The 57,671-nt window shown below is 42.3% G+C and carries 42 protein-coding genes (1 of these 42 only partly in view); all 42 read right to left on the minus strand.

Going from position 1 to position 57,671, the window contains the following annotated elements; translation table 11 throughout:
* Positions 1-1,141 carry the 5' portion of a flagellar filament capping protein FliD gene (gene fliD / locus J2T16_RS13595; RefSeq protein ID WP_499018491.1) on the minus strand. The gene continues 362 nt to the left of window position 1, outside the view, so 1,141 of the gene's 1,503 nt are visible here — the first part of the coding sequence; its start codon is at positions 1,139-1,141; its stop codon lies beyond the left edge, outside the window.
* Between the two features lie 13 nt (positions 1,142-1,154).
* Positions 1,155-1,514, minus strand: a complete 360-nt coding sequence (locus tag J2T16_RS13600; RefSeq protein WP_499018492.1) for a flagellar protein FlaG — start codon at positions 1,512-1,514, stop codon at positions 1,155-1,157.
* A gap of 386 nt (positions 1,515-1,900) precedes the next feature.
* Complete coding sequence (rfbH, locus tag J2T16_RS13605) at positions 1,901-3,259, minus strand: lipopolysaccharide biosynthesis protein RfbH (RefSeq protein WP_499018493.1); 1,359 nt, start codon at positions 3,257-3,259, stop codon at positions 1,901-1,903.
* Positions 3,260-3,281: 22 nt separating this feature from the next.
* Positions 3,282-4,934, minus strand: a complete 1,653-nt coding sequence (locus J2T16_RS13610) for a glycosyltransferase family 2 protein (RefSeq protein WP_499018495.1) — start codon at positions 4,932-4,934, stop codon at positions 3,282-3,284.
* 82 nt (positions 4,935-5,016) lie between these two features.
* Positions 5,017-5,706, minus strand: a complete 690-nt coding sequence (locus J2T16_RS13615) for an LbetaH domain-containing protein (RefSeq protein WP_499018496.1) — start codon at positions 5,704-5,706, stop codon at positions 5,017-5,019.
* A gap of 48 nt (positions 5,707-5,754) precedes the next feature.
* Positions 5,755-6,900 carry an FkbM family methyltransferase gene (locus J2T16_RS13620; RefSeq protein ID WP_499018498.1) on the minus strand — a complete coding sequence of 382 codons (1,146 nt, stop codon included), beginning with the start codon at positions 6,898-6,900 and terminating at the stop codon, positions 5,755-5,757.
* On the minus strand, positions 6,897-8,069 hold the full coding sequence (locus tag J2T16_RS13625; protein WP_499018499.1) for an FkbM family methyltransferase: 1,173 nt from the start codon (positions 8,067-8,069) through the stop codon (positions 6,897-6,899). The genes J2T16_RS13620 and J2T16_RS13625 overlap by 4 nt, the downstream gene beginning before the upstream one ends.
* A gap of 81 nt (positions 8,070-8,150) precedes the next feature.
* On the minus strand, positions 8,151-9,041 hold the full coding sequence (locus tag J2T16_RS13630; RefSeq protein ID WP_499018500.1) for an NAD-dependent epimerase/dehydratase family protein: 891 nt from the start codon (positions 9,039-9,041) through the stop codon (positions 8,151-8,153).
* A complete protein-coding gene (neuC, locus tag J2T16_RS13635) occupies positions 9,041-10,216 on the minus strand; it encodes a UDP-N-acetylglucosamine 2-epimerase (protein WP_499018502.1) in 1,176 nt (391 codons plus the stop codon). The genes J2T16_RS13630 and neuC overlap by 1 nt, the downstream gene beginning before the upstream one ends.
* 2 nt (positions 10,217-10,218) lie before the next feature.
* Positions 10,219-11,250, minus strand: a complete 1,032-nt coding sequence (locus tag J2T16_RS13640; RefSeq protein ID WP_499018503.1) for an N-acetylneuraminate synthase family protein — start codon at positions 11,248-11,250, stop codon at positions 10,219-10,221.
* Positions 11,231-13,006, minus strand: a complete 1,776-nt coding sequence (locus J2T16_RS13645) for a thiamine pyrophosphate-binding protein (protein WP_499018504.1) — start codon at positions 13,004-13,006, stop codon at positions 11,231-11,233. The genes J2T16_RS13640 and J2T16_RS13645 overlap by 20 nt, the downstream gene beginning before the upstream one ends.
* 19 nt (positions 13,007-13,025) lie before the next feature.
* Positions 13,026-14,102 (minus strand): CDP-glucose 4,6-dehydratase, encoded by a 1,077-nt coding sequence (gene rfbG, locus J2T16_RS13650; RefSeq protein ID WP_499018505.1) that lies wholly within the window; start codon positions 14,100-14,102, stop codon positions 13,026-13,028.
* Positions 14,087-14,860 (minus strand): glucose-1-phosphate cytidylyltransferase, encoded by a 774-nt coding sequence (gene rfbF / locus J2T16_RS13655; RefSeq protein WP_499018506.1) that lies wholly within the window; start codon positions 14,858-14,860, stop codon positions 14,087-14,089. Before rfbF ends, rfbG begins: the two co-directional genes overlap by 16 nt.
* Positions 14,861-14,874: 14 nt before the next feature.
* Entirely contained in the window at positions 14,875-16,764 is a 1,890-nt protein-coding gene (locus tag J2T16_RS13660) for a glycosyltransferase (protein ID WP_499018508.1), read from the minus strand.
* Between the two features lie 151 nt (positions 16,765-16,915).
* Positions 16,916-17,821: a flagellin Hag gene (gene hag / locus J2T16_RS13665; protein ID WP_499018509.1), complete on the minus strand. Its 906-nt coding sequence runs from the start codon at positions 17,819-17,821 to the stop codon at positions 16,916-16,918.
* Positions 17,822-17,965: 144 nt separating this feature from the next.
* On the minus strand, positions 17,966-18,211 hold the full coding sequence (gene csrA, locus J2T16_RS13670) for a carbon storage regulator CsrA (RefSeq protein WP_499018510.1): 246 nt from the start codon (positions 18,209-18,211) through the stop codon (positions 17,966-17,968).
* A 1-nt stretch (position 18,212) separates the two neighbouring features.
* Positions 18,213-18,683: a flagellar assembly protein FliW gene (gene fliW / locus J2T16_RS13675; protein WP_499018614.1), complete on the minus strand. Its 471-nt coding sequence runs from the start codon at positions 18,681-18,683 to the stop codon at positions 18,213-18,215.
* A gap of 58 nt (positions 18,684-18,741) precedes the next feature.
* Complete coding sequence (locus tag J2T16_RS13680; protein ID WP_499018511.1) at positions 18,742-19,311, minus strand: DUF6470 family protein; 570 nt, start codon at positions 19,309-19,311, stop codon at positions 18,742-18,744.
* A 15-nt stretch (positions 19,312-19,326) separates the two neighbouring features.
* The gene (gene flgL / locus J2T16_RS13685) at positions 19,327-20,247 is read right to left on the minus strand and encodes a flagellar hook-associated protein FlgL (protein WP_499018512.1); all 921 of its coding nucleotides are present in this window, start codon (positions 20,245-20,247) and stop codon (positions 19,327-19,329) included.
* Between the two features lie 26 nt (positions 20,248-20,273).
* The gene (flgK, locus tag J2T16_RS13690; protein WP_090922936.1) at positions 20,274-21,830 is read right to left on the minus strand and encodes a flagellar hook-associated protein FlgK; all 1,557 of its coding nucleotides are present in this window, start codon (positions 21,828-21,830) and stop codon (positions 20,274-20,276) included.
* 18 nt (positions 21,831-21,848) lie between these two features.
* The gene (locus J2T16_RS13695) at positions 21,849-22,352 is read right to left on the minus strand and encodes a flagellar protein FlgN (protein WP_090922934.1); all 504 of its coding nucleotides are present in this window, start codon (positions 22,350-22,352) and stop codon (positions 21,849-21,851) included.
* 11 nt (positions 22,353-22,363) lie between these two features.
* Positions 22,364-22,648, minus strand: a complete 285-nt coding sequence (flgM, locus tag J2T16_RS13700; RefSeq protein WP_090923072.1) for a flagellar biosynthesis anti-sigma factor FlgM — start codon at positions 22,646-22,648, stop codon at positions 22,364-22,366.
* 175 nt (positions 22,649-22,823) lie between these two features.
* A complete protein-coding gene (locus tag J2T16_RS13705; RefSeq protein ID WP_090922933.1) occupies positions 22,824-23,228 on the minus strand; it encodes a TIGR03826 family flagellar region protein in 405 nt (134 codons plus the stop codon).
* Positions 23,229-23,457: 229 nt separating this feature from the next.
* Positions 23,458-24,045, minus strand: coding sequence for a ComF family protein (locus J2T16_RS13710; RefSeq protein ID WP_499018513.1), 588 nt, complete (start codon positions 24,043-24,045; stop codon positions 23,458-23,460).
* A 452-nt stretch (positions 24,046-24,497) separates the two neighbouring features.
* Positions 24,498-26,480 (minus strand): helicase-related protein, encoded by a 1,983-nt coding sequence (locus tag J2T16_RS13715; RefSeq protein WP_499018615.1) that lies wholly within the window; start codon positions 26,478-26,480, stop codon positions 24,498-24,500.
* Positions 26,481-27,032: 552 nt separating this feature from the next.
* Positions 27,033-27,425, minus strand: coding sequence for a hypothetical protein (locus J2T16_RS13720; protein WP_090922927.1), 393 nt, complete (start codon positions 27,423-27,425; stop codon positions 27,033-27,035).
* Between the two features lie 234 nt (positions 27,426-27,659).
* A complete protein-coding gene (locus J2T16_RS13725) occupies positions 27,660-28,382 on the minus strand; it encodes a response regulator transcription factor (RefSeq protein WP_063567747.1) in 723 nt (240 codons plus the stop codon).
* A 4-nt stretch (positions 28,383-28,386) separates the two neighbouring features.
* Positions 28,387-29,547, minus strand: a complete 1,161-nt coding sequence (locus J2T16_RS13730; protein ID WP_090922925.1) for a sensor histidine kinase — start codon at positions 29,545-29,547, stop codon at positions 28,387-28,389.
* A gap of 47 nt (positions 29,548-29,594) precedes the next feature.
* Entirely contained in the window at positions 29,595-32,318 is a 2,724-nt protein-coding gene (locus tag J2T16_RS13735; protein WP_336121763.1) for a stalk domain-containing protein, read from the minus strand.
* Between the two features lie 265 nt (positions 32,319-32,583).
* Complete coding sequence (locus J2T16_RS13740) at positions 32,584-36,300, minus strand: SwmB domain-containing protein (RefSeq protein WP_499018514.1); 3,717 nt, start codon at positions 36,298-36,300, stop codon at positions 32,584-32,586.
* 257 nt (positions 36,301-36,557) lie between these two features.
* Positions 36,558-37,760, minus strand: a complete 1,203-nt coding sequence (metK, locus tag J2T16_RS13745; RefSeq protein ID WP_221791266.1) for a methionine adenosyltransferase — start codon at positions 37,758-37,760, stop codon at positions 36,558-36,560.
* A gap of 253 nt (positions 37,761-38,013) precedes the next feature.
* On the minus strand, positions 38,014-38,289 hold the full coding sequence (locus J2T16_RS13750) for an alpha/beta-type small acid-soluble spore protein (RefSeq protein WP_499018515.1): 276 nt from the start codon (positions 38,287-38,289) through the stop codon (positions 38,014-38,016).
* Positions 38,290-38,437: 148 nt separating this feature from the next.
* The gene (locus J2T16_RS13755) at positions 38,438-39,001 is read right to left on the minus strand and encodes a hypothetical protein (protein ID WP_499018516.1); all 564 of its coding nucleotides are present in this window, start codon (positions 38,999-39,001) and stop codon (positions 38,438-38,440) included.
* Between the two features lie 198 nt (positions 39,002-39,199).
* Entirely contained in the window at positions 39,200-41,800 is a 2,601-nt protein-coding gene (locus J2T16_RS13760) for a hypothetical protein (RefSeq protein ID WP_499018517.1), read from the minus strand.
* A gap of 158 nt (positions 41,801-41,958) precedes the next feature.
* A complete protein-coding gene (locus J2T16_RS13765; protein WP_499018518.1) occupies positions 41,959-44,976 on the minus strand; it encodes an S-layer homology domain-containing protein in 3,018 nt (1,005 codons plus the stop codon).
* Positions 44,977-45,493: 517 nt separating this feature from the next.
* Positions 45,494-45,835 (minus strand): hypothetical protein, encoded by a 342-nt coding sequence (locus J2T16_RS13770; RefSeq protein ID WP_090922908.1) that lies wholly within the window; start codon positions 45,833-45,835, stop codon positions 45,494-45,496.
* A 205-nt stretch (positions 45,836-46,040) separates the two neighbouring features.
* Positions 46,041-49,946, minus strand: coding sequence for an S-layer homology domain-containing protein (locus J2T16_RS13775; RefSeq protein WP_499018520.1), 3,906 nt, complete (start codon positions 49,944-49,946; stop codon positions 46,041-46,043).
* 167 nt (positions 49,947-50,113) lie between these two features.
* Positions 50,114-51,241, minus strand: coding sequence for a glycosyltransferase family 4 protein (locus J2T16_RS13780; RefSeq protein WP_090922903.1), 1,128 nt, complete (start codon positions 51,239-51,241; stop codon positions 50,114-50,116).
* Between the two features lie 428 nt (positions 51,242-51,669).
* On the minus strand, positions 51,670-52,428 hold the full coding sequence (locus J2T16_RS13785) for a WecB/TagA/CpsF family glycosyltransferase (protein WP_499018522.1): 759 nt from the start codon (positions 52,426-52,428) through the stop codon (positions 51,670-51,672).
* Positions 52,429-52,435: 7 nt separating this feature from the next.
* Positions 52,436-53,593 (minus strand): polysaccharide pyruvyl transferase CsaB, encoded by a 1,158-nt coding sequence (gene csaB / locus J2T16_RS13790; protein ID WP_499018523.1) that lies wholly within the window; start codon positions 53,591-53,593, stop codon positions 52,436-52,438.
* The gene (locus J2T16_RS13795; RefSeq protein WP_499018524.1) at positions 53,569-55,590 is read right to left on the minus strand and encodes a DUF5693 family protein; all 2,022 of its coding nucleotides are present in this window, start codon (positions 55,588-55,590) and stop codon (positions 53,569-53,571) included. The genes csaB and J2T16_RS13795 overlap by 25 nt, the downstream gene beginning before the upstream one ends.
* Positions 55,591-55,781: 191 nt before the next feature.
* A complete protein-coding gene (locus tag J2T16_RS13800; protein ID WP_253499739.1) occupies positions 55,782-57,503 on the minus strand; it encodes a phospho-sugar mutase in 1,722 nt (573 codons plus the stop codon).
* Positions 57,504-57,671: the final 168 nt, after the last annotated feature.

The following is a 57,671-nucleotide window of genomic DNA, read 5'->3' on the forward strand; positions in this document are numbered from 1 at the left end:
CATCAATTTTCAACTGGCCTTTTTCATAATATTGCCCCGTTGTAATTCCCGCTTCACTTAACCCTTTAAGATTATTTGTAATGATTAATCTCATGGAGGTTACAGCCTCACTAAGAATACTATCATTTTTCAGGACACCACTCTTGGCTTTCTCTTCCCACTTCTTAATATCATCTTCCTTCATAGACTCACGTTGTTCATCTGTTAATGGTTTAAAGTTACGATAAGTTTGCTCTGAAATTTTTGAATTCATTAAACCTAGTAGCTCATTATACAGATCCACAAAAGATTTAATTGTCTCAACAGCCTTCGTTGGATCAGACTGAGTTGTAATTTTGGAACTTGTGGCTCCGCTCAACTCCAAAAAATTCAATTTCACCCCGTTAACGATAAGACTGTCAGTAGATGTAGTATATGTTTTCTCGCCACCCAGACTACTTGAAACGGTAACTGACCCCTCTTTATAACCCACACTGCCACCTGTACCAAAGTTAACTGCTTCATCGAGCTTGAGTATGCCAAGTAAGGAACTCGGTTTGGATTGTTCGTTTTCACCTTTGTCTGATATCACTTGTCCATATTCTTTATGTGTAATCGTGAACTTACCGCTAATTTCATCAAACGCCGCATTAACTGTAGGAATGCCAGAATTAATTCTTGCTACAACTACATCTATTGAATCTGTACTAGCAAATGTAATTGATTTATTGTTAATGTTTAAGTCATAAGTTGTCGGAGCTCCGCTTCCGGCAATATCAGCAAGTGTCGTAGCACGTGTAATCTTCTCTGTACCCGCCTTTAGCTCAATTGAGCTCTTCATAGCAGCCTTCTCGGCTAGCTTAGTAACTGTGACTTCCATAGAAACACTGCCTGCATCCGCAGTGGCTTCCGCCTTAACAGCTGTCGAGTTTCCACTCACGGTTGATTTTTGTGTATTTAATGCTTCCGATTTACCCATGTTCAGAAGTTTATCAGACATTTGTACAATTTTACTATTTAGTTCTCTGTAACTGTCGCGAGTCCAATCAAAAATTTGCTTCTGTTGTTTCAACTTATCCAAGGGAGCCCGTTTAACCGTCATAAGTGACTTGACCATGCTGTCAATATCCATACCAGAAAATCCATTAATTCGTGATACCATTTATTTCACCCTCCTATACCTTTTCGTCAATAATAATGCCCGCAATTTCCATCATCTTGGCTACTAGGTCAAGCGTTTTCTCAGGTGGAATCTCACGAATCACTTCTCCAGTTTCCTTATTAAGCACTTTAACTAGAATCTGATGTGTTTTCTCGTGTACACTCATCTCCAGAGTCGTTGTTGGGCCCTGAAGAGCCTTAACGGCTTTATCGATTGCCTTTATAAGATGCTCATCACTAGGCGGGATATGCAAACCTTGCCTTTCTAATTTAGATAAATCTATTCCGTTTCTAACCGATTGTAATAACATACTTTCCTGATTACTACGAGACTCCGTCTGTGTGTTACTTGTAGTCGCAGAAATTCCAGTCACATTGGTAGAAAGTGAAAACTGTAGATTCATCGTTCATCCCCCGATGGAATTATTTATTATATTTATCGGTTATTAAATGATAGAAATGAATAGAACCCCACAGACTTAATAAAACAATTGATGTTTAATACTAACTTATTATATTTGACTTCTTCAACAAACTTAACCTGAGTGCGGCCATCTAGAGTTCCTCTATTTGCAAGAAAACAAAGGTGAGTTAAATATAAATTGAGCTATACCTGTTAATGTACTCGTAAATTAGCATGTAGACTATGAATATAAATAAATCTTCTTAATCCATTTTTGTTATAAACAAAATAGCGGTAGCTCAGACTAAGAACTACCACTACAAATAATTGAGAGAAAGACAAGAGTAGTTTCCTCATTTAGTCTTCTTTTACGTTTGCATATTTAACAAATCTTTTAATTGTGTCAATCATATAGTTCAACTTATCCTCAGTCATTCCTGGATAAACACCTATCCAGAAGCTTTGATTCATAGCAAAATTAGTATTGTTTAAATCTCCGATTTGTCTGTAGCCCCTTTGCTCCTCTCTCATTAAATCAAAACAAGGATGCATGATCAGATTACCTGCAAAAAGCATTCTGGTCTGGACATTGTGCTCTTCTAGAAATTTAACTATATCTTCTCTTGTAAAATGCGCATCTTCTCTTACCCCGATTAGAAAACCGAACCAACTAGGCTCAGAATTTCTAGTAGGCTCAGGCAAAAGCAACACATCGCTCAATGGCTGAAGCTGTTCTCTTAAATAATTCCAATTATTGATTCTTGCTGATATAAATGAATCTAGTTTCTCCAATTGTGCACAGCCAATCGCTGCCTGCATATCTGTTATTTTTAAATTGTAACCAAAATGAGAATAAACATATTTATGATCATATCCAAAAGGTAATTGGCCATGCTGACCGTTAAATCTATTACAGCATGTATTATCCATACCCGATGGACAATAACAATCCCTTCCCCAATCCCTTAATGATTGAATAATTTTAGATAATAAATGATTATTTGTATAAACAGCTCCCCCTTCACCCATAGTCATGTGATGAGGAGGATAAAAACTGGAGGTTCCTATATCACCTATCGTTCCAGTCAACTTCAATTCTCCATCAATATAATATTTAGAGCCTAAAGCATCGCAGTTATCCTCAATAAGCCATAATCGGTGTTCAACGCACCATTTCTTCAACTCGCCTAGATCAAATGGATTTCCTAACGTATGTGCAATCATGACTGCTTTTGTTTTTTCACTTAAGGCTTCATTTAATTGAGTACAATCAATATTGTATTCAGGTAGAGTAATATCTACAAATACTGGAACTGCTCCATATTGAATGATCGGAGCCACAGTAGTGGGAAATCCTGCTGCGACAGTTATCACTTCATCTCCAGGTAATATTCTTCTTTCTTTAAGTAATGGAGAAGTAAGAGACATAAATGCCAACAAGTTAGCACTTGATCCAGAATTACACGTGTAGCAATGTTTCACACTCAAGAAACGAGCAAATTGTTTCTCGAACTGTTTGGTATACCTTCCTGATGTTAACCAAAATTCCAGACTCGAATCCATGAGGTTCATCATTTCATTTTCATCATAGACTCGCCCAGCATAATCAATACGTTGGGACTCAAAGTCTTGTATACTATCTTCGTTTTTCTTTGTCTGATAGTACTCTTTGGTTAATTGCAGGATTTCCATCTTAATTTGATCACTATTCTTCAAATCACTGCTCTCCTAACTATTGTTATTTAGACCAACAATACCATCTACCAACTATGCCGGTAATAACATTGGAAGGATCTAGCTCATTAAGTAACCTTACCTCTTGATCATTTGTTGCACATACAGCAAATATTCCATCGTCAGCAAGCATACTTTTGATTTTTTTTAGACTTTGTGGCTTACTCATGATCCGCTCAATGTTGCTTTCTAACAAAATATAATCATAGACAATATCATTTGTTGTATCAATTATATCCTTTTCGACTACTATAACTTGTTCGGTAAACGTTCTTAAATCAGACTCATAGCGTTTATCTTCTATCCAATAACACAAATTAATACTTTTTAGGCCTGCCTCTTTATAAACATTTTTTATTTTAAGTGGACTTGAGCCAAATCCTGAATTAATACCCAGAATATTAATGTGTTCTGATAATTTAATGTTTAGTGATTGTATAAATGTATCATCATAACAAAAGCCCGTACTCCAAGCATCTATACCATGTCGTTCTATAAATAAGTTGCGACTTTTTTCGAGAGTATTATCTTTTACTTGAGCTTCTTTAAGAGTCACACTCCCAAAGTGATGGCAGTAACAGTCTTTAGCTAAAATCATTTTGTATCCTGCATGTCTTAAACGTATGGCTAGTGAGTCGTCACTAAACTCTCCATAAACAAAGTACTTATCATGACCCCCTACCCCTTGAGATGAAAGTGCAACATCACTCCTATAGAAAGTAAGAGGGTTAACTAATCTCGTTCTTTCTTCCCATCGAGCTGAGTCAGATTTATTATTTTGTTTTGCAAACAGATGCATCTCTTCAAGTGTTGAGTATTGGGCTGGGATAGTTTGAAAATTTGAAACATTAGGTGTGGTTGGTACTACCATTGCAATTGTAGGATCAGATTGTATACAACTAATTAAATTATCTAAATATCCTTCAGTAACAATTACATCATTGGAAATAACCAACAAATACTCACCCTCAAAAATTCTATTTATAGCACCTGCTACAATATTTAACGAATTCTCCTTAAGCGTAAATATTTTACTTGGAGAAAGCGATTCAAAAAATTCAGAGGTTCCATCGGTAGAACCGTTATTTATAAGAACTAATTCATAATCAATATAATTAGGAGTATATTTAAGTACACTTTGGATACATTGTTGTGTATACTCGAGTTTGTTATAAGCAATAACAGCGATAGACACTTTATACTTAAATACCCCTGTCTCCAAACTTTTATCTATATAATGATTTGCAGTTAGCTTGACAAATTCATCTTTATAATGAAGGATTTCTTTTTCCTTATTACCAAATATGCTTGTGAAATAATAAAAATCATAATAAAAATCTTGTAATATTGGGATAAGCTCAAACTCAATTTTACCGATTAGTCTCTCTGATCTTGTACGAGCCAGTTTTAATATATTTTCGATAGAGTATAATAAATTCTCACAACTAATTGTCCCTGAGATGTGAGGTATTTCTACTTTTAAAATATGAAGTGTAGGAATAATAGACTCCACCACACTTTTTATACCTAGAGAAACTGTTTCCAACTGTACATAATCCCTCTTAGATGCACAATCCTTTAGATGCACAGCCACTTCATTTAAAGTGTTGATTATTTCCAGTACTTGGTCTATCATTCCTTGTTTCTTATCTTGCATTGTTACCCTTCCCATCCGTATACTACTCACCAATAAATTATGATGCAGCTATTGAGTATACTAAATATATAGTATTATCATTTCACCGAATTGGTACGTTAAAGTACTGTTGCGCCGTGCATTCTAATTTCACTCTCTGTTTGAGTTCCAGTTTTCCTAAGCGATTACGTATGACTACAGAATCATCTGGAACTTCTGTATCATATAAAGTGGCTCCCGCTCCAATAGATACTCTATCTCCGATTTTTTTATTCCCTATTATTGACGCACCTGCTCCAAGGAATAGACCTTTTCCTAAATTCGGAGCAGGGTTCCCCTCATCATCAAATCCAGTATTGATAGTTACATTTTGAAGAACCACTAAAAAATCGGAGTAATTCGCTTTTCCTAAAACAGAACCTACAGGATGTCCAAGTAAAAAAATATCGGGCAATTGTACATTGTAAGTAAAAAAAACACTATTTAAAAGTTTGTTTAACATAACCATCTTGTCACATATCGGTTTATTTTGTGATATTTTCCACAAGCTATTAGATAAATAATATATAAATTGACTATATTGATCTGAATGAAGATGCGAAAAACAGGCTTTGCCCTCTTTTGTATATCCGATCGATGTAATTTTTTCAAAACAATACTCTGTTCGCTCTAATGCTAGATTCATTGCTGAATCAATGTCACTTCCACCAAAATGATATCCATCCGGGAAGAAATGTTTAAGTTGGGAGCCTATATAATTCTTCAGTTCAGATTTTGATAACGAAAGAAACATATCCTCAAAAACTCCCTCTTATAGTGATCTAATTATTCTATATTAGGATTACAGAACTGCATAACAAACGGTATCAGCAAAGGTCGCCGTGTGATGACGAATGAAGATTCTATATCCTGGGACTATTTTCTTCAAGTACAAAGGTATCTCCCAAAGATCTGAGGCCTTATGGTAGATGCTTATAGCACATTTAGGTTTATTCAAGGTTATAAGCTCCTTCCCTCCTCTAAGTGCAGCCATTTCACTACCCTCAATATCCATTTTCAGAAAAGTAATTGCAGTCCCATCTAAGTGCTCGTCTAATCGCACAACTTTACCTTCTATACTCCCTGTACCATTAATCGTAGTAGCACCTAAATTAGAAAAGTATTTTATATTCTCAGATTTGTCTGCTACCCCAAAATTATATAGTTGGGTTTTGGCTTTGAATTCCTCATTTTTCTTATTAACTACATTTGATAAAATACTATAATTTGATGTATCTAATTCATAACAAATATATTTATTGCATTTGTCTGAGTTTTTCTGTTCCATAAAAGACTCTAGCGTATCTCCGATATATGCACCACAATCCACAAAAACTTCTCCTTCTTCTATTTGGATAAGGTCGTCGGGGAAATACTGCGGACTACTTTCTATAGTGCTATAATCTATACCAGTTAGTATTTCTTCACTTTCTAACATTGTAACGAGCTTATGGTAGAGCACTTTCTTCGAAAACTGATCCTCCATAATGTCAAAAAGTTCACTGATCTTGCTTATTAAAATGTTCTTATCTATTAAAAAAATATCACTGGATAAAATACGCAGAGTTTCGAGAGAATTAGTAAGAATTGGATCAATATTTAGCTTTTTAAGCTGATCAGCAATTGTATTTTTTGTACCCAAGGAGATTAGCACTTTAACATTTTCACCAAGCTCCTGAAGTTCAGAAGTAGGACGACAGACTTTACCATCAACAACTTCTTTGCCCCACTTTTTAGAATCATTGTCACAAAAAAAGTCTACATTAATATTATTATTTTTCAAGTACCAATATACTTGTTTTCCCACCGCTCCAGCTCCAAAAAGGCAAATCTGGCTTTCGGGTCGATTCGTAAATTCCAAGAGTTGAGCAATTAAGCTTTTCAGTTCAGATTCAGCAATATCAAGTCTTAAATTTATTAAATTGACAGCTTTTTCTTTATAACTCACCTTAAAACCCCACTTTTAGGAATTATGTTTATATTTGTTTCTTCTATGGCGTATAGTACTGTCTCCGCATAAAAATCTTCATGATGTCTTATAAAAAACTTATAATTCGGATTTATTTCTCTTATATACTTGAATATATCAAGATAGTCAGAAGGCTTATGATAAATGCATATAGCAAGAGAAGGAGAGTATTTAATTATTGTATCTTTTGAACCTTTTAGCGCTTCCAACTCAGTTCCTTCTATATCCATTTTTATAAATGTTACCTCTTCTGTTATAAATTCATCCACTGAAGTAACTTCGATAATGTCATCACCATCTTCAGTGATTTTCCCACCGCCGTCCATTACTTTTGTTTTATTAAATCTCATACTCTTCGGTTTTGAGAAAAGGCCTTTATTTATATATTTTATCTTTGGGTTACTTGAGATTAATTTAGCTTCTTCTAAAAGTGCTATATCAGGCTCAAATAAGTAGTAACTCTTGAATAAACTGTGTAATGTCAGGAACTGTTTAAGAGTATCACCATTATACCCACCCGCGTCTACAAGTACAGCGTCTGGATTTATAGATACAACATCTCCAAAATACTGTAGTTTAGTATCGTATTGGAATGTGTATCTAATATCAAAAGTTAATCGAAAAAACATGTTATTTAGAAAATTTAGTCTAGAACGTTCATCTTCCAGACAAAAGTACATTGCCTTATAATCTTCAACATTATCTAGCAAATGAACTGATAGACTTTCAAAACATTGATCATAAAAATCTTCTGGGAAAATTACTGGTTTCATAATTTCTTTAACATGGTAATACATAATTATATGTTTACAATTCATCAGTGTAGCTCTGTTATAGATTTCCTTTCCATACCGTAATGAAGCAATAATTAACACGTCATTCTCAGAAAAATTCATATTTTCTGGGGAGATTGTGTTGTTAATACTATTATTCTTATCAATTAACTTAATATTTTTATAACCATTATTTTCCATTTCTTCATAAATTCTATTTCCAATTTTTCCAGCAGGCCAAATATATACCATCTTGCCTTCACATATATTTTTTAATGCTTCTGTAGCATGCGAATTTTCCTTTATCTTGTCTATAGTAGCATTTCTATCTAGTAGCTTTAAAAAATTTTCATAATTCACTTCTAACACAGCCATCACCTACTTCCTTGTTAACTAAACTCGACTTAGTGTAAGCTATAATTACTTACTCTCGGTACACTTAAACTACAAATTAATTCACATGGTATTTCCACCTATTTTTTGAATACCTTCTCTAAAAGTTGTTATTGGTTTCCATCCGAGTTCAGTTTTAAATTTATTCACATTTGCTTTTAGTTGCACAATATTTTTACCTTTCCCTGCATCTGCATTAAAAATCAAATTAGAGTCTGGGCTTATTAGATCTCTAATCTCTAGAATAAAGTCCTTTAGACGACGGTTATCCCCTGATGCTAAATTGTACAATCCTTCTTTTTTTTGTTCACCTATTAAATATAAAGCGTTCGCAGCATCATCCAGGTATAAAAAATCCCAAAATTGTTCCCCACTTGTAAGTTCAGGGGTCTTCCCATCACTAAAACATTTAAATAAATACGAAATTAACGTATTAGGATTATCTCCTTCTCCGTAAACACTAAATACTCTTACCCAAGTTAATAAAATTCCTATTTGCTGAGCTAAGCAATTCAAAATTTGGTAGCAAGCAAGTTTAGATGCACCATATGCAGTATTAGGATTTGTAGGAGTACTTTCATTTATCTCCTTGTTACATATCCCATATTCAGCTTGGGAGCCAGTAACAATAAACTGCTTAGCGCCTAGTTGACTAGCTACTTGCATTGCTTCCACAGTCTGCCCAATGTTCTTCATCTGACCTGAAAAATCATTTCTCTCGCCTTCCCATGCAAGATGATAGAACACATCCACGTTCTTTACGTAGTCTACCAATTTTGATATATTTTTCATGTCCATCTCAATAATTTGGATACCTTCAATGCCATCTAATCGTTTAAGTCTTTTAGAATTTGCTCTTACAAGCACGTATACAAAAATTCCTTTCCTCAATAACTCTGATAATAGACCAAAACCCAAAAAACCTGTCCCGCCAGTTAAAACAGCTGTCTCCATCAGAAACATACCTCATTAATGTAATTTTGGATAGCTTGCTCAGTTACTCCAATATCGACAAACTTCTTTTGCGTGGATTCTTCATATTTCCATTTCAGGGCCTCAACAAATAATCTTGCACTATTTCCAGTTCCAAAATAACTTGAAGATATTTTGTGGGAGTCAATTTGATCAATACAAGTTAGTATCGATTCACTTTGACCATCGGTATGCTGAACATTTCTTAGATAAGATTTATGATATCTTCCCTGCTGCCTGCTTCCCAAATCAATCGCCGGTAATCCATATACACAAGCTTCACGTATCCCTGCACTTGAATTACCAATTATAAATTGAGCATGTTTTAGCAAAGATAAAAAATCTTCAAACGGTAAAGAGCGGAACAACTTGTATCTTTCATGTACTTTATATTTTTCAATTTCATTAATAATGATATCACTACCTGAATCATTGTTTGGATAAATAATAATATAGTTATTTTTGCTTTTTTCTGTAGCTAGCATTAGTTGTTGAATATGATATTCAATCGTAGATAATTCTGTTGTCACAGGATGATATATAAGAATTGCATATTTCTGAAAATCAATTTTGTGCATTTGTTTAACAACGTCAATCGAAGGCAACTGAGATGAAAGCATAACATCTATATCAGGTGAACCAACAACAAAAATATTCTCTTCTTTTTCTCCAAGCTGAAGAATTCTTAATTTACATTCATAGTTAGCAACAAAATGAAACTGCGCCATCTTACTAATAGAATGTCGGATCGCTTCATCAACCGTGCCGGTCACCTCTCCGCCTTCTACATGTGCAACTAAAATATTATTCAACATTCCTGATATTGCTCCTGCTAAAGCTTCAACTCGATCCCCATGAACTACAAGTAGATCTGGCTTCACGTTTTGTAAATATACATTTAAATCAATTAATGTATTCGCAAGATCTATATCCATATTCCCACTATGATTTATTGCTGATGCACAGTGTACATTTTCAAAATCATCGTCTAACACCGTTTGATAAGTGTACCCAAATTTTTCTAGCAAATGCATTCCACAAACATATACAAACACATTAAAAATCTTCTGTGCTTCATTAATAAGTGGTTTCAATTTCCCATAATCTGCTCTCGTACCGGTTATGAAGACAATTTTTTCAATTTTATTCTTTTTCACAATTATTCTACCATTCTCCAAGAAATATGCGTGTCTGCTTTAATATCAACTTTGGCTATTTTTCCAATAAGATTCTCGTAATCAATAGCTTTAATTTCACCAGTTCCTGGTCGTTTAACCCATACATTCTCACTCGTGAACGCTTGGCCAGCAGCAATATTGGCAATAGATACTACAGTTGCAAAGGCAAAATCAATAGTCACTTGTTCCTCGGCTAAAGCAACTTTTTCACCACCACGCATCTGAAACACTTCTTTAGAAGCATCTAATAGCTTTTTCAGCTCATTTTCATCCATTGAACATATAATATCGTTTCCTGTTCGATCCATTGTGTCAGTAAAGTGTCTTTCTACTACTGAAGCTCCTAATGCCATAGCAGCAATGCAGGCATTGTTATTTGTAGTATGATCGGATAAACCAAAAGGTACACCAAATTCTCTCAATTGGGTCATGGCGCCCAGCCGAACAAACTTAGCAGGTGTTGGATACAAATTAGTGGTATGAAGTAAAGCAAATTTACAATCATTTCGAGTAAGTATTTCAACAGTCCGTTTTATTGAATCCATGTTATTCATTCCTGTTGATATAATCATAGGGCGTTGCATTTTCGAAATTAACTCAATTAAAGGATAATTATTCATTTCTCCAGAACCAATTTTAAAAGCGGACACGCCAAACTTTTCTAACCTCAGAGCTGCTGCTCTACTGAACGGAGTACTTAAAAATACCATCCCTTTAGATTGAACATACTGCATCAACTCCCGTTCTTCGCCCTCGTCTAAGGCACACTCTTTCATAACTTCATATATTGACTTCTCCGAATTCCCAGGGATTACGTTTTTGGCCTCACTGCTCATTTCATCTTCAATAATATGAGTTTGATGCTTTAATATTTTCGCCCCTGCTCTATGAGCAGCATCTACGATCTCAAAGGCAACATCGAGATTTCCATTGTGGTTAATTCCCATTTCAGGAATAACTAGAGGCTGATGTGTCTCGCCAATTTTAAGATTTTCAATTGAGAAATTTACCATAATTTAAATACTCCTCTTCAGATAAAAATGGAGATAGGTCATCAATTGGTGGAGAGTACATACTCCCATCCGGTAATTTTTTACTCATTACTTTTGGTTCAATTGGCTGCTGTGTGTCCTGAATGACTTCCAGAAGTCCATATGATTCCAACCCAAGCAACCAGTCCAACCCATCACTTACTTCCTCATGCGTTGATATTTTCTTGAAAGGCATTCCGTAAGCAAAACTGATCTTCTCAAAGCTTGGAAAACTAATCCCACTATCGTTAGTACAACCAGCCAGAGCCCCTCCAAAGAAATTAGTCTGAGTTTGCACAATTGCCTGATATCCATAATTATTAAAAATAATAAATTTCACAGGTAAATTATTATGAATAATTGTTTGTATTTCTTGAATATTCATCTGGAAACTACCATCCCCAGTAGCACATAATACTGTTTTTCCTGAAGCAATCGCAGCACCAATAGCAGCTGGTATATCGTAGCCCATAGTACCACAGTTTACACTCCCGAAAAGACGCTGTCCTCTTTTTGAAATACCCATCTGCAGAACAGATACACATGCGCAACTGTTACCCACAACTGTAATGTTATCATCCGGCGCCTTTTCCAACAGTTCGGTTGCTAAAAAATATGGATTAATTAAGCCACGGTCAACAATCTCAGGTGCCAGCATAAACTTCTCTTTAAGAGTTCCACAGTATTTTAACCATGCATCTTTGGGCGTAAGTTCTCTCTGAAGCAAATTGTTTAATTTAATAGCTACCTCGGATAAATCTGCATGAATAGGATACTCTATTTTTATCGTATCCTTTTTAAGTTCTTCGGCATCTATATCAACTATAATTTTTTCGGCTTTTGGAGCAAATGCCGGAAAATTAAACCCTGTTTGTTTGAATGACATTCTTGCACCTAATGAAACGACCAAATCAGCATTTTGAATAATAAAGTTTCCCGTTCTACCACCAAATACACCGAAGTTACCAAAGTACAATGGATATGAATTCTCGAAGATGTCTGCAATACTAGTAGGGCACAAGACAGGAATCTTGAGTTTAGATACAAGTTCGTATATTTCAGCTAAGCAACTAGACTGTCTAACTGCAGAGCCCAAAATTAACACAGGCGCTTGAGCTTTTTCTATTTTGCCTAAGATAAAATCAATATCACTATCTGTGCAATTATTTTCTTCGCTAACTGTAAATCCTATTAACTCTGATTCATCAATCATAGCACCCTGGATATCCAGCGGAATATCAATCCAGCATGGTCCTTTACGGCCACTAGTAGCCTCATAAATAGCTTTTTCAACATGATATCTAATTTCATTCGGGTTACTTACCATTACAGCATACTTTGTCATCGGTCTCACGGAATCAACAATGTTAAACTCCTGCTCTCCAAATTGTCTCAAGTTAAGACCGGTACTCTCAACGGTAGTCGCATATCTTGTCTGCCCTGAAATGACTAACATAGGGATTGAATCCAACCACGAACACAATACTCCCGTAATTGCATTTGTCCCCCCTGGTCCAGTAGTAACACATGTAACTGCCATTTTATTATGAATGCGAGCATAGCCTTCAGCAGCAATTGCACAACCTTGTTCATGATGATTATATATACAATTGATATCTTCATGTCTTCCAAATGCATCATTTAGATGCATCGCTCCTCCCCCTACTACGGAAAACACGCTTGTAATTCCATTCTCAACCAACTTTTTTGCTATATAATCGGCAACTCTTATTTTCACTTTAGTTCCCCTCTCTTAATTAAACAAAATACTCTTTAACTTGTTTCATTGTTACTGTATCGCAATTATCTCCGTTGACAAAAGCTTTGTACCACTCCACAGTTTTATGCACAGACTGGTCGGTGTTAAATAAGGGTTTCCAATTCAATACAGCATGAGCTTTCGAACAGTCCAATTTTAGAGTCTCTGTCTCATGAGGACCTTCAATTGCATTAGATACCCAACCTATTCCGTTTCCCCACGCCTCACAAAACTTACTAACTAACATACTTGTATTAACAATTTCGTTGTTATCTGGCCCAAAATTGTAGCTTCCCTCATATTTCAACTTATCTTCATATTGTTTTTGTGCTAGTAATACGTAACCTGCAAGACAATCTAACACGTGTTGATAAGGTCTAACAGAGTAAGGGTTTCTGATATGAATAGTTTTGTTGTTCTGAACAGCTCTTACACAGTCAGGAATAATTCTATCTTTAGAGAAGTCTCCTCCACCAATAACATTACCAGAACGGGCAGTTGAAACAGCTGCTGTATCATCATCTATAAAATAGGAATTTTTATAACTAAATGTAACTAACTCACTACAAGACTTACTATTTGAATATGGGTCATGTCCACATAGACGGTCATTTTCTCTATATCCCCATAAGGATTCTTGATTTTCATATACCTTGTCTGTTGTAATATTCACAAAAGAACGAACAGATTTGCTTTTTCTTACACATTCCAACAAATTTACAGTACCCATTATATTAATATCAAATGTAGATACCGGATCCATATATGATTCCCTTACTATAGGCTGAGCAGCTAGGTGAAAAATAATATCAGGTTTTGATTCATTAAAGGTCATTTGAAGACGTTGCATGTCTCGTATATCCCCGAAATATGAATCTACATTTTTTGAGATTCCAATAAGATTATATATATTATTCTTTTCTGATGCCTCTAGTGAATAACCAGTTACGTTAGCTCCAGCATTCAACAATATACTTGACAACCATGCACCTTTAAAACCAGTATGTCCTGTGACAAGGACATTTTTCCCTTTCCAAAATGAACGATGTTCGATTGAACTCACCAAACCTTCCAAGGAGCATCACCATTTTTCCAAAGTGACTCCATATAAGCTTTGTCTCTAACTGTATCCATAGGACTCCAAAAACCGTGATGTCTATATGCAGCTAATTTACCTATCTCTGCTATTTTCTCGAGAGGCTCTCTTTCCCATATAGTGGAGTCACCATCAATATATTCAAAAATTTTAGGTTCACATACAAAAAAACCACCGTTGACCCAACCAACATCACCTTTTGGTTTCTCTTTAAAAGAGCTAATCATATTCCCTTCCTCAATATCTATAGCTCCGAATCTGCCTGATGGTTGAACAGCAGTCAAAGTTACAATCGATTGACTATTTCGATGAAATTTAATTAACTCTGGTATATTTACATCTGCAAGTCCATCACCATAGGTTAACAAAAAAGGCTCCGAGCCAATAAACTTCTCGATCTTCTTTATTCTCCCGGCAGTCTGCGTGTCTAGGCCAGTATCAACAACTGTGACACGCCAAGGCTCAGCCTTATTTGAATGAATTTCCATTTCTCCGCCTTCACGAAAATCAAATGTAACATCTGAAGTATGCAAAAAATAATTCGCAAAATACTCTTTTATTATGTTGGCTTTGTAACCACAGCAGATTATAAAATCGTGAAAACCATAAGATGAATAACATTTCATAATGTGATGGAGAATAGGATATTCACCAATTTCAACCATCGGTTTAGGTCTGAATATAGATTCTTCACTTATCCTCGTACCGTACCCTCCAGCTAAAATCACCACTTTCATCCCTTCGCACTCTCCTAACCATTAGAATTGTTAATTTTTATTACGTCAGCGAAAGGAAAGCGTTGAGAAATCTCCCTTTCCAAAGTCTCCAGACTAACCAAATCATTAACTTTTTCTAAATATCTCCTACTTCTTTCAAAATAACTATATTCTGAACCCAAATTGAGTAGTTTTGAATATAGTAACTGCGCATCTTCCAAATAATTATTACGTAGACACAAATCACCTAATAGACAAAGGACTTCAATGCTATTAGGCTTCTGTTTCATGGTATCAATCAACATATCAATAGCAAGTTCATCGAAACCATAATCACTTAAAACCTTGCATATCTTAAGCTGTATATTTGGTTCAGCCTTAATTAACTTTTCCACGAGTATCTGAAAATGCTCAAACTCCTGTAAAATAACCATTTGACGACAAACTTCTATTAATAGTTCTTCCAAAAAAGAGGTTAATACATATCTATCATTATCAACATTAATTAATCTTTCTAAAGTACGCTTTTCCTTATTACTTAGATTCAATTTATTCTTAATAATGGTTAAATGGGAAGTGTTCTTCAGAAGAAATGAAAGAAGTAATAAATCCTGTGCATTTTCACTTTCTATATCTACTATCTCACCCCAGAGCAAATCAGCTTCCATATACTTCTTAGCATAAATTTTAGAAGTAGCCAGTACATTAGGCTGTACTTGTATATTATAAGTTGTAAGATAATATTCTAATAAAGGGATCCTACTACCATACATGATATCTAATAATTTTTGTAGATCATCTACACTTTTTAATGAATAGTACTGATGAATTCCCTTCTCAGTTTCCTCTAGACTCTTATTCAACCTAGCCATTAAATTTAAATATTGTTGGATGGCTGGAGTGAAGTTCTTCTTTAACTCTAGTACCACTTCAACTTCTCTAAGACTGCTTTCTAATTGGCCAATCTCCGCATAAAGTTCAGATAATCTCATGTGGGCCATATAGCCGCCACTACCCTCGGTTACAAGTGAACCTTGATCGCCGAGTTCTATGCATTCAATAAAGCACCTTTCAGCTTCACGGTAGTATTCAAATTTGTGGTATATCATTCCTAAAATAAATCTCATCTCAGTTTCTTTCTGAAATAATACCACTGCATCAGTAAGTATCGCCAATGCATCCTCTTTGTTATTATTTTCTGCCAACGCGTAAGCCAGTTTTGTCAGCAACTCTGGAAGGAAGAGCCTGTCTCTACTTAATGGATATGCTTTTTTAAAAAACTCTACAGCTTTATCATACTCTTGCATTCCGAAATAGGTTTTCCCCATATTGTATAGATTATAGGCTGTAGGATTTTCTTCTACTTCAAGTTCCATTAAAGGTAGGTTTCGCTTTTGCTTATCTTTGTCAAGCATTCTATCATCAGTATAGCCATCATGACTAATTGCACATTCTGATTCGCCCATTGTATATTCTCTAGTCCCATTAAGAATAGTTAAATGTTCATGCAATCTATTCTCATATTTTAAAGAAATATCATTCTTAAATAATCTAATTGCTGTGAAAGTAAAGTTCCTACCTAGAGATATTTCATTCCTGATTTTCAGCAAATAATAATCATGATTAGTTTCTAATTCTTTTTGCATATCTCCCTTAACTTCCAGATATTCATCAGCATCTAATACTAATATATAGTCAGAAGTTGCATATTTAAGTGATTCATTTCTTGCAGCCGAAAAGTCATCTATCCATTCAAAGAAATAAATTTTATCTGTATATTTACGAGCAATTTGTAGAGTGTTATCGGTTGATCCTGTATCTACTATAATAATTTCATCCACGAGATCCTTGACGCTGTCCAAACAACGATTGAGTACTTGCTCCTCATTTTTGACAATCATACATAACGATACTGTTTTGCTCATAGGTGTCCTCTCATCTCTAATAGTCTTATATTATATGTCGGAAAATGTAATGCCTTTTGTTAGTCAAAATAGGATCTAAATAACATGAAAGTTCTACCAATAAAAAAAGCTGCCATATGATTCTGGCAGCTTAAATTTAAAACTATTAAAATTAACGAAGCAATTGTAACACAGCTTGCGGTTGTTGGTTTGCTTGAGCCAACATAGCTTGGGAAGCTTGAGCCAAAATATTATTTTTCGTTTGGTTCATCATTTCTTTCGCCATGTCTACATCACGAATACGGGATTCAGCTGCAGACAAATTCTCGGAAGTCGTTCCCAAGTTGTTGATTGTGTGCTCTAAACGGTTTTGATAAGCACCCAATTTAGCACGCTCGGAAGAAACTGTTTCAATCGCAGTGTTAATTGTTGTAATTGCAGCATTTGCAGATGCTTGAGTAGAGATACCAATACCATCGTTAGTAACAGCAGCAGCAGCTCCACTTGCAGCAGCATTGGTTGTAGCCGCTCCACTTACTGCTAATGTTTTAGCATCCATCGCTTTGATAGTCAGAGAGATATTTTGGTCTGCATTTGCACCAATGTGGAAAGTCAAGTTAGCTGCAGTAGCTGGGGAAGTAACACCAGATCCTGTGCTTGCGGAACCATCCAATAATTTTTTCGTGTTAAATTCAGTTGTGTTGGAGATACGAGTGATCTCTTTTGCCAACTCATCAACTTCGTTTTGAAGTGCTTCGCGGTCTTTGTTTGTATTTGTATCGTTGGAAGATTGAACTGCCAACTCACGCATACGTTGCAGGATGGAGTGAGTTTCATTCAATGCACCCTCAGCCGTTTGGATCAAGGAAATGCTGTCTTGAGCATTTTTAGTAGCCATATCCAAACCGCGGATTTGACCACGCATTTTTTCGGAGATTGCCAAACCTGCGGCATCGTCACCAGCACGGTTGATACGCAGACCGGAAGACAATTTTTCTATTGCTTTGTTTGTGTTTGCTGTGTTTGCACCCAGTTGACGGTGTGTGTTCATTGCAGCGATATTGTGATTGATAATCATTAGAAATTTCCTCCCTGAAAATAAGTTAGTTCCACATCCATGTGGTAAACGCCGCGACATTAAGGTCGGCCGCCCTGCCGAAGCAACGTCTAAACAATATATCGACAGGAAGAGATCAACTGTTTATAGTAAATTGGAATTTTTTTATTTTTTTTTGTTCTCTATTCCTTGCAGTAACTCCATAAAAGCTGCAACGCTGGGAGCATCTGGTGTAGCTGATTCCCGGTTTGCTTCCTGAATCGATGCATATACCTCTTTTCGAAAGATATCAATCTGTTTGGGAGCAGATATACCGATTCGTACTATATCTCCTTCCACTGCAAGAACGGTTACTTCGATATTATCCTGAATAATGATTGACTCACCCTTTTTTCGCGATAATACTAACATATCAGGCTCCCCCCTTCGTCAGTGTTAATTCTTCGGTCCAGATGAGATGTCTGGTCATATAATCCGATTGCAGGAGGACAACCTGCTTCCCTACTCTCTTTACGGGGTTGATAACTACTGGAGCCAACAAATTCATTGTTGATTTAGTAATCTCCGAATGAATCGTAACGATCGAGAATACAGCAACCTCTTCTTCAATTCCTAGTTCTTCTTTATCTTCGTTACTGAGTTCAAAACTATAATCTTGCCTGAATTCAAATGGACTCACTACCAAAAATGAAAGTTCTTTTTCTTTCACCGATTGTAAGTAGCTGAAAGGCGTCTCCTCCCAAGGAATTAACGCAAACGCAGTCTCATCTTCAAAACCAGGCAAACCTTTTGGAAATTGATAAATGCTCTCTTCATCGACTTCAATCTTGCCCCAAGTACTTGTCTCAATAAAAATGATAAACGCCTCCCTGGCGATAATAATTTTAGATAAAAAAAGCTATAGCGGATGCTTACAACCGTCTATAGCTCTATAGTATAACTTATAATCCGATATCTATTGAAGGCGGGATATACTGTATGGAAGCATATTGTTGTACATAGATATCCAGTTTCCCGCGTTGATACTCGATCTCAGGTTTGTTCACGGTGACATTCATTTCCGATTCTCCTGCTTCAAAACGAACGTCAGGCGCTCTCGTGTTAACACGAATGCTCACATTATCCATAGATGCCGGGGTACGTGTCTCTGGAAAAGGTTTGGCTTGCCAGTTCATCCCGACAATGTTGGCAATCGTATTACCCGGCTTATGAATTGCCGCCAGTTCATTTCCTTGCTGTACACGCTCGGCCATATTTTGCAGAAAAATCTGCTGAATGCCTGAATAGATCCGGGCATTCATATCAATCATATTCCCTCCATGATAGGCCGAGAAGGCCTTGGACTGATCGATATTAAGATCTATCGGATGGCTTTGTATCGTTAACTTCCCAGGCTTCGTATGGAGCTCTACATCTGCTTTCGGTTGCCGGATGGAATACTGCCCCATGTCCGCATCTATATGAAGTACTGTAGGCGTTGTCTGGATTTGCAGCATTGGAATAATACTCACAAGAGGATCTCCCCTTTATCTCAGAAAGTCAACCAAAGATTGGGATATGATTTTCGCTCCTGTAGATAGAGAAGCGTTGTAAATATTCTCCTGGATTTTAGATTTGATGGACAATTCAGCATAATCCGCATCCTCAACCTTGGACTGTAGATCGGACAAATTCACTTCAAGATCACTCAATCTACCTTGCATCAGTTCTATACGATTTGTTTTTGCACCAATTTCAGCTCGAATAGAAAGCATTTTATTGGTCCGCGTATCAATATTGTTTAGTTGATTAGACAATTCCTTCTGATCTCCACTAGCCAGAGCCTGACTAATGGTATTAAAGATTACAAACAGGTTATCTGCCTCAGCTGCGTTTCCAAATACCTCATTGCCCGTGACATTGATCGGGAGTTGAACAGCTTCACCGACAATAAAATTAATCTTGCCTGTATCAGTAAGAACTGAAGCAGCGCCAGATGTGTCAAATGATCCATCCGCACTTGTAGGGAAATCGTACGGCTTAACGTCATAGGTTTCACCGTTAAAAACATACTTCCCATTCAATGTGCTATTTGAAATATCTATGAGCTGTGCTTTCAGTTGTTTGACTTCTTGATTGATGCCGTCCAAAGCCGACTGTGGATTCGTTCCCGTTGCCGCTTGAACTGTCAATTCTCTCAAACGCTGTACCACACTACCTGCCTGATCCATAACGGTATCATTGAAGTCCAGCCAAGATATCGCACTGTCTACATTTTTCTGATACTGCTCATTGGATGATAGTTCCGCACGGTACCGGAGAGAATAAGTAATACCAACCGGATCATCGGATGGCTTGTTAATTTTACGTCCTGTTGCCAATTGAGTTTGAGTAGTGTTCATTTGCTGTGCATTGCGGTTCAGGTTAAGAATCAACTGTGAACTCAACATGTTATTGGTAACTCTCATTTTAATTTACTCACTCCTCTCTATGTTTATCTGCCTACTGTACCTGTGGAATTAATTAATTTCTCTAATAATTGGTCATATGCCGTCATAAAGCGTGCTGAAGCACTGTATGCATGCTGGAATTTAATCATATTCGACATCTCTTCATCCAGCGATACTCCACTGACCGATTGGCGTCTCGTGTTGACCTGTTCGACCAAAAATTCCGAATTCGATGTTTGGCGAGCTGCTTCCTGAGACTGTACACCGAGTTGACCTACTATGGCGCTAAATTGAGCCCCAATTGTTGCGTTACGCAAACCGTCAGCTGATTTCATCGGCGTGTCTTTAAGATTAGCCATCAGATTAGCCAGTGTATTATTCCCTTTGATTATCGTTTCTGTTCCAGATGCATTCGTTGTTGTTCGAAGTGAAGTTGCAATCTTGTTTGGATCAGCCACTATGGCGGCATTCAAGGAGATATTCCCGGCTGTAATTGCGGTTCCACCTCCAGCCGCAGTAAAGAAAGGTAATCCTCCATTGTTCGTACCATCCAGACTATACCCAAGTTGATGCAATCCGTTTAAACCTTTGACAGTGACCTTCAGATCACTAGCCAATGTTCGTGTCGCTCCTGTGTATGTAACATTATTCAGAACGGTATTATCAGGTAGTACAGAACCTGCAGGTATTGTGATCTCGATATCCCCGTTAGCTAACGTATTCGCTAGCTCATCCATTTGTTTACGGTAGTCACTCACCAGCGTATCTCTGGATTTGATCATGCCATGAACCTCACCGTTGGTGAGCGTACCAGCTGTATACGCGTTATTCAAAAACGCTGAATCTACCACTGTTTGTACCACTCCGCCAGTCACAAGCTCTTGTCCATTCATTTGAACCTGATAACCCTGTGGCGAATCCGTGACGGTAATATTCATAATTTTGGACAGTTTGTCTGCCATTAAGTCACGTTGGTCACGTAGGTCGTTTGCATTATCCCCTAGGGACTCTACCTTTACAATTGCACTGTTAAGGTTCGCAATATTACCCAGATAACCTTGGATTTCATTACTCTTGACCGCAATATTGCTGTCCAAATCCTGACTTAGAGCGTCCAATTGGCGACTAATCTGGTTCATCGCGTCTGTAAGAGCCAGTGTCGTCTCTTTAACAATCCGTCGAGCCGTAACGTCTTCCGGGTTTTTACTCAGATCGGACCAGGATTTATAGAAATTATCCATAACCGTCCGGAAACCCGTGTCCGATGGCTCATTTACAATCGCCTCGAGTTTTTCCAGTGTATCTCGCTGAATCGACCAACTCCCGAAGTTGGTATTTTCGTTTCGATACTGGTCATCCAGAAACTTCTCGCGAACACGTGTGATCGAGTCGAACTCTACTCCTGTTCCGAGTTGTCCTGGTGCTGTGCTGTGCAAAAATGCAAACGGCTCCATAGGAATGGAAGCCTGCATGTTCACCTTCTGACGTGAGTATCCTTCCGTGTTGGCGTTGGCTACGTTATGGCCTGTTGTGCTAAGAGCGGCCGTCTGTGTGAACAAACTGCGTTTAGCCGTTTCGATTGAATGAAATGTAGATGTCACCTGGTTTCCCCCTATTAATCAGGCACGCGTGTCGAACAGACCGATTCGCCCTGGATTGCCGTGTTTATCAGCAGGATGCTGATAAGTTGCATCCTGTTCAGGTCTCGAAGCAAACATGTCCATAGATAAATCAATAAACATTAATGATTGCTCGATCAGCTTTTGATTGAGTTGATTAATCTCTTTCAATTCTTGTAATGTTCCCGCCAGCCTCTTCTGAACTTCAAACAATCGCTGTTTGTCAGCCGGATCAAAGATCAGCTTGGAAATCTCGGTAATATTCAGGTTCAGCATCGACTTGATGCCACGCTCCTGAAGTAGTTCATGAACAGCATGTAGTCGTTCTGTTTCAAGCGGCTCCTGCTGTTTCATAAACTTGGATTCCTTATTCATGATAGCAATAAGCTGGTCTACATCATTTTTGACGATAACTTCTCGTTTAACTTGACTTAGCTCCAGCATATCACGGTGACTTTGCTCCATCTGCTCTAAAACTGCAATTAATCTGTCCAGTGCTGCCATTACCTAATCACCTATTCCTTATCAAAAGACTTGAAATACGGTAGCAGCTTATCAGCAAGCTTGCTACTGTCTACCTGGTATGTTCCTGAGCTTACCTGCTCTTTCAACTCCTGAATGCGTTGCAACCGTCCTGCATCTTGTGTACGTCCTTGTTCTTCAAGCATCTTCATCGCCTCCGGAGAAATGGATACTTCATCCTTGCGGCGGCTTTTCTTGTTCTCAGCCTGCTGATTGGACTCAACATTCCTCTGATATGAATTGATGGCTCCAATTCGACTCGGTTCATTGATTTTCATTCGAAGTGCACTTCCTTTCACCTGATTTTTTTCGTTGATATACGTATTTCTTTCTTTATCTTTATGTGTTCGAAATGAGTAGGATAATAAAAAAAACCGATAATCTTTAATAAGTTTATCGGTACGTTTCAAAACATTTGTTATAGCATTATTCGTATTTAAGACCACGTTCCTATTAATTGCGCAGTTTGTCGACGGCATTGTAGGTTCGTCCGCCTATTGGGTTGTTATCCTTCTGACCTACTTCACGAGCAGCCCCAGCCAAGTCTTTCGTTAGTCGAGTACGGCAGGAATCGCACATATGGCCTTCACGAATCAGCATTCCGCACACTTCACAAGGATACATCATATTCGGGGCGTTTTCGATGGAAATCCGTCCCTCTCGGATAAACTTCGTGATGGTTTTGATTGAGACTTCTGTCGCATCCGACAATTCCTGTATGTTGGCGCCTTTATTCTCGCGCAAATAGTCTACACAGATCTGGTATTCCTGCTCCATTTCCTTGATACAGTTCGAGCACACATCACGAAAATTCAATGCATACAATCTTCCGCAACGAGGACAATTCCCTAAATTCATCGCTAAAACTCCCCTCTCAAACTTCCTATTCCGACTAGATAATATCTATACATTACCTTATTTTCTCATATGAAGTCCATAGCATATTTACAAATATACAATGGTTTAGATTGCGTGAATATGAAATTTTTTTTAAAAGTTGGACCCCATATTTTACAAGGTTATCTTAGCTTCTGATATCTACTTCACAGTTTCCTCTAACTATTTAGGGGAAAATAACAACAAAACCTCAAGACCGTGCTAGTGTGAGTGTATAAATCTCCACCGTCACGCCGGCTTTACTTGCGGCATGTAAAATGACATGCCCACAAGCGTCTAACGTACTTCCGGTCGTGTAGATGTCATCAATTAAAAGTAATTTAAACGGCTTGCTGTAATTCTTGAGCAGGCTGAAATCAAATTCATCAAGCTTGATAGAAAAGGCATGTTTCATCGTCTCGAATCGCTCGGCGCGAGACTTGAAGCTTTGTTTCCCTGTGTTGATCTGGCGTTGCAACAGATCAACACAGGGCAAACCAGCGGTGATGGCAAGCTCTGTTGCCAGCCGCTCCGCCTGATTAAAGCCGCGTTCGGCCAGACGCTCGTCGCTCACGGGCACATACGTGACCGCATCCGGTCGCCATAGCGGCTTCCCGGTTTCCTTTCCACATATAAGAGTCAGTTCTTCACTCATCGCTTGAAAAGCTTGAGTTAACATAGCAGTTAGCAGCGGGGCGTAGCGCTCATAGCCTCGAAATTTGTACATGCTTATCCAATCTTTCATTAGATCGTTATACTGGACGGCGCTACGATTACAGAAGAAAGAGCGATGTTGCATATGCGGGCGCACACAGTCAGGGCATCCTACACCACGCCCACAGCGCTGGCAACGGATCGATCGAATCCATGGAATCTGCTGTACACAACGCGGGCAGATCCCGGGATAACGTGAGGACAACACAGCACGGGTTCCACATGTCAAACATGGTGAACCCGGCGGGCCAAGCAGCTTATGGAGTTGTCCGGTTAAACGCTGAACATGCTCGAAGATATGAGAAATATAACTGAACATGATGTGCTTCTCCTTTCTAAACGGAATAACGAGACGACGTAGCGAGCATAAAGTATGTAATACACGTTCAGTTAACATGTGTGAAGACCACTAGTGCTTGTGTAGCGATGGAATGGTTTTGTTTGAAGGTGGATACTGGCGTAAATAATGGTTCGCATAAACGATTAGTCTGTAGTGAGCCTATTCAAGTTCAGTTGTGTATGTTGATGTAATGATAACTATGATCTTGGAACTGGCGTACGCAGGTAACCTTTGCGACGGGCAATAGTGTTCATTTTGCGGATCTGTGATACAGCTTTTACTTGGGAACGAGTGCGGCGGGATGCAGCAAATACGACACGACCTGCCGGATCATCCAGGGAGCGCCCTGCCCGGCCTGCCATCTGTACGAGCGAGGCCTCGTCAAAAAGTCCGTTGTCTGCATCCAGAATAAACACATCGCTACGCGGGATCGTCACGCCTCGCTCCAAGATGGTGGTTGTCACGAGCAGACGGATGGAGCGTTCACGAAATGCAATGACTTTGGCGGCCCGCTCCGCATCCTGCGATGAAGTGCCTTCAATCGAGATCGCAGGAAAAGTCCGGCGCATCAGGTGCACAAAGGCCTCAATCTGGGCGATACGCGTTACAAAAACAAACACCTGAGCATCACGTTGTAAGGAAGTACGAATGCTACTCACGATGGTAGCTGGAAGTTGTTTGCGTTTGATGCATTGTGCCACAGTAGACATGTTGATCAGCTTCGGTACAGGTAGCGGATGTCGATGGAAGCGGACAGGCACTTTGGCATGAGCAAGTTTGCCCAAAGCGACCTCACGTTGCAAACGGGTTGGCGGCGTAGCGGACAAATAAATAAAATGCCCCTCCGGTTTACAGCAAGATGTAGCAGCGTGGGCCAGCATGGGATCGTTATGATAAGGAAATGCATCAAGTTCGTCGATGATCACCAGATCAAAACCTTGGTAAAAACGCATAAGCTGGTGTGTGGTGGCCAGAGTAAGCTGCGCGTTTTTCCAGCGCTCCGAACTTCCGCTATAGAGCGTTGCGAGCGAGGTGTCCGGGAATGCTTTGGCAAGGCGCGGAGCCAGCTCCAGTACAACATCCCTGCGCGGTGTAGCGACCAACGCTCGTCCCCCATGATCCAGGGTGTACTGGATTAGTGGGAAAATCATTTCGGTCTTGCCGGCCCCGGTCACGGCCCAGAGCAAGAACCGCCCCGGCCCATCCCCTGCGGGCGGCCGGGCCAAAAACGCGAGCGCCGCGGCTGCTGCCGCGCTCTGCGCTGCGCTTAGCCCCCACCGGGCGAGTCCGCCGCCGGTGGGGGCTAGGGCCGTGCCACGCGATGCTTCGCCGCGTGCGGGCACGGCCCCTTGCGCTGCACTGCGTAGCAGCAGCGCACAAGCACGGCTGCGCCCTAGCGCGAGGCATGCCTCGCAGTAGGCGCACGCCGCCAGGCCGCAGGCAGCGCAGGGGACGCGCTGCCTGGCTTCGCTGCCACAGCGGTGGCAGCGGGGCGCGCTTCGCGCGCGGCCGAGCCACGCGAACCTGCGGCGCGTGGCAGGCCCTTCGAGGGCGGCTGTCATCTGCAGCCGCCCATGCAAGCGCGCGAGCTGCGTAGCCGCGCGCCAGCCCCCTGGCGGCATGGCGGGCTCCGCCGCCAGCAGCGCCTCGGCCTCGGCCGCCAGTAATTGGCGACCGCTCATCCGCTCAGCCAGCAGAGCTGCGCACTGCTCCAGCTGAGCCCAATACTCGGCGGGATATGGCTTCGGCATCCCACCCACCCTAACTGCACGCATAGCTGCAGTCCCTTTCCCTCCATCCCTACCAATTCCTTTTCCCCTTTTATCGTTCTCCCCTCTGTCCAATCCATTTCCATTCTTCCATTTCCCTGCCTCCGCCTGTTCGGCCAACGCTCTCTTTGCCTCTATTTCACCCGAGAGATGCTCATACAAGTCCAGCTTTGTATTGAAGTAGCTTTGCCACGCCTCCATACGCCACATATCCATGCTACGCTCGGGTACGAATTGATCTACCAGCCACGAAGCCTGACTTAACGGAAGATGCATACTTAACACCAGCCATTGTTGCACATGCCGTCCACTCATGCCCTCAAGCCACCACATGACATCCACCTGAATGTCGAGAGACATGACCATATCCCACTCTTCCTCCGCCCGGTACACGTAAACCCCAACCTGCATCGCGTCTTCCCTCCCCTGTTCGTATCCGAAAAACAAAAAAAGCACATGCTGACCGACGGCTTCGCCGGAGCATGTGCTTCATGTCCATTCTGCATATCACAGTGATTATAATTATTCATACGATGACCATCTTCTAAAGCATTTCGAATTTCAACCTCACCGTATCCCGTTCCTTCAGCTACTTAGTTCGACCCTTCTCTTCCTCAATTTCCATATAAATCAAGTATATGGTTTTGCATTCTGTCCGTCAAGACAACCTTAACGTCACGTATTAACTCATTTAAAAGTTTGGAATTTTTCCTTTGTATATGCGCAACTTTTTCCAGTTTTATCAGTCTATACTTCTAAGTTAAGACTTCTGACTTCAAAATGCTTCTTCAGCGTCATTTGTAGTGATAAATCCAGTCTTTAACCATAGATTGCAATAAAACCCATATTCAATTTAAAGGCAGACTTGGCTACAATTACAAAAAAAAGATTACAGCCTCAAGCTGTAATCTTTCTCATATCGAATCGGCATATCAACGTCTGCAAACGTGTAAAATGTGAGGATTATCTGCACCCAGCTTCATCATTGGACCTACGCAGATCAATGAGGCGATAGTCACCATTCCTCTGCCCGGTATGTTCAAGTTCTGCTGGCACAGCAGGCAGATAAGACAACTCCATGCCTTGCCTTTGCATCATCTTCTCAATAATGGTTATCGTCTCTGCCTCTTGTTGCTCGGCGACCACCGTTAATGTAAAGCTCTTGCCGCGATATAATAATTCCAGACAAAGTGATCGAATAATGCCTTCAATCCGTCCTACCTGATTGGAAGGAATGAGCAAAATCTGCTCGAAGCCTTCGGACTCCGGGCGGGAAGTATGGCGCTGGTGCATAAGATGAACGGCCATTGCCGCCAGGAAGTATATGAGCAGAATCATAGTCAGATGAGCAACCATGGCAACTGCACCTCCTCGGAAGGTCATGTTCACCCATGGCGAACATCCCTGTATACCGCAGTATATGCAGCTTATTCCGAAGGGTTACAGCCAAACAATCAGTCGGCGCTCGCCTGAACCAATGTTCAGGACACCCTTATACTGTGTTCATGTACAGTGATAAAGTCCATCAACCCGCAAACCAATCCATACTGGATAGGGCGCGAGTAGATACCTGTATAACAATTATTAGAATTAGAGTGTAACCCAGCCATATTTGATGGAGTTAATAACGGCCTGTGTACGGTCGTCCACTTCCATCTTCTGCAGAATGCTGCTGACATGGTTTTTCACTGTTTTTTCACTGATGAACAAAAATTCACCAATCATCTTGTTGCTCTTACCCTCAGCCATTAAACGCAATACCTCAGCTTCACGACGTGTCAGCGGGTTATTGTCTCCAGCAACAAATTTAACGCCTGCTTCCTTCGAAGCACCTTCGCTCATCGCACCTGTTTCGTTAAGATACGTCATACGACGAAGTTGCATAATCAGTTTGCCCGTTACTTTAGGATGAATAAATGCATGCCCTTCATGAACGGAACGAATCGCGTTGATCAGCGACTCTGCTTCCATATCCTTCAGCAAATATCCATTGGCTCCCTTACGGAGTGTTTCGAATACATAACTTTCATCATCATGAATGGACAAAATAATAACTTTTACATCCGGGAACAGCTCGCGCAGCTTCTCAGTGGCTTCGACGCCGTTCTCTACAGGCATGTTAATGTCCATCAGAACGATATCGGGTTTATCCTGATTACAGAATTCGAGCACTTGAATGCCATCGCCACATTCCCCGATGACCTCAATGTCGTCCTCCATATTTAAAATGCGTTTCAAGCCCTCTCGGAACAGCTGATGATCATCAGCCAAGAGAACTTTAATTGATGTTTTTCCAGTATCACGGTTTTCCATCCTGCTACTCCTTTCCCTTATCCACGTTTGTCGGGATATGAATGACTATTTTGGTTCCCTGGTTCTCTGCGGATTCAATCTCTATTCTTCCTTCTAACAGTTCAACCCGTTCTCTCATCCCGATCAGACCGAAGTGGTTGTGATCCTTGCTTTTCTTGGCAAGAAGCTCCGGTTTGAACCCAAGCCCATTGTCCTGAACGACAATTTTGACGAGCTGAGCCTGGTATGTAATTTCTACGACAACATATGTGGGATAAGCATGCTTGGCAGCATTAGACAGACCTTCCTGCACGAGACGATAGATTGCAGCCTCCATTGCAGATGAGAGACGATGTTCCTTGCCTCTTGTTTCAAAAAGCGACCGAATTTTTGTTTTTACTTCAAAATCCTGCACATACTTTCGAAGCGTTGGAATCAATCCCAGATCATCCAGTGCCATAGGACGCAGATTGAATATAACTTTTCTCATTTCTTCAAGACTTGAACGAACCTGGCCTTTCAAATCTACTATTTCGGCCTGAACCATCTTAAAATCCTGCTTCATGAGCATTCTTTCTACAATTTCCGTCCTAAGCACTAGATTAGCAAGCATCTGCGCAGGCCCGTCATGAATCTCGCGGGCAATACGTTTCCGCTCTTCCTCCTGGGCCAAAATTATTTTCAAACCAATCATTTGTCGATTCTTGGCAGACTCGATAATCCGGGTCACCTGACCCAGCTCTCCTGACAAGTATTCTAGCACAACGCCCATCTGCGAACCAATTGTCTCGGCACGTTCTACAGAAGCCTCCACATTTTTGGCACGCTTCTGCAGATCATCCCGACGGGCCTTTAGATACATTTCCTTCTCACGATAAATCATCAGATCCAGCTGTAGCTGTGTCGCTTTTTCATACGCCTGCTTGATATCATGCTCCGAATAGCGGACAAAGTCGCGGCTCACCTCTGTAAGCCGGATCCGGGAACGGCGGTAATTCAGCTCCAATTGATCTACTTTCTCGATCGTTTCCGCCGTTTCCTTCAGCACCGACTTCAACTCTTCATTGAGCGTCTTCAACTCATCACGAGTGGAGTCCATGATTTCAAACATTTGATATTTGCTGTTTTCCATGACTTGTATGGCGTTTTTTATGACGCGGTCTATGGCATCGGCTTGTAAATCCACGTTTGTTCGACTCCATTTCTATCGTTTCCGGTATATATCATACCATATCACGATGAGATGGTAACGGTCTTCGTGTTCTGTTCCCATTTTACAGTCAGCCCAAGTTGCTCGGAAACGAGTCTGAGGGGGACTAAAGTCCTACCCCCACTTACGTAAGGTGCAACCGTTGCGCTCTGTCTTTTGCCATTGAGAACAAATTCTTTCTGACCTACCACCAGATCGATCAGCTTGCTGCCGCGGATTACTGTAATCCGCTGATTTTTGCTGTCCCAGTTCGCCTGTCCGCCAAAGGCATCCAGTACATGTTTGATGGGCACATATGTTGTTCCATTTTTAATGACTGGTGCTGCATCAATTACCTTTTTTGTACCGTTCACCGTCATTGACTTCTGTCCAAGTACCAGTGAAGCTGTACCCGTAGGCAATCCAACTTCGCTGGATTTGGAAGGCATGGTGAACGCAATGTTGTCGAGCGCAACCGTTCCCGTCATTGCACGCTCATCCTGTCCATCTTCTACATTCACGACATACACACGTTTCAGTTTCGCCGGATAAGCGATGTTCAGTCCATTCAGGTCAACATTAACCTTCTTCCATCCATTCCAGTCGATAGCTTTAGCCAGATCGGCATATACCGTTTTGCCTTTAGCATCCGTAAATTCTGCACGTAGCCAGTTCAGACTCTTGTCACCCATCACATCCATCGACATGGACGTTGCGGCCGCTGATACGTCTCTGCCTGTTGAACCGTTCAGCTGAGCATAAGCATACATTTTACCGGTTCCGCCCGTCATATCGTAACTGAGTTGCAGTACCTTTGAGCTTGCCTTCTCACCGGTTCCTACCACGACTGCGGCCGAGCCTGTCACCCCTGCTACATTTGTTGTGAAGTTAATCGGATAGTTCGCGTTTTCGAAATTTTCCCAGATCGTTTCGCTCGCTGCTGCAGAGAGTACAACAACCGTGCTGTAACCATCATATCGGCCGATTGCATAACCAACCTGTGCTCCATCATTCACAGACGATACCGTCAACTGGTCACCTGCCACTTTTCCTTTAAATCCAATGAATTCCCATGTCAGGGAATCGGCCGGTACCGTCACGCTTTGTCCGCTCTTTGTTGTAGCTGTCACTGGAATAGAGACTGTAGTTCCCGCTTGGAGTGAGCCAAGACCAGATCCGGCAGTTAAGGAAGCCAGCTCGTTACCACCCAGCACCGTTACTTTGATAGAGGAAGACGCTCCGCTACTTGTTGCCGTCAGCGTTGCTGTACCCGGCTTCACACCTTTAATCGTTCCGTTGCTCACGCTGACAATACCGTTATTGCTGGATTTCCAGGTCAACGGAATATTACCTGTCGAGATCGGGTTGTAGTACGTGTCATAGCCTTTTGCAGAGTACTTGCCTTCCTGACCTGCGAGCAACGTCTGGTTGCCGCTTACCGCAAAACCTTTCAACTTGCCTTCAGGTGCCGTCGAGAATACTCCAAGTGTATTTACAACTTGACGTTGCTCGGTACCGTACTCGGTGTTAAATGTGAGACTTGCGGATTGTTCACCCAGTGGACGTGTAACCATTGTCGTTGATCCGCCGCCATCCAGATTCATGCCTTTCCATACCCCGATACTGGTCATAAATGACTGTAATTCGGTCAAGGACATGCCGCTGCTGTTGCCGTTTTTCTCGGCTGCAATAATATACACATATCGCCCATCCTGAGAATATCCTACCGCGGTTCTGGCACGAACACCACCTATGCCGGAAGAAGCAATATTCCGCGAGAAGGAAGCAGCCTGACCTCCGTTTACCAAAATTGTATGACCGCCAATCATCATTTCCAGATTATTCGGGTCAACAGACTGTCCTGTCGTTTTGGCAACCAACTTGTAATCTGCTCCAACTGTTTGTCCAACAGACAGGTGACTCATGACCCATGTTGCCGCTGTACCATGTGCACGGAGGATATATCCGTCCGGCGGTACGGTCATATTTAATGCCTTTTTATCCGAAATTTGCGTGATGACACCATTCTGAACGAGTACCTCCGTCGGCGTTGTGGAAGGATCATTCGGACGTTTGGTCGACGTCCATGCAGGTGTATAAATATACATGGAGTTCACATGGCTGTATGTACCCGCTCCCGTTTCAACCGTATAGTCCTCCTTATTTATCCCACGCAGAGCGAATGTTGAACCATCCTGCGCCTTTACTGTGCCGTCAAATGAATATTCATCAATCATCGGCTTGCCATCTTTGGTTACCGTGAGAGCATACATGCCCTTCAGTTCCGAAGGCGTAGACACCAATACACCGTCAGAAACTTGACCGCCGATCGGTGACATTTCTCCGGATACGTTAAAATAATCTCCGTTCACCGCAGCGACCGCGCCGTTTTCCTTCGCCATACCGCCAGTGCTTTGTTTACTGTTTAATTTATTTCCCTTGCCTGTCATTACATCCAGTTTCACGTATGGATTTTGCAAGTCTACCTGGATCACATCGGCAAGCACATTTACCTTCGAACCTGAACGTGTTGTCGTATATCTGTATTTCATGAGCTTCGCACCCGAAGTCAAAATCTCTTCGCCCAGCTTGCTCGTATTCGTCGATGCTGCCGCGGCTACGGATTGCCACGAAGTCCCTGACCACATCTGTCCTCCTGCACTCATCACAGGCGCAATCCAGATCACACCAGCCAGTGTTACAATTGCCCATTTCTTTGCCTTATTGTACTTAACGCCTTCCAGCTGTTTCCCATGTTTCCCCAGCATGTTCGAAACGTCTCTCCCATCTTGTATATCAATCTTAGACATCACACCTATGCAGCCGAGTGGCAGTACATAGAACGACCTCTAGCATACCCTTCTATTAATAGACTGTTTTTTGTGGAAAAAGTTACGATTATCCTGAATATTAAGGGCTTTTTTGGTAAAAAAAGACCCAGGCCTGGAGTGAGTCTCCATACCTGGGGAATAATTCTGCATATTTATATTTGAACCTTTATATCTTATGAGTTTTGAAACCGGCTCATTTCAATTACAGATAACCGATCTGATTCAACATACGTTTTAACATCACGGCTGCTTGTTCTCTGGTTGCTTTACCCAAAGGCTTGAAGGTCTTATCCAGGTTTCCTTGGATAATGCCTTTCTGCACAGCTTTGGCTACAAAATCCTTGGATGCTTTGATGTTGTCTTTATCCTTAAACACCTTCAGCGTAACATCTGCGTCTTCCTGAAGTGCCGGTTGTTGGCCAACAGATTTCATGGCTTTGATTAACATAATCGCCATCTGTTCACGGGTAATTGGGCTGTTTGGCTGGAACTTCCCTTTGCCTACACCCTCAATAATGCCTGCCTTCACTGCAGCGCCGATATATCCATTCGTCTCAGGTCTTCTGCCAAGGTCAGTAAACGGTGCTGAAGAAGCATCTGGTTTGAGCCCTAATCCTCTCGCAACGAGTTCAGCGAACTCGGCACGGGTGATATTCGTTTTGACATTATACTTGTCCAGATTATCCGAGGTAATAATCCATTTGGAAGCAAGCTCTGTCAATGCCTCCCTGGACCAGTCCGTTGCTTTCGGGAAACTGACCAGATGGGTAATGGGTGCGATCACGCGATTTCCATCCAGTAGACCTCTTGCTACAATCCCTGTCGAAGAAGTCCGGTAAGCCGTTGGTATATACGATAACGATTGTGAGTTAGGGTCAATCGCTGTCAAGGTCGTTAACAGTGTCGAAGTGTTTCCAGGCACCTTCGTTAAATATTCACTTTTAATATTTTGCTCTACACTCTTCCCCGTGTTTCCATTAAAAAGCGTAACATAGGTTTCTGTTGCTTCTCCCAGACTCTGTGCGTTGGATCTTGATAACATGAAGTCCATGGCACCTGCTGAAAGTCTTGGCACAGGCTCCATCTGTACGTACAGGGTCGCTGTCCCTGGAGCCGTTGTGATTCCCGCACTTTGTCCCATTGTTACAAACTTCAGGTCTGCAAGAGGGACCATCCATACATTGTCTTTATATTTGACACCGATCGTACCTGCACGATATTTGCCTGCCAGTTGGGATAGCTTGTGGAATGGAATACCCACATAGGCTGCTTCACTCGTCGTTGGGACTTCGAATATGATCGGTTGATTCAACTTAAAGCTGTTCGAGGCATAATTGAACGCCTGTTCAAGTTTATTTTCGTCCAGTGTGTACTGCTGTATTGTTCGGTTATAACGAGATGCTGCCATCTTAGCTGTTGCTGCATCTGTACTTAGAATTAACATACTTTGAGCAAAACCGGAGTTATTTGCATTACGTTCCGTCAGCCACGCTGGGAGTCCTAACGATGTATTATCTGTTGGCGTCGTAGTCGCTGTCTTCTCTTGCAACGTCAATGGTCCGAACGCAGCCACTTCTGTATTCAAAGCATCTCTAAGCTGAACGCCACCTGGGGTGTACGTCACTGTAGCAACCTGTCCGGGCTGAGCAGCTTTGGACAGTTTAACCGTCACAACAGACCCATTAACCGAGGCGGAGCTAACCGGAATGATTTCATTGCCAGACTGTACTTTAAATTGCGAGGGAGTCAGTACAGCTTCTGATTTTAATGTGTTTCGGAAGTTAATCTGGACCGTATCCCCCTGCAGAATACCGGACAGAATTGTACCGTTTCCGAAGGTCTGTGTCACAGGTACAAGATCCAGTAAAGCGGCCTGATTGTTAGCCATATCCGTCAAGCGAGAGGTTCCCGGTACATAAGATAACGTCACCACTTGCGTACTTGTCACGGGAGTTGTCAGCGTTAGTGTCACCAGATCATCATCAATGTCCACATTGTTAACAAAGATCGCTTTGCCGTCTGCCAGTACCGAGTATTGATTATTCATCGGTTTGTTTAACCGGCTTAGCGGCTCATTGTAATACATCCACAGCTTATTAGCATTAACTTCAGCCTTCTGGAATACAGGCGGCTTTGAATCATTACTGTTCCGCACATAGAAACCGCTGAAACCTGCAAGCGGCTGCCCGCGGCTATCTTTTACAGGCTGGTCACCTGGCTGATACGATACTCGTACCACCTCACCATTGCTAATTGAAGAACTAAGGTTCAACGTAACCTGTGAGCTAGTGTTGGTTGAGATGCTTCTTACGCCAATGGTTTTGCCATCGGCAGTAACACTGAACTGTTTATACGCATCACCGGAGTTAATATATACCGTCTCCGGATAGTAGAGAACGATGCTGTTTGTATATGCCACACCTTCACGAGGTTTGGACATGATCGAGTCCAGTCCATTCTCTACATCTCGTGCCGAGAAGGAGACCGCTGCATTCAGGGACAAGTCCTGAACTCTGCGTGAAGTTGTCGTCGGGACGGTATAAGCTACTTTCACAACTTGTCCTACAGCGACACCTGTATCCAGCACAACATACACGCTATCCCCTGAAACATACGCCGTACTTACACTGCGATTATCTCCATTGACCGTCACTGCAAAGCTGGAAGGCAACAGGTCAAACGTAGATAACCATTCATCATACGTCAAACGAATAATCGTATTGCTGTACATTTTTGCTGTTTTGAGCACCGGTGGTGTCGTGTCAACAGACAAGGTTCTGAACGTCCACGAGGTTGTCCCCGTTAGGCCTGTAAACAGATTGCCGGACCGATCCCGGAAGACGTTACCCGGAATATCCACCGTATACGTTGTGTTACTCGTCAGGCTGGATTGCGGAATGATACGCAGCTGACGGTTGTTGGAGCTGTTAATGATCGTTGTTGCGTTCACCGTACCGCCGTTTGAACTTCTCAGGATGGCTTGAGCGGAATAATTGGTATCCAATTCTTTGGTGAAGGTTACGTTTAGTTCCGTCGTAAGAGCTATGCCTGTTGCTCCATTTGCTGGAGACAAAGAAGCCACTGTGATAGCCGATGGATCGGAGATCACACTGAATCCCCAGTCGATTCGCTGGATCGCAGCCGTGTCATTGCCAAGCGCATCACGGAAAAAACCTTCGGGTATAGCTATGTATACGGTGCTATTATTCGCCCAGTTTCGAACAGGGTCAATTGTCACAATGGTTTGTGAACTGTTAAAACTAATTTGCGAAGAGTTCGCATCCACCTCTTCAAACAATTCATTCCCTTGATAAATCTGTAGTTTCCCGGTACCTCTAGACATCGCTTGATCAAAGGTCAATGTGAGATTTGCTGAAGGCGATACGCCCGTAGATGCCGTTTGCGGTGTTCGATTCAGCAGTTTGGCCGGATTTACAGCAGCTACATGGAACGTCCACTCCTTATCCAGTCCTTCAAAAAAAGTTTGGCCATCCGCATATACAAAAGATCGATTGCCAATAGAGACATAGAAACTTCCAGCTGGCAATGCAGGACTAGGCGTAATTGTGACCACCTTTCCCAGATCTGGATCAACAGCCACATTATCAGGTGTAATACTTACAGTCGGGTCACCGACATTGATACTACGCACAACCGAGTTATCCGAAAGTCGGTGGATAATGATTAACTCTTGCGTATTCGCTACTTTTCTCACCGGGTTGGTAAATTCAATCTTCAGCGGCTGTGTTCCGTCTGCCTGTGTTGCATTTAACAAAGGTAATGTGGCGCTAATTCCCTTCGCAGCCAAGTCATCTGCGGCATAAGCTGTATTCCCACCTATCCAGCCGCCTAGCAAACCCTGTGTCATTAACATCACGATTAATAGTGTAATCCATCCCTTACGGGTCCAATTCTTCACAAACACCCATCCTTTCCCCTCAATCCTTAGTCCTTATGTCTGATTTACAGACCTCTATATGTATGTCGGCCACAGAAGGAATATCTGTTAGTTATTTGGATATATATTACATTTAATTTATGGATTAGTGTGTATTGATTATTTTACGATATGACTTGGCCACAAGAGCCTAATATTTAATAAGATTCTCAGGAACTCATGACAAAAAAGCCCCTGGTTCCTAAACGGAACCAAGAGCTTTATGTTTGCCTGACGTGTTACAGACCCGCTTGCGTTTTCAACAGATCTGCTTTGTCCACTTGTTCCCAAGGAACATCGAGATCTGTACGGCCGAAGTGACCGTAAGCAGCCGTTTGTCTGTAGATCGGACGACGCAGATCCAGCATACGGATGATGCCAGCAGGACGAAGGTCGAAGTTGTTACGTACCAGCTCCACCAGCTTCTCTTCGCTGACTTTGCCTGTTCCGTATGTATCTACGTTAATAGAAACCGGATTAGCTACACCAATCGCATAAGCGAGCTGGATTTCCACTTTGTCAGCAAGACCCGCAGCAACCAGGTTCTTCGCTACATAACGAGCGGCATAAGCTGCAGAACGGTCTACTTTTGTCGGATCTTTACCTGAGAACGCACCACCGCCATGACGTGCATAACCACCATATGTATCAACAATGATTTTACGTCCAGTCAGTCCCGCATCCCCTTGTGGTCCGCCAATAACGAAACGCCCTGTCGGGTTAATGAAATATTTCGTCTGCTCATCCAGCAACTCTGCTGGAACAACAGGCAGGATTACCTGCTCTTTGATGTCTTTCTGGATTTGCTCCAGTGTCGTTTCTTCTGCGTGCTGCGTAGATACAACGATCGTATCCACACGTACTGGCTTGTCACCGTCGTATTCGATCGTCACTTGTGTTTTGCCATCCGGACGAAGGTAATCCAGCATACCGTTCTTGCGCACTTCCGCCAAGCGGCGTGCAATACGGTGAGACAATGCGATTGGCAGTGGCATCAGCTCTGGAGTTTCGTTTGTTGCAAAACCAAACATCAGACCTTGGTCACCTGCACCAATGTTCTCTGTTTCACGCGCCATTTGCTCTGGATCACGATGCTCCAGTGCAGCATTGACACCTTGTGCAATATCAGCGGACTGCTCGTTGAGTGACGTCAGTACCGCACATGTATTATAATCAAAACCGTACTTGGCACGTGTGTACCCAATTTCTTTTACTGTATTCCGTACGATTGCCGGAATGTCCACATATTCAGACGCAGAGCTGATCTCGCCAATAACAAGCACAAGACCTGTTGCTACCGAAACTTCGCACGCTACGCGAGCGTTTGGATCGTTCGCAAGAAACGCGTCCAATACGGCGTCGGAGATCTGATCGCAGATTTTATCCGGATGTCCTTCGGTTACAGACTCTGATGTAAATAGATGTCGGCCTTTAATAGACATGAAGTTTCAACCTCCCATAACGATAGTATGGCGATTGCCCGAACAAAACATAACGGCGATTCGTTCACTATACCCTCGAAGAAGCTTACAGTATAATAAGGACACTGATCCGCAATAACGAAGACAAGGATTTTTCAGGTAATTGCCTCAACAAAAAATCAACCTTTCCCTAGTGGAAAAGGTTGCATACCTCAACTGTCATCTTATCGTATTTGTCAAGTGGTGTCAATTCAGGGTACGTTACGTATGAGTTCTAGAGGTGCTGTTCTGCCTGACGAATCAAGCGTTTCGTAATCTCTCCACCGACCGATCCATTTTCCCGGGATGTGAGATGTCCCCAGCCTTTATACTGTCCATATGAATGATCACTAATCGCGCCAAGCTCTCCCCCGAACTCCGTATCTGCACCTGACAGACTTCCACGCCCACCATATCCAACATTCAAACCAAACTCGGCAGCAATTTCGTACTTCATCTGATCGAGCATTTGACGACTTTCCGGTACGACCTTCTTATTACTTCTAGCCATTGTCCCTGCACCTCCGTTAGTTGGTTGTCTACAAGTATAGAGTGAGCAGGAACTTGCCCGGCTAGCCGTATTAATGATTGTTAGAACTGGTTAATCTGAGCAATAACAAATAAGTGATAAAGAATAATTTCACATCAAACTGCAAAACCTATTTCAACGTATATCCACCGCGTACCATGACGGTCAGGCTGTATTTATTACCATCCAGAACCGTAATGCCACGTCCGTCCCTTGGAAAAGAAAGCAGGTGATTGGTCGGCGCTGCCTGCCCATTCGTCAGGTCCACCCCGTCCGTCAGATCGGCTACACCGTTCGTACCCTCACTGACGATTATAGCTTTACCGCTACGTACAATGAACTCCGCGCCAGATTTGCCGAGGAGCTGTTGACCCGGCTTCACGGTTACAATCTCTACGGCATCGGTTGTACCTGATACCAGCGGCGGCAACCCCGGATCAGTGCTTGATCCGCCTGTGTTGCCTGTTCCCGTTGATCCATTGTTGCCAGTGGACGCGCCTGGACTTGTAGTAGCTCCGCCACCCAGCGCTTTTGCAATCTGCTGATCCACATAACTCTTCGTTACCACCGGATCATCTGCGGTTCCCGGTTGACTCGTGCCCGCACCAATGGCTGTATCGTTATATACCGCCCCGATCCACACGCCAACACCAATCGCCAGTGCAGCCAAAGAGACTTTCATATAAGGTTTCATCTGTAATTTGTTCCTCCTCTGGTAATCTATTAACTTTAACTATAGAGAAAAAGGTCAGATGGGACAAGTAAAACCTCGCTTTCCTTCATAGGTAAGCGAGGTTTTCTGTTTATGAATATCAAATCGACCGTAACCAAATCATTTTCTTTAGTAACTATAATACCAGTTTTTATCTTTTCAAATTGAACTCTTTACAAGTTATTCTGACGTATTTGTAGGTTCTTCCTTAGGCAGCTTTGTCAGGTCATATCCGTAGGTTTGCTCCGCCAAACGTAGACGCTGTCCTTGGAACTGATCATCCAGACTCAGACGATATGAGCCTCCACGCAGCTTCTCGAAGAAGCTATCTTCAATGCTCCACGTCAGCGTTTGGTTTTTACCTACTTTAATGTCGGTACCCAACGTCAACTCTTTCTCATACGTTTTGCCCGCTTGATCCGTCAGTGTGAGAATCAACTTGTGTTCATTCTCAGCCATCTCTGTCTCTTCGTTACGAGTAAGCGTATAGTTCATCTCAATCTGTACAGACGTGCTACCTGCCAGATAAGCACGTACACTATTGGCAGTCAGATTATAAGGATAGACATCAATGTTGCTGAGCGAACCCTGCACACTGATGGAGACTGGCGGAACCTCAAATGCCATAGCGTTGACGTAAGCCGTTGCTTCTCCCTCGCCTGTTACAAACTTGCCATCAGCAACCCCTTCACCTACAACCAGCTTCAAATCAGAGAATGTAATGGATTTCGGCAATTTAGCCCAGAAAGTCACAATGGACTTCTGTCCAGGTCCCGGTAGACGCTCGGATTGTTTCGCTGTAGCTCTATAGTACTGACCATCTGCTGATTTATAGTAAGCTACCAGCTTGCCAAGTCCACTCTGACGGAGTGATTTATTGGTCATCTCGAATTCGGTATACACGATATCGGATGATGCCCCTGGATAACGAATTGTTCTACGAGCACCCATTTCCGTCTCTTTATCCCCCGAACCGGATGTGTACGTTTTACCGTTAGAGACATAGGACACTGCTTGGATGAATCCAGAAGTATTAAGTGTAATCCATTCGTTTGTTTCTTCTTCACTCACCTTTTCATTCAAGCTGAGTTCCAGACGAGACATCCGCAGATCCGATGGGATTTTAGTTAACAGATAAGCTTCAGTTGTCATACCTGCGCCTAACAGTTTGCCGGATTGCGTGTAAATTAACTTTTTATCTCCATCGATTTGAGCCGAATCTATTGTAAACATCGCTTCCAGTTCAGGAAGTTGTACCGTTTTGGTTGATGCATTGCGAATCGTTACCTTTGCGGCAATAATATCGCTATCCAACCACGGCAGACGTTGTAACGAACCAATGGATACGCCAAATGTACCTTTATTGTTTTTGATGACGGTTTCTGTAGTCAGAGCATCTCCGCCAGATGGTGATTCAGGCAAAGTATAGACCCCAACCGGATAAGAGAAGACCAATCCGTTCGTTGGAGTTGCCGTTGTCGTATCCGTGCCCTCGGTCTTATCCTTAGGGCTCATCACATACAACTTCATCTTGCTCGTGTCTCCGTCCCCTTGGAATATTCCACTCAGCTTAATCGTTTTGATATCGCCTGGGTTTAATTTCAAATTATCCAACGCTTTCGTCTCAATGGGATTAATCGTTCCATCGGCTGTACGTACTTCGAAGGAATACGTTGGTACCTTGATGGCCTTTTTCCCTTCGTTTTTGAGTACCATCTGCATGTTCAACGTATATTCCTCATCTTCTACACGCACTCTGGATGAGCTCAGCAACGTCGAAAGAGGCTGTCCATCAATCGAAATAATATTCGCCTGATTTGCCGTTACTTCAACATTGCTTTTACTTGCCTCAGGCAGTTGCAGAGCGGCCACAGGAAGCACACTTTTCTCTTCACCCTGCTCTTCGACAAGCAGCAACTCAGACTTTTGCAGTTTCACCGATGTAGGAAGAGAAGCCATCAGACCAAGAGACTTGTTCGCCTGTGCTTGAATACTCACCGTAGCACTGTCTTTATCTGGCGTTAACGGGTAATTAGCTCCACCTGGTGTACGCAAAATCCACTTGATATTTGGATTCTCCAATAATTTATAACTAATATTGTTTAAATTCACACCAATTTTCACATACTGATTCTTATCTTCACCTGGATAGACTTTGATACCAGCGACTTTAACTTTTACGGCAGAGTCACTTAGACGAACCGTCTTCGGTTTGCCTACAGGTGTAATAATGCTATAAGAGGCGGGCACATTAAACTTGCCCAGTGTTCGCTCATAATTGGCTTGACTGAAATCCCATTTCACGATGAGGAAGTTCAGGTCACTGATCTTTACTTCACGACCCGCTTTCATCACATAAGTCAGATCTACCGTCGAACCAGGCGAGATTGATTTCTTCTCCTGATCCTTTGCAATCAATTTAGGGGAGAACACTGTGCCTCCATTTGTCTTCACCTTGCTCCAGTAATCAATCATCATCAGAGGTTTACTGTCATTATTCTGATACGATAGCGTATATGTTACGATGTTACCATCATCCTGAGCCAGAATGTTCACATCTGTTAATCTTACAGTGCTTCGTGCAGTCACTTTAACAGGGGCCAGGTTCCCCAAGGTATGTACCACCTGTTTTTTCGGTGTTGTTGTTTTATTCGTTGCTTTACTATTGCTACTGTTGGCAGATGATTTCGTTGTTGTATTGGCAGCCATCACTGTACCAACCGTTGAACTGATCAACATCGCACTTGCGAGCAAGCTCACAACCATTTTCTTTTGATCCACTTCCAAACCTCCCATATGTTGCTTCTTGCTATATAGTATAAACGTTTGAAGAGGAAAGAAAGTTACGATGTTGTTGTGAAATATCAATAACTACCTAAAATAATAAAAAAGTGGCCTAGAGAAAATTCTCTAGACCACTCTTTATATTGTGCGATAGATTATTGAGTTCTAACTGCACCTTTAGCTTTGATTACATTACCTTGAGTATCTTGGATATACTTAGCGTTATCTTTGATCTCAATGGAGTAACCAGCTGGGCTACCGTTAGCGTCAACGATTTTCACGATGAAGTAAGGAGCAGCCGGAGTAGTACCTGCTACTGCATCAGTAACATCTACAACTTCATAGTAGAAGTCATTTTGAGTAGACAAAGCTGGTACAACTTTGTTATCAGACAGACGAGTTACAACCAGATCTTGTGCATAAAGATTAACAAGTGCAGCATCTTTTTTCAAGTTCTCTGTAACGTTAACTTTTGCACTGTAAGTTGAACCAGTAACAGTTGTAGCATAAATGTTTTGGTTATCTGCTACTTCAGGTGCAACTTCATCTTTAATATTGGAGTTGATTGTTACACCACTAAGGAATTTGATTTCGTTTTGAGCAGCACCAATGAATTTAGTTTCAGCTGTGAAACCAACAGTCAAACCAGCTGGTGAGTAGATATCACGATCAACTTTGATTGTGATTGTATCTGTATCGTTAGCAACAACATCAGTTACAGTGTAACCAGAAACTGTTACAGCATCTTTGTTAACAACACGAGATACAGATTGATTCAATTTAACTTTGATATCACGTTTTCCTGTCAGGGAAGCAGTGTTACCGTCAGTGTTGTAATTAACAGTTGCAATGTTAGCATAATCACTCAATACCAACTCTTTGTTGAAGTTAGCAATGTAGTTACCTGCTACATCTTTAACGCCTTGTACTCTGATTTTAGTCAAACGATCTTTAGTAACGTCTTTGTTGCTGATTGTTACTGGCAATTCGATTACAACTGCTTTGCCGTCTTGTGTTACAGACAGATAAGCATCGCTAGGCAGACCAATTTCAGTGCCATCGAATGTCAGAGAGTAATTAGCACGATTCAACAAGGATTCTGGATCCATTTTCTCGTCGAATACGATTACTGCACGACGTGTGTTGTCAGAAACGTTGAAGGATACCGAAGCAACCTTAGGAGCTGTAGTGTCACCTACATTAAATGTAGTGTTGTAATCCAGCATTACGTTACCAAGAACAGTAGCGTCTTTAACTCCAGCAATATTCAAAGTGTTAGTTCCTTCTGGAAGATCCGAGAAGAAGTCAACCAAGAGAATATTTTTAGTTGAAGAATCTTTGAAAGATACGTTAGAGATTTGACGAACTTTACCGTCTTTATCTTTAACAGTGATCAATTTCAAGAAATCTTGATTTGCAAGTGGCTTGCTGAAAGTCAAAGCCAATTGTTTTTTGTTTCCAGTAGTTACACGTGCATCCAGAACTTGTGGACGCTCTGTATCGATTTCAGCTTTAACCAGCTTGGATGTTTGAGTAATTTCGTTACCGGAGAAGTCTTTTACTTTCTCTACGAAAATTGTAGTTTCGTAAGAAGGCAGAGCTTTATCAGTATCGAAGTAGAACTCATATTTGTTAGCAGACAATCTTACGATTCTGCTAGGGTTGATTTTTGAATCACCACGTTTGTGATAAACGTTGGCTTTGTCCAGTGTAGAATCATCGATATCTTCACTGAATGTAACAGTCAGTTTTTCCAAAGTTGCAGTAGCTTCTGCGATTGTTGGAGCAGTGTTATCTTCAACAACGGAGAACTTGTGCTCGGATTTCAAAGATTTGAAACCTGCGAAATCTTCAACACCAGTTACTGTAAGAGTGTGCTCACCAACAGTCAAAGCAGAGCTGGATTTCAGAATAACTTCGCGACCTTCAACATTTGGAGAGCTGTAGAAACCTTGACCATCAACTTGGAAGTTGTTAGTGTAGGATTGTTTTACTGGCTCGCTGAAGATGATTTTGATTGCTTTAGTTCCCAAACCAGTTACACTTACAACTTCAGGAAGCTTGTTGTCTACTGGAGTAAACTCAACATTGCTTGCTTCAATTGTTTTAGTACCAGCTTTAACGCCAGTAACTGTTACAGTGTATTTTTGTTGGTTTCTGAAAGCTTGGTCTTGATCCAAAGTCAATACCACTTGGTTTCCAGAAGCGCTCAACACTGCAGATTTAACTGTCAGGTTACCATTCAATCTGTAGTTGTCTTTCAACTCAGAAGTAGACTTATCAACTTTACCGTCGAATGTAAGTGTTACTTCTTTCAAGTTGTCAGCAGATACGGATTGCAATTTAGTTGCTTCAGTTACTACATAAGTAACTTTCTCAGTGAATTGCTTTTCTTTGTAAGTGAATTTCACTTCAGTTTCTTTGTTAGCTTCGAGAGCTTTATCCAAAGTTACTTTAACGGATTCACCATCGCTGATTTTGAAAGTAACAACTTTACCAGCTTCGCTTACTTCATAAGAAGTAACTTTGATGCTTTGAGCTTGATCCACTGCATAAGCTGCACCTACCAGCAATTGGCGGGAAGCGTTAGCTGTGAAGTTAGCGTTAGCATCTACCAGACCAGCGTTGATTGCTGCTTGAACGTCTTTTTTAGCCCATTCTGGAGCATTGTTGTTTGTTTCAGCTGGAACTTCCAGGTCAAGCGCACGAGTAAGGATCGTCGCCATTTCAGCGATTGTCACTTTACCGTTGAAGTCAAAGATTTTTTTAGTTGTGTCTTTACCTTGCATGATACCCGCAGCAGTTACTGCTTCGATGTAAGGTACAGCCCAGTTTTTAGCTGTGTAGTTTTTGTCTTTGTAAGACAATTGACCAGTTACTTCTTTCAAACCGAGCAATTTAGTGATAACTTTTGCGAATTGACCGCGAGTCATCTCTTGATCCAATCCAGCTGTACCGTTAGGGAAGCCTTCGAAGATACCTTTTGCTTTCAATGCGTCAAACTGTTGTTGCGGGGAAACTGCTGTATCACCGAATGCTACAGAAGCAAACATTGAGAATGCCATTGCTGTAGACAATGCTACGGATAAAATTTTCTTCATAACCTTTTTTTCTCCTCCTTGGGTGTTCATAACATTTGAATTTTCTTTAATAGGGTCGCTCGTGTTCCTCATATATTGTTGCACCCCCTTTCCAGAGTTCTGAGCAAGTTAATATAAATGATGTCTGTGAGCATATCACAGAAACTTGTTACCTAGAATAATAATAGAATCACACGTAAATAGAGTAGTTTCCTAATCCTACCTTACGTATTATACAATGGGTCTCTCGTGCCGTAAAGCAATTTTTTCTAATAAATAGACAAGATTCTTCACGAGGTCATTCTTGGTAAGTTCCCCAATGTTTTTGACTCTACATCTTAAACGCAGTAGATTTCAAAAAGTTGCGCATTCTTCAAAAAAAGTTTTGAACTTATTTATGTATTGATGCGGTGCAGGTTTCTAGCGCGTTCAAAACCAGTCATAGCGCCACTTTGCTGGTTTAGTACCTGCAACATGGAGTTTTCAAAAATGTGACGGACGTTTATTTATACCCGTTGTTTATGACAATGACGCGACAAATTCCACAATATTCAAAATAAAAAAAAGAGAGCCCATTGGCCCTCTTTCATTTCTCGTTTATATAGATTATTTATCGAATCTTCATTGCTAAATCAATAATCTGTGCACGCATTTTGGGATCACTATTTAGTTTCAAATACATGTCATCAATCGCGATACGGTTCTCACGATACGTCTTCTCATGTTTCATTGTGGTATGAGACCATTCGATCAATTCGTTTTCCGCTAGAACCAGATTATTATACGCATCATGGAAGCCGGTCGTCTGAACAAGCCCTTCCATCACTTCCTGAGAGATCTCCTGAGTCTTACGTGTATCTTCCAGTTTTTTCTCAAGAAAGACTGCCTGCTTCTCAAACTGTGTCTTTGCCTTCATGTAGCCCAGTTGGGCCTTGGAATAAATCGGTTTCATAAGCTAACTTCACCCTCTAGATCATTGTGTATTTACCGCTATTGTATCTTAATCTCTAGCAAATTACAAAAATAGTTATTGGTAAAAAACTGTTTCCTTCTATTATAAATGCATTCTATACAATCTCATATTTACCCATAAAAAGAACCCGCCCCTTTTTGTTAAAGGGACAGGTTCTTCCTAAAACATTTCCATATCGGATAAATTAGCTTAGCGTTTTAGGGAAAAGTTTAGTACCTTTCTTGAACAATTCCACGGCAATTTTACCTGCTTCAGCACGAGTCAGGTTACCTTTCGGATTGAAGAGGAATGATTTGGCATTGCCCTGCACGGGGCTGCCTTCCATGATTTTTGCCTTGGATACAGCCTGCACCGAAGGACGGGCATAGTACTCAATCTGATTAGAATCCTGGAAGGATTTAGACAATGTCCCCGCGAGCTTACTATCATTCGCAGCAAGCTTCATGCTCATCGCTCGTGCGATCATTACTGCCGCTTGCTCACGTGTAATTGGATCTTCCACACCAAAGAATCCATCACTGAGTCCTGTAATGATCCCTGCTTTGGCTGCTGTCTCAATAGAAGCATAATCCCACGTATCACTTCTGGTTGTTGGCGAAACGTCTGAGAAGGTCTGTATATTCGAATACTTCAATGGAATATCCAAACCTTTGACCAGCAGGGTAGCAAACTCACCACGTGTCGTCTGATCATCTGCACCAAAAGCGTTAAAGCGCAAATTGTTCATGATGCCTTTGGAATACAGAGCATTAAGGATATTTCTTGCCCACGGGTGGTTCGTAATATCCGGGTAGCTCTTACTTTGCTTCATTACTTTGTAATAACCAAACTCGTCGAAAGAAACGGTAACGGTATGTTTCTTCGTATCCACAGCTCCACCAATCGGTTCCCACTGTCCGATATTGCTCTTATCGGAGTAACGGAATACGCTAATGGTCGAACCTACTTCATCTACAATTGATGGATCGTAGGCAAGAGTCAACGTACCTCGGTTAGAAGGTACCAAAATCCGTTCTGTCGGGAATTGTGTAAAACTTCCTTCTAGAGAGTATGGTGTTACCCCATTGGTTCCTGGCTTATATCCGCTTGTGCCTTTATCTCCAAGTTCACCAATTCCTCCATTAATCCAATACGTATCGGATACTGGAACGAAGTTGCTTGTTGTCAGATTAGAGTTAAACATCTCTGTCAAAATCGTCGGAACTGTGATTGGTGACAAACCTCCCGTACTGCGTGGATCTGCCTGTCCAATATTAAAGCCGTAGTCATTTTTTCGTTCCAGTACGCCGTCCTTCGGATCAGCAATACCAAACAGAATTTTATTGTCCGGGTAGAACTTGATTACACCACTGCTTGATTTGGAAGCGGATTGCAGAATGGTCCCTTTCGGGAACGACAATTCCAGCTTCTTATTAAATGCAGAATATTTGTTAGCCACTTTCGGAGCCATATACTGTGCATCTACTCCAACGGTGCTTGTATAGAACACGTTAACCGTATCGTTAATCTTGCCGCCTTCTCGCGTAATCTGGATTTTGATCGCATTGTTTTTATCCGGAGACAATCCTACATAATCCAGGACAAAACGGTTATCCATATCCGGACGTTTAACAGCCGCTTCCTTACCAATCAATACCTGTGTTGCACCCTCAGCTTCAATATCAAAATGTACATAGTTTTTGTTAACGACAATCTGTTGTCCTACTGTCGCTACAGGAGACAAGATACGATAAGAAGATGGTTCTCTTAAGATCTCCAACCGTTGTGTCGTTCTGGCTCCCGTGCTGTTGATCAGCTCTAATGTGTACACATGGCTACCTGGTGCATCAAAGATATAGTTCCGGATCCGAATCATGAATTCATCCTGATTCCCCGCAAAGTCAGCAATATGACCATCTTGAGTTGCCTTGTTTGGATCTCCTGTATCCGTTGCTGGAATCGGATAGCTGTAGATCAGCTTGGAACCAGAGTACAGATTTGCAATAGTGGCACCGCCACCCTTAAACACCAGGTCATATCTATCCTTACTCGTTACATACTTTCCATCACGAATAATGAAGTCCGGCGTTACTTTGAAGATATTGACCATCTCTTCAGGGGTGTATACACTAACATCTGCCTTGCTGAATTCCACACGACCATCCGTTGGAACAGGGACCGGCATGAATTTATCAATATTGGACACATTGCTGTCTGAAATGTAAATTCTGATTTTTTTCTCAATGACCTTAGTCTTACCTGCACCGTCTTTATCCGTGCCTGTAATGGTGATGGTATTCTCTCCATATACAAGTTCTCCCGTCCCCCCAATAGTCAACGGGAAGGAAAACTTACCGTTAGTGCCCGGGAAACCAGCAGGAGTTCTGGCTACACCATTCACAAATAATTGACTTGTGAATGGAGGAGATACAAGTGTACTGAATCCAACGAACTCACCATTGACCGTTAAGGACTGGGTCGTTTTTGAATTGAATGTATAGTTCTGTCCATCATACAAGTTGGCTACGTAAATATAGCTTTTGGCAGCATACGATACGGTAACATCGTAATGTGGATCAGGATTTCCATAATAAAAACGAATTTTCTGCGTGCCATTGGCCACATTTTTTACCAAGTAGACCGCTTGATTGTTTGAAAGACCGGTAGGCGCATTCGTTCCCGTTGGTGCTCCCTCAATCGTCAACTTGGTTGTTCCGGTTGGGAGGTATTCACCTTTTACGATTTCGCCTGCAATAGCTTGGCTAGACTCCACCATAATATAAAAATCTGCTGTAGCAATCTGTGCATTGTCCAGTGGTACTTTATTGGTTACTGCACCACCACTATAATCTGGAAGATAGTACATATTGGTAATAGCTTTAACACCTGGAGCATAAGTAAACTTCCCTTGATATCCAGAGCTAAATGTTCCATGCCCTACAACGGCGTTAACCGTTTGATTCTTCAAAATTTCAGCTGGTGTTGTGGTTGATGTTTGTAACGGATACGCATTATCGGTTGTGAATGTAACGATTCGGTATTCAGGCGTTGACCCATCCGGACCGGGAATAATGGTTTCCGTTGCGTTGCTGAACGTCATCGTTGTTCCATTGACTGTGAACGATCCTGAATCCTTAAATGAGCTATTGCTTGCGATATAAGGAAGCACCATCTGAACCTCAAGCTTGGCTTCGGTAGCTGCATTCGAGAATGTCGGGATATTGTTCAGTAGCGATTTCGTATCTGTAGTTCCACCGCTCGTTAATGAAACGTTGAGCGTAGAGAATGGCTGATCCTTGTCGTAGTAATACACTGCACGTTCGGTAAGGATAGAATCCGAACCGTTGGCAATTCTAAATTTCAGATTATTCAAACCAGCAGTCAGTTTTAACTGTGGCGTGAAAAATGTTCCGTTTTGAAGCAAAGACGAATCGAGTTCTTCTCCACCATTCAATGAAACAGTTACTTTAATTGCATTTTGCACTTTACCTTGAACAGACACAAACTGTGTATTGACAACTGTCTGCGCACCTTCATTCAAACCATAGGATGTATTGGAACCTGTACTTGGGTCCGTAAAAATTTTAAAATCCTGGATAAATGGAACCTGATCATACAGCACATAAAACGTATCTGAACGCTCTACTGATCCTTGAGTTCCTGTGAAGGTAATCCGGTTAAAACCCGGAAACAAGGTGATGTTGTTTGCCGTAAAGTTGTTATTACCGCTCGTACTCGCAGTTACTGCAGTGGTATTGGAACGGGTAGCATCAGGCTCCCATTTCGTTTTGTTGCTCGGTGCACTAACCGAGTTAAGCTGTTCGACTTTGACACGCATCGTATCTTTGGATACAAAAGCGTATGCACCTGTTATTGTAATTGTCCCCTGAGTCGTCTGATAAGCTCGATCCCGAGTCAAAAATCTAGCATTTGCTGAGTCTTCAATGTTCAAATCCGCCGTTTGACTAATGGCGATATTATCTGGTGTAAAGTAGGTAGTCAGTGCGTTGGCAGCCGAAGCAACGGACCCACCGAATAGACCTTGTGGGAACAACGAGAGCACCATGGTGACCAACATGATCCAAATCAACGGCCGTTTCTTTTGTTGCATTACGTATCATCTCTCCTCTTTTTAAGTCAGTTACCAGTATTTATCGGCAAAAAGGTTCCAATTATTTAGTAAAAATCTCAAAAAAAACAAAAAACCTTATCCCAATTGGGATAAGGCACGGGTCTAATATTAGAATATTGAACGATAGCAGGAAACGAAATAATTTTTTAGGATTTCGAACGGGTCTGTGGATTAAGCTTCACGCGCATACGCATCAGGAAGTTAATCACTGGTTTTCTCGTTTTACTTACAAGTCCAATGACTTCTGCCCCAACTTGCAGGAAGAACATCATGATACAGATCACAACAAAGGTTACCCAGTTGGCTTCAAACATTGCAGCCGAAGACTGGATAATAGCCAGCACACCGAAGAACGCGGCAATACCATAGATAATCAGTACGGTCTGACGATGGCTGAATCCAAGTTCACGCAAGCAATGATGCAGGTGACCTTTATCCGGTGAGAAGATCGGTTTCCGTTGCACCGCGCGGCGAATAATTGCGAACAATGTATCCGAGAGCGGTACACCGATAATAATCAGCGGTGTAATAAAGGACACGACTGCAATCTGTTTAAATCCGAGCATCGAAAGCATCGCCAGGGAGAAACCAAGGAATAGTGAACCGGTATCTCCCATGAATATTTTCGCTGGGTGGAAGTTAAAGAACAAGAACCCGATAATGCTACCAAGCAATACCAGACACATCAGAGCAATCATCGTATTACCCATCAGGAAAGACATCACTGCAATGGTTCCAATAGCAATACCCGATACACCGGCTGCCAGACCATCCAGTCCGTCGATCAGATTAATCGCGTTGGTTACACCAACAATCCACAGAATCGTCAGCGGAATGGACACCCACGTTTCAAGTGAAGAATACGCATCCTGAAACGGAATGTTCACGAAGTCTACACGAATGTTAAATCCAAATACAACGACCGACGCAGCTACGATCTGTCCAAGCAGTTTCACTTTGGCAGACAGTTCAAAACGGTCATCAAGTGCACCAATCAACACAATGATGGAGCCCCCAACCAGAAATGCACTGACAAAACTCATATCGCGAGTTGTAAACCAGGCGGAGACAAACGGAAGCAGGGCAGCCACCGTAATAATAAATGCCAGAAAAATACCCAATCCACCGAGACGCGGCATAATACGTGTATGCACTTTACGTGCATTCGGTGTATCCATTGCACCGATGCGGACTGCGAACTTCTTAACAAGTGGTGTAAGAGCTAAAGCAAGTCCCATTGACACCAGAAATCCAATGATAAAGATCGCTACCATTTGAACATTCGACCCCCAATTATAATACCTTCAGAAAAATTATAAATCCCCTGTTCTCTTTTTCTATATATAAAGAAACATTGTTTTTCACTTTTGATGAAAATTTATTGTTGATTCTGAGGCAACAGTTACACGGTACGAAGAGTGCAAGGGAAAACCTGTAGAAGCGAAGCGTTCGCTTTTATCACCGAATTTCATCCTTGAACAAGGATAAATAGAAATTTGGGGATAAGGGCGATCGAAGGTTCTCTTGCAATCGTAGTAATGAAGTGTAACAGCTCCTTTAGCGGGAGTGCCTAGTGCAATCAAAGAATGTATTCATTCGAGTGACACACGTATGTGCCGGAATGAATTATACGCTGATCATTTCTGAAAAGCTATCCTCAATTTCTAGCAAAAACAAGCATTTATCTCGTAATTACCTGTTTTTATCGGACTTTTGTCACGTTTTCTTTGTCCCGCATCACTTTCACTGCGAATTTCGGGAGCGCAAGCATCCGTCCAGCCCGGCTAGGTTCACGAAGCAGACGATAGAACCATTCCAGTCTTAACTTTTGGAACAGTTTAGGTGCCCGTTTGCTTTTGCCAGAGATCACATCAAAGCTACCGCCAACCCCCATCATGACAGGAACTTGCAACGCATGCTTATGCTTGTGAATCCAGGGTTCTTGGGTATCCGCACCGCGAGCGACAAATAACAGATCAGGTGCAGCCTGCTGTATCGCAGCTACAACCTGCTCATCCTCAGCCGAACCGAAGAAACCGTCGCGATAACCGACAATACGAATAGCCGGATACTGCTGTTGTAACCGAACTGCCGTTTCTTGAATCACTTCAGGAGTCGAACCAAGCAAATACACGCCCCACCGATAGTTTTCTCCAACCCGCAACAATTCATGTAAAAGTTCAAAGCCCGGCACTCGTTCTGCTAAAGGATCACCGCAGTAGCCCGCAGCCCATACCACGCCGGTTCCGTCCGGAACAATCATCTCCGCATCCTTCATCACCTTCATAATTGCGGAATTTTCTAGCGCAGCCATAACCATAATTGGATTGGCAGTGATAACCTGATGTGGCTGTTTCGACAACACGGCTTCTTCAAGCACCTGTACCGTTTCTTTCATCGTTAGTTTGGAAAAGGGGATACCATAGATGGAAACGGTAGGAATAGATCCGGTCTGACTCATTGTTATCTCATCCTTTGCGGCCTAAATAGGTAATAATTTGCTTGGCAGGCTCTACGGCCTCCTGCTTCAATGCAGTAATACGATCTTCATGTTGCTTCAACCATTGTGAACGATGTTCCAGCAATCCAGCAACCGTTTCTGCAAATTTATCCCCATCCAGTGAACTGGTATTGCCTGCAGGCTCACTTTCCAGTCGAAGCAGGAACTGATCGATTTTGGGATCATACGAGATACCAACAGGTGGAACATACTGTGAAGCTGCGTAGATCAAACTATGCAGACGCATACCGATCATCAGATCACAGCGACTGACTTCCTCCAGCATTTGTTGAGGATCAGTAAGATCGTCCGTAATACTAATTTCACTACCTTTGCTTGTCACATCATCAATCATTTCCATAATGAAACGGGATGCCTGCACATCATCGGGCAGATGAAACGGCATAAAGCGCAGATGGACAGCCTTTTTCGTAGCCAGCTTCTTCAATCCAGCCGCAATAGCCGTCAATTCCTTACGATCCGATTCCCAGAACCGAACAGACACTCCGATCACCGGTAGTTTGGCATGAGTTGGTTGTTCCTCAGCAGTGGAAGGGTCCGCTTCATCCCGGACTGGTGATGCTGTATCCGGCAAAGGTAAACCCATCACTGGGTCAGGCACGACATGAATCTGATTCCACTTTAGTCCAAGACGACGCAGATAATCTGCGGATTGCTCGTCTCGAACCGATACATAGGTACAGGATTTAAATACCGATTTGATCATCGGGTTAAAGATTTTACGGTGAACAGGGCCAATACCCTGCGCATAGATAAATGTAGGTTTTTTCAGCCACTGAGCGAGTTTGATCACACCCAGATAATAAGGAATGGACTTCAATCCAGTTGCATCCTGCAGCAGACTTCCGCCGCCACTGATAAGTCCGTCACTTTCCTTCAGTGCCTCACGAACTTCCTTCAGCTTCATGCGATGTACAGCACGAACGCCATACATCGAGGTTGTCCACTCCGGATTAATGGAGAGCACAATCGGTTCAATGGTAACATTGGACCGCTGGCTCTCTTCTTGGAGGGCAGTCAGAATGGATTTCAGTACAGCTTCATCTCCGCTGTTGTTGAATCCATAGTATCCTGAGATGACTAACTTTTTAGAAGTGGTGACCATTTTTTCCAACATCCTTCCGCGACTTGCCACACACCCACAGCAATGATACCAAAGATCAAGCCAAGGCCGAGTCCCATCACCCCACGAATCAGTGACAGTACAGCTGGTGTATGAATATGCGCAAACGTATCAACCATAGACAATTGACCCATCGTGGCGATGATTAGCGCAAAAATCACTTTACGGTATTTTAAAGCGGCGAACACGCCAACGATAAACAGCGGGTGTCCCAGTACAAATTCTTTGAATCTAGGCCGCACGCCAAACGTATCTTCCAGCGTGGTACGCAGGAACATCTCAAATGGTGTAACGGAACCAGCGTTACCTGTACGGCTCAAATAATAATATCCAACAGCAGCAGCAACAAGCGCCAGTACAACCATCAAAATGTTGATCGGCATACGAAGCATGTCTTTCACTTGTTTCACAGAGATTGAACCGGAACCACGATAGAATATAATATAGATCGCAACCAGACCAATCGGAGCGAAGTGCAACAAGCTGACTCCACGGAACTGGTTAATAACCAGGCTGTACGTAATGCTATTCAATAATGCGATCACAAACGGTACAGCTACGAACGAAATGATCGATGTTCTTACATATAAAACAAGGGTCTGTGCCAAACGACGACCCGCAGGGGCATCCGGTTGACGCAGTTGTGTTGCATTCACTGTACGAACCGCCAGTACCATTGCAATGGTTGGTGCGGAAATGGCAGCAAGCAAGGCGATTCCTTGCTCCAGCAATGTAGGTTTCAACAGGAACAGACCCGCGCTTCCTACTAGTCCAAGCAGGAACACGGCAATGGTGAATACAGGTGCAAAATATGAAACCATCAGTGTGATCAAAGCGATTGCTCCGATAAGAGCGATCAGCTTCGCATACCGTTGAATAGACGAATCTTTCACAGTGAATGGTTCAGCTTGTCCAAGCTCAAAGCCGTGTTTGGCCATACGTTCAACGGCATGTCCTGGCTCACCCAAACTTTTGATCAGATTTTCGATCGGGTCGGTGATCTCAGCTTTGGCCGTATTCCGGCTCGGTGAAGCGTTCATATAAATCATGCGAATATTACGGTCTTTGGTTGCCAGTACAAAACGGTCGGCAATAGTATCTTCTTTCAGATTCGCATCGGAGTCGCTTAGTGAATAGAGACGAGTTACGTTGTAATCAATTTTGTAAGCCAGCGTCTGGAATCCTGCCTGTGGCTTCTTCAGATTTTCAATCGCCGCCAGACCAATATGATGTTTGTTCAGGAGCTGGGCAAACTGATCCAGACTTTTCATCTCTGCATTATCATTGTACCCTTTCACTGCATCCCCATCAAACAGGATACGTGTTACGCCATTTTCTTCGAAGAAGGTTAGCAAACGTTCCATCGATTGTTGGTTGTAAGGTACCGTGTCGGAGATACGGGGTAAAATATAAAAACCTTTATCACGCAGCATTTTCACCGCAACCGGGTCAGGCTGCATCGGTTGCATGTTGGCATTCTCCGGCGGTGTCTGCAATATTAAGCCGCTGCGACCTTCATACTCCCAAGGTTGAACCGGGATCTGACGCTCAGCGAACGTTTGTTCAATAATAGGGGTATAAGTCTGCGCATTCTCTTCAGATGTGAACAATACATAGGTATAGTTCGCATTGGAAGGAATCACTTCTTTTGTCATATTCGCAAGATCCTGACCTGAGTAAACCATCAATCGGCGTGTTTTTTTGAGTTCGTCCAGCGTACTCTCAAACACAGCCATCGTTGTCACACCAGCGTCTTTCAGACGTGTCATTTGTTGATCAATGAAATCTTGCGGGTGAGCCTGATACGCGGAAATATCCAAGAGTCCTCGGTAGTTGAAGACCAGTTCTACTTTGTTCGTAGAAGATTCTGTCTGCACCCGGTCACGGATGACCGGAATGGACGCCACCAAACCAATAATAACGATGAGCCACAACCACTTCCGGGAAGCGTTATTCCAATAAAGCCATTTTTGACGCACTACGTGTACCTCCTCAGTTGTTGGAACCAAATGCCCGTTCTGCTCTTATAATTCTTACGTTCAGCATGTGTTAACACACTCTCTAATATGCCAGCACACGATCCATTTTATTTCAAAGAAAAACCCCTCCGCCAACCAACCTTACGGTGCGGAGAGGCCTTCTGCATCTTTTTCTTACAGTACCATTTGTTTTATTGCGCGTCTACACGCGACATAACTTCCGAAACCAGACGTTCGATCTGGCTCTCTGCATCTTGCAAGCTCTCACCGCGCACAGCGAAGTACACTTTGATCTTCGGCTCTGTACCGGAAGGACGCAGGCAGAACCATGATCCGTCTGCCAAAATAAATTTCAGCACGTTCTCCTTCGGCAGGCCGTCCAGACCCAGAGAGTAGTCCAGCACATCCTGCACAGCGATGCCCGCAACTTCCTTCGGCGGATTAGAACGCCAGTCGGTCATTTTCGCCTGAATCTGTGCGACTCCGTCTTTGCCTTTCAGCGTGCGGGACTCCAGTTTTTCGAGGAAGAATCCGAACTGGTTGTACAGCTCCTGCAACACATCGTAGAGTGTTTTGCCTTGACTCTTATAGTAAGCAGCCGCTTCGGCAATCAACATCGAGGCAAGGACAGCATCCTTGTCACGGGCATAGTTGCCGGAGAGGTAGCCATAACTCTCTTCATATCCGAAGAGGAAAGTATGACTTCCGGTTGCTTCGAACTGGTTCATTTTTTCACCGATATATTTAAAGCCTGTCAGGGTGTTCATCACTTCTGCACCGTAATGCTGAGCGATAACTGCCCCCATCTCACTCGTTACAATCGTTTTGATTACTGCACCGTTGCTTGGCAGCGCGCCTGTCTCTTGGAGACGACTGAGCAGATAGTGTACCATAATGGCACCCGATTGGTTACCGGACAAGACGAAATATTTGCCATCCTTGTCTTTTACGACAGCACCCATACGGTCTGCATCCGGATCTGTACCGATCAGAATATCTGCACCTACGGATTCGCCCAGCTTCATTGCCAGTGTGAACGCTTCGCGCTCTTCTGGGTTAGGGGACTTCACTGTGGAAAATTCAGCATCCGGCTGCTCTTGTTCAGCGACAATATACAACTGTTCGAATCCGATCTGCTCCAGTACGCGGCGAACCGGAAGATTGCCTGTACCGTGTAACGGTGTATATACGATTTTGAAATCACGGCCGATGCCGGATTGAATCAGCTCACGGCTTAGACTGCGGCTTGCCACGGTGTCTACGAATGCCTGATCGTCTTCTTCACCAAGCCAAACCAGCAAACCTTGTGCTTCGGCTTCTTCGCGTGTCATTTTTTTCACATCTGCAAGAGAAGGCACCTCTTGAATGTATTGAATGACTTGCTCTGCTTCATGCGGCACCAATTGTCCGCCTTCATGGTTGTACACTTTGTATCCGTTGTATTCTGGCGGGTTATGGCTTGCTGTTACAACGATACCACCTGTGGCTTGCAGGTGACGCACACTGAAGGACAGTTGAGGTGTAGAACGCAGGGAAGGATACAGCTTGGCTACGATACCATTAGCCGCCAGTACCAGCGCCGCATCCAGCGAGAATTCAGGTGAGAAGTGACGGGAGTCATGTGCGATGACAACCGAAGGTTTGCCTTCCTTGTCCCCATGCTGCTCCAGCAAATAACGGGCAAAGCCTTGTGTAGCACGACCGACTGTATATTTGTTCATCCGGTTGCTACCGGCACCAATAACACCGCGCAATCCACCTGTACCAAACTCCAGATTTCTGTAGAAACGCTCCTCCAGCTCTTTGGGTTGATCTTTCAGATCACGAAGCTCCTGTTTCGTTGCTTCATCGATAGAAGCATCCTCCAACCATTGTTGTAACGTCTCGGCTGCTGCTGCGCTTAACTGTTCCATATCCAATAAGCCCCTTCCGTCTATATAAAAATTCTATTTATGCACGTAGCTGTTCAGCGTAGTCATAAGTTGGACTAAAGATATTTACACGTCCACTCCAATGACAGAGCAACCTTCCAATCGCTGTTATCCCCAGATTTTTTGTATTCCCTTTTCTAAAAGGCAAAA

It is taken from the genome of Paenibacillus intestini, from assembly GCF_030803945.1.
GTDB classification, from domain to species: domain Bacteria; phylum Bacillota; class Bacilli; order Paenibacillales; family Paenibacillaceae; genus Paenibacillus; species Paenibacillus polysaccharolyticus.

What these genes read in the sequence shown, in the direction of transcription:
- rfbF (WP_499018506.1), bottom strand. Translation starts at nt 14,860, where the DNA reads ATGAAAGTGGTGATTTTAGCTGGAGGGTACGGTACGAGGATAAGTGAA.
- J2T16_RS13765 (WP_499018518.1), bottom strand. Translation starts at nt 44,976, where the DNA reads ATGAGGAACACGAGCGACCCTATTAAAGAAAATTCAAATGTTATGAAC.
- J2T16_RS13715 (WP_499018615.1), bottom strand. Translation starts at nt 26,480, where the DNA reads ATGCAGGTTGGGGTTTACGTGTACCGGGCGGAGGAAGAGTGGGATATG.
- J2T16_RS13640 (WP_499018503.1), bottom strand. Translation starts at nt 11,250, where the DNA reads ATGGTAAATTTCTCAATTGAAAATCTTAAAATTGGCGAGACACATCAG.
- J2T16_RS13630 (WP_499018500.1), bottom strand. Translation starts at nt 9,041, where the DNA reads ATGGAGACAGCTGTTTTAACTGGCGGGACAGGTTTTTTGGGTTTTGGT.
- J2T16_RS13735 (WP_336121763.1), bottom strand. Translation starts at nt 32,318, where the DNA reads ATGCTGGGGAAACATGGGAAACAGCTGGAAGGCGTTAAGTACAATAAG.
- J2T16_RS13615 (WP_499018496.1), bottom strand. Translation starts at nt 5,706, where the DNA reads ATGTTTCTTTCGTTATCAAAATCTGAACTGAAGAATTATATAGGCTCC.
- J2T16_RS13710 (WP_499018513.1), bottom strand. Translation starts at nt 24,045, where the DNA reads ATGCAACATCGCTCTTTCTTCTGTAATCGTAGCGCCGTCCAGTATAAC.
- J2T16_RS13720 (WP_090922927.1), bottom strand. Translation starts at nt 27,425, where the DNA reads ATGGTTGCTCATCTGACTATGATTCTGCTCATATACTTCCTGGCGGCA.
- J2T16_RS13785 (WP_499018522.1), bottom strand. Translation starts at nt 52,428, where the DNA reads ATGAGTCAGACCGGATCTATTCCTACCGTTTCCATCTATGGTATCCCC.
- csaB (WP_499018523.1), bottom strand. Translation starts at nt 53,593, where the DNA reads ATGGTCACCACTTCTAAAAAGTTAGTCATCTCAGGATACTATGGATTC.
- csrA (WP_499018510.1), bottom strand. Translation starts at nt 18,211, where the DNA reads ATGTTAGTATTATCGCGAAAAAAGGGTGAGTCAATCATTATTCAGGAT.
- J2T16_RS13695 (WP_090922934.1), bottom strand. Translation starts at nt 22,352, where the DNA reads ATGGCAGCACTGGACAGATTAATTGCAGTTTTAGAGCAGATGGAGCAA.
- J2T16_RS13780 (WP_090922903.1), bottom strand. Translation starts at nt 51,241, where the DNA reads ATGGTAGCGATCTTTATCATTGGATTTCTGGTGTCAATGGGACTTGCT.
- J2T16_RS13770 (WP_090922908.1), bottom strand. Translation starts at nt 45,835, where the DNA reads ATGAAACCGATTTATTCCAAGGCCCAACTGGGCTACATGAAGGCAAAG.
- flgM (WP_090923072.1), bottom strand. Translation starts at nt 22,648, where the DNA reads ATGAAAATCAATGAACCGAGTCGAATTGGAGCCATCAATTCATATCAG.
- J2T16_RS13610 (WP_499018495.1), bottom strand. Translation starts at nt 4,934, where the DNA reads ATGCAAGATAAGAAACAAGGAATGATAGACCAAGTACTGGAAATAATC.
- J2T16_RS13625 (WP_499018499.1), bottom strand. Translation starts at nt 8,069, where the DNA reads ATGGCTGTGTTAGAAGTGAATTATGAAAATTTTTTAAAGCTACTAGAT.
- J2T16_RS13725 (WP_063567747.1), bottom strand. Translation starts at nt 28,382, where the DNA reads ATGGAAAACCGTGATACTGGAAAAACATCAATTAAAGTTCTCTTGGCT.
- J2T16_RS13755 (WP_499018516.1), bottom strand. Translation starts at nt 39,001, where the DNA reads ATGAAACCTTATATGAAAGTCTCTTTGGCTGCACTGGCGATTGGTGTT.
- J2T16_RS13800 (WP_253499739.1), bottom strand. Translation starts at nt 57,503, where the DNA reads ATGGAACAGTTAAGCGCAGCAGCAGCCGAGACGTTACAACAATGGTTG.
- flgL (WP_499018512.1), bottom strand. Translation starts at nt 20,247, where the DNA reads ATGAGAGTTACCAATAACATGTTGAGTTCACAGTTGATTCTTAACCTG.
- metK (WP_221791266.1), bottom strand. Translation starts at nt 37,760, where the DNA reads ATGTCTATTAAAGGCCGACATCTATTTACATCAGAGTCTGTAACCGAA.
- J2T16_RS13750 (WP_499018515.1), bottom strand. Translation starts at nt 38,289, where the DNA reads ATGGCTAGAAGTAATAAGAAGGTCGTACCGGAAAGTCGTCAAATGCTC.
- J2T16_RS13705 (WP_090922933.1), bottom strand. Translation starts at nt 23,228, where the DNA reads ATGAATTTAGGGAATTGTCCTCGTTGCGGAAGATTGTATGCATTGAAT.
- J2T16_RS13660 (WP_499018508.1), bottom strand. Translation starts at nt 16,764, where the DNA reads ATGAGCAAAACAGTATCGTTATGTATGATTGTCAAAAATGAGGAGCAA.
- hag (WP_499018509.1), bottom strand. Translation starts at nt 17,821, where the DNA reads ATGATTATCAATCACAATATCGCTGCAATGAACACACACCGTCAACTG.
- J2T16_RS13775 (WP_499018520.1), bottom strand. Translation starts at nt 49,946, where the DNA reads ATGCAACAAAAGAAACGGCCGTTGATTTGGATCATGTTGGTCACCATG.